This is a genomic window from Clostridium sp. K04, from assembly GCF_019734375.1.
GTDB lineage: Bacteria > Bacillota > Clostridia > Clostridiales > Clostridiaceae > Clostridium > Clostridium saudiense.
The window spans coordinates 1-57,671 of sequence record NZ_JAASHD010000012.1 but is presented as its reverse complement, the minus strand read 5'-3'; the positions used below and the strand labels follow the sequence as shown (position 1 = coordinate 57,671).

The 57,671-nt window shown below is 28.3% G+C and carries 59 protein-coding genes, 1 tRNA gene, 1 pseudogene and 1 other annotated feature (1 of these 62 running past the window's edge); of the genes and pseudogenes, 13 read left to right on the top strand and 48 right to left on the bottom strand.

All coding sequences use genetic code 11. The features are described from left to right. From HCG70_RS06825 to HCG70_RS06700, 27 genes are all read right to left on the bottom strand, one after another. A protein-coding gene (locus tag HCG70_RS06825; RefSeq protein WP_396020995.1) for a phage portal protein crosses the window boundary here: on the bottom strand, positions 1-757 show its 5' portion. It extends 515 nt beyond the left edge of the window; 757 of the gene's 1,272 nt are visible here — the first part of the coding sequence; its start codon is at positions 755-757; its stop codon lies off the left edge, out of view. A gap of 13 nt (positions 758-770) precedes the next feature. Next, entirely contained in the window at positions 771-2,474 is a 1,704-nt protein-coding gene (locus tag HCG70_RS06820; protein ID WP_154821062.1) for a terminase TerL endonuclease subunit, read from the bottom strand. Beyond that, positions 2,467-2,931, bottom strand: coding sequence for a phage terminase small subunit P27 family (locus HCG70_RS06815; RefSeq protein ID WP_055277063.1), 465 nt, complete (start codon positions 2,929-2,931; stop codon positions 2,467-2,469). Before HCG70_RS06815 ends, HCG70_RS06820 begins: the two co-directional genes overlap by 8 nt. 96 nt (positions 2,932-3,027) lie before the next feature. After that, on the bottom strand, positions 3,028-3,408 hold the full coding sequence (locus HCG70_RS06810) for an HNH endonuclease (RefSeq protein ID WP_082425277.1): 381 nt from the start codon (positions 3,406-3,408) through the stop codon (positions 3,028-3,030). Positions 3,409-3,662: 254 nt separating this feature from the next. Further along, positions 3,663-3,736 (bottom strand) — tRNA-Asn (locus HCG70_RS06805). 149 nt (positions 3,737-3,885) lie between these two features. Further along, positions 3,886-4,407, bottom strand: a complete 522-nt coding sequence (locus HCG70_RS06800) for a hypothetical protein (protein WP_221697592.1) — start codon at positions 4,405-4,407, stop codon at positions 3,886-3,888. Continuing rightward, on the bottom strand, positions 4,407-4,685 hold the full coding sequence (locus HCG70_RS06795; protein ID WP_154821064.1) for a hypothetical protein: 279 nt from the start codon (positions 4,683-4,685) through the stop codon (positions 4,407-4,409). Before HCG70_RS06795 ends, HCG70_RS06800 begins: the two co-directional genes overlap by 1 nt. Positions 4,686-4,713: 28 nt before the next feature. After that, positions 4,714-5,775: a tyrosine-type recombinase/integrase gene (locus HCG70_RS06790; protein WP_221697591.1), complete on the bottom strand. Its 1,062-nt coding sequence runs from the start codon at positions 5,773-5,775 to the stop codon at positions 4,714-4,716. Positions 5,776-5,986: 211 nt separating this feature from the next. Beyond that, entirely contained in the window at positions 5,987-6,355 is a 369-nt protein-coding gene (locus tag HCG70_RS06785) for a hypothetical protein (protein WP_195951682.1), read from the bottom strand. A gap of 211 nt (positions 6,356-6,566) precedes the next feature. Then, positions 6,567-7,610, bottom strand: a complete 1,044-nt coding sequence (locus HCG70_RS06780; protein WP_195951119.1) for a hypothetical protein — start codon at positions 7,608-7,610, stop codon at positions 6,567-6,569. A gap of 9 nt (positions 7,611-7,619) precedes the next feature. After that, on the bottom strand, positions 7,620-8,027 hold the full coding sequence (locus HCG70_RS06775; protein ID WP_195951120.1) for a single-stranded DNA-binding protein: 408 nt from the start codon (positions 8,025-8,027) through the stop codon (positions 7,620-7,622). Then, positions 8,020-8,283 (bottom strand): hypothetical protein, encoded by a 264-nt coding sequence (locus HCG70_RS06770; protein ID WP_195951121.1) that lies wholly within the window; start codon positions 8,281-8,283, stop codon positions 8,020-8,022. Before HCG70_RS06770 ends, HCG70_RS06775 begins: the two co-directional genes overlap by 8 nt. Then, positions 8,273-8,683, bottom strand: coding sequence for a RusA family crossover junction endodeoxyribonuclease (locus HCG70_RS06765; RefSeq protein WP_195951122.1), 411 nt, complete (start codon positions 8,681-8,683; stop codon positions 8,273-8,275). The genes HCG70_RS06770 and HCG70_RS06765 overlap by 11 nt, the downstream gene beginning before the upstream one ends. A gap of 156 nt (positions 8,684-8,839) precedes the next feature. Next, positions 8,840-9,145 carry a hypothetical protein gene (locus tag HCG70_RS06760; RefSeq protein WP_221697590.1) on the bottom strand — a complete coding sequence of 102 codons (306 nt, stop codon included), beginning with the start codon at positions 9,143-9,145 and terminating at the stop codon, positions 8,840-8,842. Between the two features lie 9 nt (positions 9,146-9,154). Beyond that, on the bottom strand, positions 9,155-9,538 hold the full coding sequence (locus tag HCG70_RS06755) for a hypothetical protein (RefSeq protein WP_221697589.1): 384 nt from the start codon (positions 9,536-9,538) through the stop codon (positions 9,155-9,157). Next, entirely contained in the window at positions 9,529-9,726 is a 198-nt protein-coding gene (locus HCG70_RS06750) for a hypothetical protein (protein ID WP_195951125.1), read from the bottom strand. The genes HCG70_RS06755 and HCG70_RS06750 overlap by 10 nt, the downstream gene beginning before the upstream one ends. 1 nt (position 9,727) lies before the next feature. Next, positions 9,728-10,450: a hypothetical protein gene (locus HCG70_RS06745; RefSeq protein ID WP_195951126.1), complete on the bottom strand. Its 723-nt coding sequence runs from the start codon at positions 10,448-10,450 to the stop codon at positions 9,728-9,730. A gap of 11 nt (positions 10,451-10,461) precedes the next feature. Next, on the bottom strand, positions 10,462-10,752 hold the full coding sequence (locus HCG70_RS06740; RefSeq protein WP_055277034.1) for a hypothetical protein: 291 nt from the start codon (positions 10,750-10,752) through the stop codon (positions 10,462-10,464). After that, positions 10,745-11,368: an ERF family protein gene (locus HCG70_RS06735; RefSeq protein WP_055277033.1), complete on the bottom strand. Its 624-nt coding sequence runs from the start codon at positions 11,366-11,368 to the stop codon at positions 10,745-10,747. Before HCG70_RS06735 ends, HCG70_RS06740 begins: the two co-directional genes overlap by 8 nt. Positions 11,369-11,382: 14 nt before the next feature. Further along, positions 11,383-11,868: a siphovirus Gp157 family protein gene (locus HCG70_RS06730; RefSeq protein WP_260457797.1), complete on the bottom strand. Its 486-nt coding sequence runs from the start codon at positions 11,866-11,868 to the stop codon at positions 11,383-11,385. Positions 11,869-11,896: 28 nt separating this feature from the next. Then, positions 11,897-12,148 carry an aspartyl-phosphate phosphatase Spo0E family protein gene (locus HCG70_RS06725; protein WP_195951127.1) on the bottom strand — a complete coding sequence of 84 codons (252 nt, stop codon included), beginning with the start codon at positions 12,146-12,148 and terminating at the stop codon, positions 11,897-11,899. Positions 12,149-12,150: 2 nt separating this feature from the next. Then, complete coding sequence (locus HCG70_RS17365; RefSeq protein WP_260457796.1) at positions 12,151-12,285, bottom strand: hypothetical protein; 135 nt, start codon at positions 12,283-12,285, stop codon at positions 12,151-12,153. 10 nt (positions 12,286-12,295) lie between these two features. Then, positions 12,296-13,012 (bottom strand): phage antirepressor KilAC domain-containing protein, encoded by a 717-nt coding sequence (locus tag HCG70_RS06720; RefSeq protein WP_221697588.1) that lies wholly within the window; start codon positions 13,010-13,012, stop codon positions 12,296-12,298. A gap of 262 nt (positions 13,013-13,274) precedes the next feature. Continuing rightward, positions 13,275-13,556, bottom strand: a complete 282-nt coding sequence (locus HCG70_RS06715) for a hypothetical protein (RefSeq protein ID WP_221697587.1) — start codon at positions 13,554-13,556, stop codon at positions 13,275-13,277. 47 nt (positions 13,557-13,603) lie between these two features. Further along, the gene (locus tag HCG70_RS06710; protein WP_195951130.1) at positions 13,604-13,963 is read right to left on the bottom strand and encodes a hypothetical protein; all 360 of its coding nucleotides are present in this window, start codon (positions 13,961-13,963) and stop codon (positions 13,604-13,606) included. Between the two features lie 22 nt (positions 13,964-13,985). Then, entirely contained in the window at positions 13,986-14,657 is a 672-nt protein-coding gene (locus HCG70_RS06705) for a BRO family protein (RefSeq protein ID WP_195951131.1), read from the bottom strand. A 59-nt stretch (positions 14,658-14,716) separates the two neighbouring features. Further along, entirely contained in the window at positions 14,717-14,935 is a 219-nt protein-coding gene (locus HCG70_RS06700; protein ID WP_221697586.1) for a helix-turn-helix transcriptional regulator, read from the bottom strand. Positions 14,936-15,111: 176 nt separating this feature from the next. Here HCG70_RS06700 and HCG70_RS06695 point away from each other — a divergent pair, with 176 nt between their 5' ends. The 6 genes from HCG70_RS06695 to HCG70_RS06670 all read left to right on the top strand — a co-directional run bounded on the left by HCG70_RS06695 (position 15,112) and on the right by HCG70_RS06670 (position 19,472). Continuing rightward, entirely contained in the window at positions 15,112-15,468 is a 357-nt protein-coding gene (locus tag HCG70_RS06695) for a helix-turn-helix domain-containing protein (protein WP_221697585.1), read from the top strand. A gap of 62 nt (positions 15,469-15,530) precedes the next feature. Further along, complete coding sequence (locus HCG70_RS06690; RefSeq protein ID WP_042396000.1) at positions 15,531-15,890, top strand: hypothetical protein; 360 nt, start codon at positions 15,531-15,533, stop codon at positions 15,888-15,890. A gap of 93 nt (positions 15,891-15,983) precedes the next feature. Continuing rightward, the gene (locus tag HCG70_RS06685) at positions 15,984-16,394 is read left to right on the top strand and encodes a hypothetical protein (RefSeq protein ID WP_195951133.1); all 411 of its coding nucleotides are present in this window, start codon (positions 15,984-15,986) and stop codon (positions 16,392-16,394) included. A gap of 21 nt (positions 16,395-16,415) precedes the next feature. Beyond that, on the top strand, positions 16,416-17,354 hold the full coding sequence (locus tag HCG70_RS06680; protein WP_195951134.1) for an exonuclease domain-containing protein: 939 nt from the start codon (positions 16,416-16,418) through the stop codon (positions 17,352-17,354). A 69-nt stretch (positions 17,355-17,423) separates the two neighbouring features. Then, positions 17,424-17,882 carry a hypothetical protein gene (locus HCG70_RS06675; protein ID WP_221697584.1) on the top strand — a complete coding sequence of 153 codons (459 nt, stop codon included), beginning with the start codon at positions 17,424-17,426 and terminating at the stop codon, positions 17,880-17,882. A 27-nt stretch (positions 17,883-17,909) separates the two neighbouring features. After that, the gene (locus HCG70_RS06670; protein WP_221697583.1) at positions 17,910-19,472 is read left to right on the top strand and encodes a recombinase family protein; all 1,563 of its coding nucleotides are present in this window, start codon (positions 17,910-17,912) and stop codon (positions 19,470-19,472) included. A gap of 39 nt (positions 19,473-19,511) precedes the next feature. Here the strand turns inward: HCG70_RS06670 and HCG70_RS06665 are convergent, their stop codons facing one another. Then, positions 19,512-19,796, bottom strand: coding sequence for an ABC transporter substrate-binding protein (locus tag HCG70_RS06665; protein ID WP_055277022.1), 285 nt, complete (start codon positions 19,794-19,796; stop codon positions 19,512-19,514). 229 nt (positions 19,797-20,025) lie between these two features. Between HCG70_RS06665 and HCG70_RS06660 the strand changes: the two genes are divergently transcribed. Both HCG70_RS06660 and HCG70_RS06655 read left to right on the top strand, forming a co-directional pair. Next, complete coding sequence (locus HCG70_RS06660) at positions 20,026-20,424, top strand: CidA/LrgA family protein (protein WP_042396017.1); 399 nt, start codon at positions 20,026-20,028, stop codon at positions 20,422-20,424. Between the two features lie 4 nt (positions 20,425-20,428). Beyond that, the gene (locus HCG70_RS06655; RefSeq protein WP_221697582.1) at positions 20,429-21,133 is read left to right on the top strand and encodes an LrgB family protein; all 705 of its coding nucleotides are present in this window, start codon (positions 20,429-20,431) and stop codon (positions 21,131-21,133) included. Between the two features lie 62 nt (positions 21,134-21,195). Here HCG70_RS06655 and HCG70_RS06650 read toward each other — a convergent pair whose 3' ends face one another. The 3 genes from HCG70_RS06650 to HCG70_RS06640 form a co-directional block, all read right to left on the bottom strand. Continuing rightward, positions 21,196-23,379, bottom strand: coding sequence for a type IA DNA topoisomerase (locus tag HCG70_RS06650; RefSeq protein WP_042396023.1), 2,184 nt, complete (start codon positions 23,377-23,379; stop codon positions 21,196-21,198). A gap of 85 nt (positions 23,380-23,464) precedes the next feature. Further along, positions 23,465-24,028, bottom strand: coding sequence for a TspO/MBR family protein (locus HCG70_RS06645; RefSeq protein WP_052330612.1), 564 nt, complete (start codon positions 24,026-24,028; stop codon positions 23,465-23,467). 68 nt (positions 24,029-24,096) lie between these two features. After that, on the bottom strand, positions 24,097-25,047 hold the full coding sequence (locus HCG70_RS06640) for an alpha/beta hydrolase (protein WP_042396026.1): 951 nt from the start codon (positions 25,045-25,047) through the stop codon (positions 24,097-24,099). Between the two features lie 418 nt (positions 25,048-25,465). Between HCG70_RS06640 and HCG70_RS06635 the strand changes: the two genes are divergently transcribed. Genes HCG70_RS06635 through HCG70_RS06625 form a run of 3 tightly spaced genes read left to right on the top strand, consistent with a single transcriptional unit; the run spans position 25,466 to position 28,890 of the window. After that, positions 25,466-26,824, top strand: a complete 1,359-nt coding sequence (locus HCG70_RS06635; RefSeq protein ID WP_154820703.1) for a Mur ligase family protein — start codon at positions 25,466-25,468, stop codon at positions 26,822-26,824. A gap of 16 nt (positions 26,825-26,840) precedes the next feature. Next, positions 26,841-27,572, top strand: a complete 732-nt coding sequence (locus HCG70_RS06630; RefSeq protein WP_042396033.1) for a type 1 glutamine amidotransferase — start codon at positions 26,841-26,843, stop codon at positions 27,570-27,572. A 34-nt stretch (positions 27,573-27,606) separates the two neighbouring features. Further along, a complete protein-coding gene (locus tag HCG70_RS06625; RefSeq protein ID WP_042396036.1) occupies positions 27,607-28,890 on the top strand; it encodes a D-alanyl-D-alanine carboxypeptidase family protein in 1,284 nt (427 codons plus the stop codon). A 182-nt stretch (positions 28,891-29,072) separates the two neighbouring features. Here HCG70_RS06625 and HCG70_RS06620 read toward each other — a convergent pair whose 3' ends face one another. From HCG70_RS06620 to HCG70_RS06610, 3 genes are all read right to left on the bottom strand, one after another. Further along, entirely contained in the window at positions 29,073-30,779 is a 1,707-nt protein-coding gene (locus HCG70_RS06620) for a transposase (protein WP_221697581.1), read from the bottom strand. A 120-nt stretch (positions 30,780-30,899) separates the two neighbouring features. Then, positions 30,900-33,467: an FAD-dependent oxidoreductase gene (locus HCG70_RS06615; RefSeq protein WP_221697580.1), complete on the bottom strand. Its 2,568-nt coding sequence runs from the start codon at positions 33,465-33,467 to the stop codon at positions 30,900-30,902. A 26-nt stretch (positions 33,468-33,493) separates the two neighbouring features. Then, positions 33,494-34,462 (bottom strand): DMT family transporter, encoded by a 969-nt coding sequence (locus HCG70_RS06610; RefSeq protein WP_221697579.1) that lies wholly within the window; start codon positions 34,460-34,462, stop codon positions 33,494-33,496. 296 nt (positions 34,463-34,758) lie between these two features. On the opposite strand from HCG70_RS06610, the gene HCG70_RS06605 reads away from it, so the two are divergent. Then, positions 34,759-35,781: a sigma-54-dependent Fis family transcriptional regulator gene (locus tag HCG70_RS06605; RefSeq protein ID WP_221697578.1), complete on the top strand. Its 1,023-nt coding sequence runs from the start codon at positions 34,759-34,761 to the stop codon at positions 35,779-35,781. A gap of 74 nt (positions 35,782-35,855) precedes the next feature. On the opposite strand, the gene rpoN is transcribed toward HCG70_RS06605, so the two are convergent. The 14 genes and pseudogenes from rpoN to HCG70_RS06535 all read right to left on the bottom strand — a co-directional run bounded on the left by rpoN (position 35,856) and on the right by HCG70_RS06535 (position 55,828). Continuing rightward, entirely contained in the window at positions 35,856-37,181 is a 1,326-nt protein-coding gene (gene rpoN / locus HCG70_RS06600; RefSeq protein WP_260457795.1) for an RNA polymerase factor sigma-54, read from the bottom strand. A gap of 312 nt (positions 37,182-37,493) precedes the next feature. Next, positions 37,494-37,604 (bottom strand): annotated as a pseudogene (locus tag HCG70_RS17775) (transposase zinc-binding domain-containing protein); the annotation flags it as partial. Between the two features lie 460 nt (positions 37,605-38,064). Beyond that, positions 38,065-39,504 (bottom strand): 6-phospho-beta-glucosidase, encoded by a 1,440-nt coding sequence (locus tag HCG70_RS06590; protein ID WP_221697577.1) that lies wholly within the window; start codon positions 39,502-39,504, stop codon positions 38,065-38,067. 22 nt (positions 39,505-39,526) lie between these two features. Further along, a complete protein-coding gene (locus HCG70_RS06585) occupies positions 39,527-41,389 on the bottom strand; it encodes a beta-glucoside-specific PTS transporter subunit IIABC (RefSeq protein ID WP_042394661.1) in 1,863 nt (620 codons plus the stop codon). 370 nt (positions 41,390-41,759) lie between these two features. Next, entirely contained in the window at positions 41,760-42,596 is an 837-nt protein-coding gene (gene licT / locus HCG70_RS06580) for a BglG family transcription antiterminator LicT (protein WP_221697576.1), read from the bottom strand. A 251-nt stretch (positions 42,597-42,847) separates the two neighbouring features. Continuing rightward, complete coding sequence (locus HCG70_RS06575) at positions 42,848-43,492, bottom strand: YitT family protein (protein WP_055291407.1); 645 nt, start codon at positions 43,490-43,492, stop codon at positions 42,848-42,850. A 158-nt stretch (positions 43,493-43,650) separates the two neighbouring features. Next, the gene (locus HCG70_RS06570; RefSeq protein ID WP_221697575.1) at positions 43,651-44,367 is read right to left on the bottom strand and encodes a YitT family protein; all 717 of its coding nucleotides are present in this window, start codon (positions 44,365-44,367) and stop codon (positions 43,651-43,653) included. 212 nt (positions 44,368-44,579) lie between these two features. Then, positions 44,580-47,051, bottom strand: a complete 2,472-nt coding sequence (locus HCG70_RS06565) for an SBBP repeat-containing protein (protein ID WP_221697574.1) — start codon at positions 47,049-47,051, stop codon at positions 44,580-44,582. Between the two features lie 221 nt (positions 47,052-47,272). After that, positions 47,273-49,042 (bottom strand): oleate hydratase, encoded by a 1,770-nt coding sequence (locus HCG70_RS06560; protein ID WP_154820820.1) that lies wholly within the window; start codon positions 49,040-49,042, stop codon positions 47,273-47,275. A gap of 188 nt (positions 49,043-49,230) precedes the next feature. Continuing rightward, positions 49,231-49,806: a TetR/AcrR family transcriptional regulator gene (locus HCG70_RS06555; protein ID WP_042394681.1), complete on the bottom strand. Its 576-nt coding sequence runs from the start codon at positions 49,804-49,806 to the stop codon at positions 49,231-49,233. 212 nt (positions 49,807-50,018) lie between these two features. Then, positions 50,019-51,923, bottom strand: coding sequence for a threonine--tRNA ligase (thrS, locus tag HCG70_RS06550; RefSeq protein WP_221697573.1), 1,905 nt, complete (start codon positions 51,921-51,923; stop codon positions 50,019-50,021). Between the two features lie 118 nt (positions 51,924-52,041). Continuing rightward, positions 52,042-52,268: a binding site (T-box leader), on the bottom strand. A 74-nt stretch (positions 52,269-52,342) separates the two neighbouring features. Beyond that, entirely contained in the window at positions 52,343-53,458 is a 1,116-nt protein-coding gene (locus HCG70_RS06545; RefSeq protein ID WP_221697572.1) for a deaminase domain-containing protein, read from the bottom strand. A gap of 173 nt (positions 53,459-53,631) precedes the next feature. Then, positions 53,632-54,774, bottom strand: coding sequence for a glycerate kinase (locus HCG70_RS06540; RefSeq protein ID WP_221697571.1), 1,143 nt, complete (start codon positions 54,772-54,774; stop codon positions 53,632-53,634). 94 nt (positions 54,775-54,868) lie between these two features. Next, entirely contained in the window at positions 54,869-55,828 is a 960-nt protein-coding gene (locus HCG70_RS06535; protein WP_221697570.1) for a hypothetical protein, read from the bottom strand. Positions 55,829-56,061: 233 nt separating this feature from the next. Here HCG70_RS06535 and HCG70_RS06530 point away from each other — a divergent pair, with 233 nt between their 5' ends. Continuing rightward, entirely contained in the window at positions 56,062-57,456 is a 1,395-nt protein-coding gene (locus HCG70_RS06530) for an SLC13 family permease (protein WP_055291402.1), read from the top strand. Positions 57,457-57,671: the final 215 nt, after the last annotated feature.

Genomic DNA, 57,671 nt, shown 5'->3' with positions numbered 1-57,671 from the left:
TAGAGCCATTTGCAAAATCTTCAAACCCTTTTACAAGTCTCTCTTTTGCTTCTTGATTTAAATCCCCTGTATATTCAAGTACAGCTTTAGCAGTAAGTCCACTTTTGTATAAATTATTCATAAAGTTTTGACTTTCTAATCCACCTTCTACTGTATTCTTAAGTATTTCTCTAACAGGAACACCTAATATACCATCAAAACTATATGATGTTTTAAAGTGTAATACATCATCACTGTTAAATAGATATTGTTCTGCTGAATATTTATCAGTATATCTATACCATAATCGACCTTTAGCACCAAACGTTCCTTCATCATCTATTAATACTTGAACATCCTCAGATGGCATAACCCAAAAATCTTGAATTTCATAACTACCACCATATTTATTTCTTTTGAATTTCCTTCTTATCCAAACATAAGCATTTCCATAATGATTCCTATTTTGTTCTACTGTAGCCCAAAATGTAGATGGTGTCATTAAAGCATTTGGTCTCGTCTTTAATAGCTTGTGAGCTTTATTAGACTTAGCTCTCTGTATTCCTTTTTCGGTTTCTTGATAAAACTTTAAAGGCATTTTTCCTAATGTTTCTGATAACATTTTTAAGCACGTGAAATATGTTGCTTCACTTACCAATTGCTTAGGAGTTGAGCTTATTCCAAGCCATTCTAATAATTCTTGGCTTTGCATATCTACCGTTCTTTCTGGAATAATAGCATTTTTTATCTTTTTTGCAATTCCACTAAATACATTCAATTTCTCACCTCCTTTACCATCCCATCATCTTTAAGTAATCATCAGTAACTTCATTTATATTTATTGAGTTTACTTGTAAATATAACTGTGTATAACAGAAAATACTTGCTACAACTAAGTCTATTCTTGTTTTATTTTTATTTTCTTTAGCTAGCAATATATCATCAGTAGTTCTGCCTTTTATTGTTGTTGTATTACTCATACACCAATCTAAAAGCTTATTATTTTCATAAAATACTTTACCTAAGTAAATATCATCTCTAAATTGTTTTATAGCTGGTGATAAATTACTATATGTTTGCTTTAAAAGTATTACTTCATAGTCTTTAGATAAACTTTCCATCATCTGCATAGCATTAAATGGATCAGATACAATACATTTGATTTTACACTTATAGTTACTTTCTATACTTCTTATATACTCTTCCACTATTGTATAATTGACTATTGCTCCAGAAGTTATAGTACAGTACCCTTTTTCTTGGAAACTTCTATAATCTGTTTTTTCTCTTCTTTCTGGTAATGAATCCTCAGGTAAAAAACCATGTGATGTTAAATAGTATTTATCTTCATCCTTATACATTATTGAAACTGCAGTTAAGTCTGTAGTTAAAGAAAGGTCTACCCCAATAACAACTTCTTTTCCTTCTAAATTTATATTTTCAAGACAGCCTTTTCTCCATTGTTCAAAATCAACATAGCCATTTTCTAAAACTCCATTCAATCTTTCATTTAAAATTTTAATTCTAAATTCTTTCATAGCACTTGGAATTTTTAAGCCTTTTTTATACTCTTGTCTTAAAAATTTTCTGCCATTTTCTAAACTCATCTGTAACGGATTAGCTTTCCACCAGTTTATTTCATCATTAAAATCATCACCTTCATCAAGTTCAAAAAGTAATCCAAATGTATTAATAGTTTCATTATCAACTCCTAACAAGATACTTTTATGATATTCTAATAAATCATTAAAAGCATTTATCTCTAAATCATATTGTGTTGATATATAAATACTCAATCTATCTTTAGTTGACATTTGAGATAGTTTTAAAGCTCCTATTATAGTTCCATCTTCTTGATTAGCAACTTCATCTACTATAAAACTGCTAAGTAATAACCCATTTATATTATTAGCTTCACCACTTAAATGTTTTGTTGTACATTCATTTAATTTGCATTCAATTTTATCTCTTGTTATCTTAAAATGTTTAGAAATTAATGGGCTTGCTTTAATTATTTCCACTATTGCATCTCTAACTAGCGCTGAAATATCTCGTGTTTTCCCTGCTGTAGCATGTTGTGCAAATTTAGGACTTCTTAACATTATAAGTATCTCTGTTACTGCACAAAAGAATGATTTTCCAGCCTTTCTACCTATCTCTAGATAAACTTCTTCTATCATTCTTTTTCTTAATCCATTTTCGTCCTCTTCTTTATAAAACCAACAAAATATATTTTCCCAGGTCATCATTTGCAATCCTGCTGCATAGTCTATAATAGGTTTGTTAGCATAAAATCCAGTAGCATAATTAATAAGACTTAACAATTTATATATTGTTTCAGCTTCATTAAAATCAAAAAAACAAGGTAAATTTACCTTGCCTTCTAATCTATCCACATATCTTTTACATTCTAATTTAACCCATTTATTAGCTATAAACTTACCTTCAACAACTTCTTTTGCCCATTTATAACCCTTTAAATCTTTCTTATCCACTTTTACCCCCTGCTAAAACCTGCAGTAAAGGATCTTGTTTCTCTTGTTCTGCTTGTAAATTAATATTCCCTAATTTAGCTCTGCTTTGAGGACTTAAAGATAATTCATTACAACACCTAAAAAAGTCTTTTGTATATTCAGATTTAGCTTTCATTAAATCTTTGTCATACATTCTATTTATATCTTTATTTATTATCTTTTCTATCTGTTGTAATCTATCTATTGCTATAGATGCTTGAGATAATATATAAGTATCTAAATTACCAAGTATTCCACTTTCATTAAGTTGCTCAATAATATAATTAAATATCTTCTTCTGACTTGCATTTAGGTGTGTTGGTGGGGAAATGTTATCTGCTCCACCTTTCAATTTTTCTTCTGCTGCTAATCTTAATTCTCTTTCTTCTTTAGTTAAGTTTTTACTCATTACTTTAACACTTTTACTAGGTCTTGCCACTTCCTCACCTCCTTATTTTTTCATTTAGGGAATTTTGTGAAACTGAAAGGCCTCTCGCACTCTCCGTCTGAAAGTTCAATACTTTCTTGATACCCCCTACCCCTTCATGCTATTATGCCTCCTTTGATGACAACTTTCGCATAGACATATGAGGTTATCTATATCTAATTTCTTTGACCAATCTTCTTTAATTGGTATTATATGATGAACTGTATTGTATGAAGTTATTGTATTCTTAGCTAAACAATCCTTACATAGCGCATGATCTCTTGATATTGCTACTTGTCTTACCTTAATCCATTCTTTACTTTTATAGAACTTATTATATTTACTATCTCTCTCATAAGTATTTTGTTTATAGTATTTTATATTTTGTTTACGTTCCTGTTCTGTTTTAACTTCACACTCTGGACATCTCTTAATGCTATATGGTATTACCTTCCCACATCTGCATATCTTCTTTAAAGTCATAATCATCTACCTTTCCATAAATAAAATAGCACCTAGTATTTCTACTAAGTGCTTTCTTGGTACAAAGGGTATTTGAGAACTTATGAGAGGTTATATAGTTAATAACCTTAATCCAATAACTGCATTTCTATGCTTTGCTGGATTAATCTATCTATCTGACTATAATGCCTGTAGGTAAGGTCTTACTTGCCACCAATAGATATTTATTGCTTCACTCCCCTTATACTACCTACTGCCATATAAGGTTCATAGTTCGTTTTTGGAGGAGATAGTAAGAATTGAACTTACGTATATAGGTTAACAGCCTATTGTTCTACCATTGAACTATATCTCCATATTGCACCCAGTATTTCTACCAGGTGCTTTCTTTATTATTTTATAGGAGGATCTATCCATGTCCATTAAGTTATATTTAATGGATAATATCTACATACTCATTATCTCACATATTGTCTATATGATTATTCTTCTTTTATTCCTTTTTTATTCCACTTTACGCCATTCTTCCCATCTTTGAATATTTGCAATAGCTTTTTGCTTTATCTTATTTACTTGAGATTGACTTATATTCATTTCAAATGATATTTGTGTTTCATTCTTTTTAAATTTATATTTTAATTCTAATAGCTTGTACCATTCTTCATTAATGTATTTTAAGTTATATTCTAGTATAGAATTATCTAACTCTATATTTTCTATTTCCTCTTTTATCTCTTCTATCTCTATTTCCTTAGATAACTTTCTTTTTAACTTTAAATCAGTTATCCTTATTACTTCTCTTTCTGCATAACTTGTTCCATCCGATGAACTCTGTACTCTTTCTTCAAATCTTGGACTACTACTTTCTATTTCAATATTAATATCACATTCTCTAAGCTCTTGATTAATTTTATCTATCTGGTTCTTTAATACTTCTATTCGATAATTTAATGTGGCTATTTTCTTCTCTTTATTGAAATAGTTATATAACTTATCTTCCGTCTTTTTGAATTTATCTCTGCTCATTAACTATCCATCCTTTTTTCTAATCTATTTAACTTTGCTATCTCTATGTTTTGGACTTCAAACTCCTCTATATCTAATAACATCATTACCTGCTTAATCATTATGTTAACATCTGCTATTTCTTCTATTACATCTATTACTGCTTTATCTGTATTTCTATCTTTATCTACTGCTCTTTTATATTTACTTATAGCAACTATTAATTCTGCTAATTCTTCTTGTGCTTGATCCAGTTGTCTTTCTCCATACTTTTCTACTGCTCTATCTAATATTCCCATGAATTACTCCTATTCTTTATAATATTTTTTATGAAACTAATTTTCTATATGAATGTTCAACTTCAGTTTGAGCCACTTTTGCATATACCCTTAATGTTAATCCAACATCATTATGTCCTAAAATTTGTTGTATGCATTCTGGAGCCATTCCACTTCTTAAAGCAAATGTAGCCATTGTATGCCTAAATGTATGCGGAGTGATTCTCATTTCTATATTAGCCATCTTTTGCATTTTATTTACAATTACTTGATAACCACGATTATTTAATTTTTTATAAGGCTCTGTATTATTCGATTTTTTATTTGGAGCTTTTGAAGAACAGAATAAATATTCGCTTATTATTCCTTGCTCTTCACGTTCTCTAAGATAATTAAGTATTGCTCTTTTACATCTTTCTGTAAAATATACTCTTCTTTCTTTATTTCCTTTTCCTATAACTAATAAAGTTTTATTAGTCATATCTAAATCTTTTACCTTAACATTGCCAACTTCAGCTACTCTACAACCAGTTGATAAGAAAAATTCTAATATTGCTCTATCTCTCCTACTAAGCATACAATCTCTTAACATTTCAACTTGTTCTTCATTTAAAGGTTTCTTTTCTCGTTTTGGTTCTTTTACTGGTTTTACCGAAGAACATGGATTCTTAATTATAAACTCTTCATTTTGAAGCCATGCAAAGAATAATTTAATAGGTGTCATAAATGTGTTCATTCCAGCAGCACTTTTAGTACTACTTTCTGCATACATGAACATTTTAATATCAGCACTTGTAATCATAGATACTGGCTTATTAAAGAATTTGCATAATTTTCTAAGATTATAGTTGTAATTTTTTAAAGTAGCTGCTGATAATCCTTCAAGCTTTTTAGTAGCTAAAAAATAGTTTATTCTATCTTCAAGATCACTTGTTACTAATGCTGTTTCTTTTGTAGTAACCTCATATCCATATAAAACTTCTTCTACCAATCTTTTTATTTCTAGTTGTCTTGGTAGATTAACCTCTAGCTCTGGAAATTCAAGTGTTAATTTGCCTATTAATTTAACAGTTACTTCTTCATTACAATTTCTATAGTTTAAGTTCTCCATGTTCTTCTCCTCCCTATTCACTAATTGATTTTGATTATCTTATGAGAATAGAAGTATATAGCATTATCCGTATTCCCTTCTATTCTCTCTTTTTTTGAATTGTTCACTAAAAAATACCGCATATTCTTTATTGAATAATACGGTATTTTTATTAATTTATATTGAATTTTATTTTTGATAAGCTAGGATTACCCGTTAATTTATAAATATATTAAACTGTATGCTTTTTTGTCAATAATCTATGTATTGATAATCCAATACAATATCCTGTAATAGTAAAACCTATTATTGATATAATAGTATTATATATTTGATAATTATACTTAATTGCATCAACCATAGATAATAGCCAAAATGCTAATGGTATTAATAGAGGTACCCCTATTACTTCTCTTTTAGACTTTCTCACATAAAACCTATAGAATAATCCAAATAATAATAAACTTATTATCGAAATGATAAACTCATTCTTAGATATGTTTACTGGAATATCAGATGATATTAAAAGTACGTATAACCACAATATTATCGAAACAACAAAGAAAACAGCTTCTAAGTATATATCAATAAGTTTACTCATATTAATTCTCCTCTTACCACTTTATAAAACTTAACAATACTATAATTGTATTATCATTATAAGTTAATTATGATATATTTTTTAACACCGTATTATTCAATTTTCAAAGATCACTTAGTTCACAATAATTTCAAATTGTTCACTGGTACAAGTCATGGTGCAATGTGTAGTCTGCTTGTACCATTAGGTGCTACACTACCTATTTAATAACTTAAATATTCATAAACGTTTCTATAACTTCTATAGCTTCCTGCTCGCATGAATTTATGTGGTTAATCTTAGCTTTAATCTCTTCCATTTGTTTTAGTAAATCTTCTCTTTCAGCACTTGCCCAACAGTTAACATCTTTAGCGCTACTGAAAGCAAATTCTTCATCTACTGTTACTACAGCTCCCTTTATGTTGTATAAGCCATACTCTCCTTGAACATATCTTTCTATAACTTTAGTAATCTCTTTAACAACTTTTAATTTACTATTCTTATTCTTAACCATTGTTTCTGTCTTGTTATTCTCATCTATATTAGCTTTTTCTATTTCTTTAGGTGTATTTATACCTTTATTATCTTTTTCTTCTGTATGAGCCTTATTTTCGTCTGTAACATTATCCTTAACATCTTCTTTTAAATCATCTTCAAAAATGTATTCTAATGCATCTTCTAATTCTTTATCTGGTTCTCCTAAAACTTCTTTTATTCTATTAGATACATCTTTTGCTTTTTCTTCTTGCTCTGCTATCTTCTTTAACTTTTCTTCTTCTGAAACTATAGCCTTAGTCCTTTTATAAGCATTAGTTAAAATAGCTGTACTAAGAGTGTTAAACTCTTCTATTAGCATCTTTACACTAACTTTTTGATTATATCCATCTTTGATTAACTCCCTTACCCTCTTTTCAACCTCTGGTGCCATTTCTTCATTTATTTTCTTTATCGCCATATCGTAACTTCCTCCTAAACTTTCTTTTAAATTTTTCATTTTATGTGCATCATCTAGCATCAACTCTGCGCTTTTATCTATAATTCTTTTAACATCTTCCCACTCTAAGTTTTCAAGTTCTTCAAAAACTGCTGCACTAAAACATCTATCAATTGCTTGTAATAAGCTATCATTCTCTTTCCTTGCTTCAATTTTTACTAAGCTATCTATCAATGTTTGTTTAGCAGGAGGCAATGACCTAAACCATGCCATAGCCTCAACTTTCTTATTACTATCTTTCTTCTTTTCTTTTTCTCTAGCTCTTCTTTCTGCTCTATTCATAATTTCCTCCTAGAAAGGCATATCTCCATAATCTGTTGGTACTTCCTCACCAAATCCCATATCCTCTTGCGGATTCCATGTTTCTGCATTACCTTGATTATTATTTGAATTACTATTACTTATAAATTCAAAGCTTTCTACAACTACATCCGTCGTATACCTCTTAGTTCCATCTTTCCCATCATAACTACCAGTTCTTATATTTCCTGTAACTGCTAACTGCCTACCCTTAGTAACATATTGAGCAATTGCTTCTCCTTGTTTATTAAATGCTATACAGTTTATAAAATCTGTTTCGTCCTTTTTAAACTGCCTTGCTACTGCTAAAGTAAATCTACAAACTGCTGTTCCACTTCCTGCTGCATATCTTAACTCTGGATCCTTAGTTAAACGTCCTATCAAAATCACCTTATTCATTTTTTAACATCCTCTCTATATCAAATCTTAATTCTGCGATTTTATTCATTATCGTATTAAAATCTTCCATTCCAGTTCCTTTTACTTCTCTATCAATCAAAAACTTAAAAGCTTGGTCTATTGTTGTTAAATATCCTACTGCCTTTTTAACTTCTTTCCCCAAATTCTTACTTTCCTTTTCTTTAACTACTGAATGTTCATATACTGTTACATTTAAAACATCACTTTCAATTGAATACTTTTCATTAATTCTCATTTTTAACTTCCTCCAATTCAAACTCTATTCTTTCCTGCTCTTCAGTCCACTTCTTAACCACTGTTAACTCTACTACCTGAGCATCATCATCAAATGCAATTTTATTTAAACTATCCAATACTATTTTTGCTATATTATCCGAGTCTGGTTTCTTTAATGGCATTTCTACCCCATCTCTTATAGCTTGTACACGTTTCTTCGTATAACTCTTAGGTATTTTATAGTAAACCTCTATCCTTGCACTTACTGGCCCATCTATAAACTTTCCATCTTGCTCCTGGTAACAACATTTAATCCAGTTTTCATATGTAATAGTATCCCCTGGAGTAAATGCTCTTCCTGTTTTAGTATTGAATCTTGGTCTAGCTTTTCCTTTTATCTTTCCTTCAACTACAATCACTTAATCACCTCTGTTGAAATTGATTTTCTTATGAGAATAGAAGCATATAACATTAGCTGAATTTACTCCTATTCTCTATATATTTAATTTTTATATTCTTCTAAATCTTTTTCTAAAATCTCCATGACCTTTTTAGCTTTATACTCGTTCATCCTTTTACTCCTCTCTATTATTTCTTAAATCTTCTCTACCAAGCTTATATAGTACCCTTGTATCTCTATGTACTTCATCTAGATACTTAACTATATTCTCTAGTAAATCTTTAATCTCTGCTCTTTCTCCACGCTTTAAATTGCTTCTTATTTCACATCTTATAACTGACCATCTAAAATAAGCTTGTAAGCTATCTTGCATTAAACTAAATTCTCCTGCTATATCATCTTCTTTTAGATTATTTTTTCTTTTAATTATGTTTCCTAAGATAATACAATCATCCGGATATTGATTCTTTAACTCTTCCAAAACACACCTCTACATAATCAATTTACCGCCCATACAAGCCCTTATTATATCTTCTTTGATATATTTATAGTCTTGTATAGAAAACCTCTTTAAAAGCCTATTAAGCGCCTTATCGTCAATCTGTAAAATATTATTTATTTCTTCTCTAGTTAAATACTGCTTGTCCAATAACTCTTCCAGCTTGTTTTGGAACTCTAATTTAAGTTTTCTATTAAGTCTTGCTCCTTTACTTCCATGTACTCCATATGTTCCTCTATGGTGCTCCTGGCATAAATACACAAAGTTTAATTTACAGTTCTCTAAATTCTTATTTTCCGACCTGTACACTACATGGTGTAATTCTACATAAGGACTTCCACATACTTCACAAAAATGTATTTCCCTTATCTGCATGACCTACACCCTCTATTCTTAGCTCCTCTTGTTCTTGCTATTGCTTTTAATGAGCTTTCTACTGTAAAGGAATTAGCTTCATATTCTGCACGTTTCCTTATCTCTAATCTTCTCTCCTGCCTTAACTTTATATCCCTAAAAGTTTGCTCCGCTCTTTCAGCATTAGTCATACTTTCCCATGCTTTCAATTTAACCACCTATTTCAACTTTCTTTCCTGTTAGTATCTCTAAATCCTCTTTGTATTTACTTCTTAAAATTTCATTCTTAAAATTATCTGGTGATGATATAGTAATAATTTCACCTTCAACTACTACTGCATCATAAAACCATGTTCTATATGCAACTTCTCCCCATTGCTCATAAAACTTTTCGTGTATTTGAGTTGGGAATGAAAGAGGTGGAAGTGAAGGAACTTTTTCTTCTTCTCCTTCTTCCCATTCTTCTCTTTCTTTAACATTCTTTATATATTCTTTATCATTCTTGTTTGTTTTCTTTTGATTTTCTTCTGCATCACTTTTGAATTTCTTTTGATTTTCTTCTGTGTCACTTCTGTGTTCCTTTTGTGTTTCTTCTGTGTTTCCTTGACCTTGGTAAACCCCATAGTTTTCAATGGTTAGAAGTGTTTTTTTATTATCACTTTTATAATTAATCATCCCATCTTTTTGTAACTGCTCTAAATATTTTTTTACTTTGTTTGTGCTCCACTTCCATCTGTCACTTAGTTGTCTTAATGATGTTATTTTTGAACCCTTTTTCACTTCAATTAATTCACCATTAAACATTATTTTTTTATCTTTATGATTTACCATTAATAATAAATCTATAAATGCTTGTCCTCTGGTGAAGGGTTCATCATCCCATAACCAATGTTCTTGAATTGCTCTATGAAGTTTTATCCACCCTTCTGCCATACTAACTACCTCTAGTAAGAAGGACTAAAATATCTTTCTCTTCTAACATCCTCTAGTCTTTCCTTCTCCTCTATAATTTCATGTGCATTCTCTAATGCAACCTCTAATTCTAAGATTTTATCTTCTAACTCACTAACTGTCTTTTCTCCAACGCTTTCTCTGTATTGGTCAAACAAATATTCAAACTGCTCATTTGTTAATTTAATCTTTTCCGTTCTGTCCTCTATCATAAATTCAACATCTGTAGCAGGTACATAAAATATCTCTTGATTTCTCCAATCTAATTTAATTGAATTAGCCATTTTTCTTATCCTCCAATCCGTTACAAACATGGTCATATTCTGCTTTAGTTAACTGCTCTACTGCCTTGTTATATCTAGTAGTTACCATTTGTTTAATTGTTTTTTGGTCATATCCTACTGCATTAGCAATTGCATATAATCTCTTCACTTGTGCTTCACTTAATCCTTTTTTAGCTCCAGTTCCTCTATTAGATGTATCTCTATTATCTGGATCAGCATCATCAGTAGGTGCTTGGAAAAACTTTAATATAAAGTATCTTTCTGAATATGTTAAACCACTACCAAATGCTTTTGATATATCATCTTGTGCTCCATATAACTTCCATGGAACTATTAATGTTTCACTCGGCTCTTCTGCATTAATCCATGTATAAGACATATCTCCAGATACTACATGATCTGTACACTCTTTACCTTTAGAGTTTATATAATCGTAAGTAGATGTAATTGTATCTCCTACTCCTGGAACTAATATTATTCCTAACTCATCCATCTTATCTCTTATCTTTGCTATAGCTTGACTACCACTTACATATTTATATCCATATCCTTCTGTATCTTTAGAAAAGTTTATAACCTCTTTTCTAATCTCAACTAACTTTTCATATAAATTCATCTAAAGTCCTCCTGCTATCTAATCCTTAAGCTTTCAGTTTGTTTAATTTCTACTCCTGGTATATCTTTACCATTTTTTAAATCATTCAAAATAGCTTTCTTATCTATAACTGGAGCTTGTTCAATTAAATACTCTTTAGAAATAATCTTTTCATCTAGTATAGATACTCCTGGAGCATTTTTTTGAATATTAAAGCTAAATAACTTCCCTTTAAACTTTGTTTTTCCTGTAGCTTTCATAGCTCCATCTAAATACTCTTTTAAATTTTTAACTCTATTTTCTAAAGATTTTCTTCTATCTGATAATCTTTTTTCTTCTTCCTTAAATCCAGTAATATCAACCTCTAATGTTTTAATTAACTTTGCTATATTTTCTGCTTTTATCTCTAATTCTTCTCCCACTTGCTCTAATGCACTAGTTATTAACTCTTGTGGAACTTCTGGGTTTTCTAATAATTCTTGTAAATTTAAATAACTCTCTGTTAACTCATATAATTTCATTATTTAATCCCTCCTGGTTTCAATTATTTTAATTTTCTGTTATACTGTCATTGAATTGTTTTGAAAGGTTGTTATCTGACTTATGAGCTCCAACTCTATCAGATAATAGCTTTTCTTTTGCTTTTTCTATAGCTTCTATATAGCTTAATCCCTTTTTTATAATTAACTTCTGTGCTTCACAAACTAGCTTGTCTAATTCTTGGCTAATAGCAACAGTTCTTTCATCTGTCCTTCCGTATTCATCAATAGTTTTATGTAGCTTTTCTCTTAACTCTTTCATTCTTACCTCCTAATTCTCTTTATTAGCTTGTTTACTACATCTAAAATAGATGTAATTATTGCTATAACTCCGATTATTATTACTAGAGCTATTGGCATAACAAACGTAAATGCTCCCCACCAATTAAAACCTTCCATGATTACCTCTCTAAAATAAATTCAAAATAAAATCTCTGCCTTTGCCTGTCCACTTTCTGTCATATATTATTTTTCCGTTATCCAATACATCTTGCTTAATACTAACTAAACCTAATTCAGAATACTTAGAATATAAAAGCCAAGTTTTATTTTGCTTATACTGTATCTTCTTTTCTGACAATAAATTATTAAGCTTTGTAGCACTACTTAACCCTAATTCCTTAGCAATTTCTGATGTTGTGTACAACTTATTTTGATGTACTAGCTTGTCCCTTTGCTTCTCTGCTTCTAACCTTGCAGCTCTTTCCTCTTTCAATTTTGTTGCAGCTGCTATAAGTAAATCTGGATTATCTAACAATTCATCTGTTGCATACATTCCGTATTTTCTCATGCTTGGTAACACTTCTGTTGCTAACCACATTTGAAACTTTTTAGCAACATCATTATTAGCTTTCATTCCAAGTAGATAAAATAAGCTTTCTGGAATGTAATCATCTTTCCCAACATGTTGGGAAAAGTTTAATTCCTTACAGTAACCATTCATAGTTTCCCATCTTACATACGTTTTCCCATTTTTAATTTGTGTAAATCCAAAACCTATAGCTGTATCTTCAGCATTTAAAGAAATACTTGCATCATCATTTTTAATTGCTCTTACTTCAAGTTCTAATTCTTTATTAACAAATAATTGAACTCCTTCTTTTCTTTTATGTTTTACATTTTCCATTGTTTATCCCTCCATTACCTTTATATTCAACGGTATTTTTCGCCATTATGTTATTTTTAAAAGGCTTATCGCCTTATCTAGTCTTTATATTTACTTTTTCTACATCATTTTTCGCACATTCGACCTTTTAAAAAGGCTTTTCAGCCTTGCTTGTCTTATGTTTAAAATTCACTTTGTTAAAATGCTATTCATTGCAGCACTTATTACACTTTCTTTAATTTCATCTAAAAGTACTATGCAATAATTCGGTGTTGCTTCTGGATTAGCTTCCAATATTTTTTCTACTATCTCCTTCTTCAATTGCTTTCTTTCCTCTAAATTCATACTTTCCTCCTACTTTTATAAAATCTTCTTCTGTCCAACCCCTTATCTTAAAAATCTCTGTTGCCCATGCTTCTCCGAAAGTAATTTCCAAAGCATTAACTAATCCTTGATAATATCTTTGTGAAATTTCTTTTATTTTTTCTGGATCTTCAACTGGGTTTAAACAAACAGCCTTAAATTTGCTTCCTGGCATTGTAAATACTTCTGTCCCTAACCCCATATTTTTACCTCTTAAAAATTTTTATTGGAATATAATATTCATTTTTCTTACTTTCTGTTAATAATTAAGAAATTTCTAGTTGATGATTTAACTAAATCATCTTTAATTTCATCTAAAATCCCAAATGTAAAATCGGCTGTAGCTTCTGGATAAACTTCAATAATTTTATTGATTACCTCTGCTTTTAGCTCTTCTCGTCCAAAAGTTATAGGCTTTTCATTTATCTTCATTAGTTCATCAATAATCTTATTTTTCTTTTCCAACTCTGCTTCAAGTTTTAATGACCTATCTATAGCATTATTTACTATTCTGAAATGTTCCTTAAACTCTATGAATTCATCACTTGGTAATTCCTTTCCTTTACTATCTTTTTTAAATGGCATAAACCCCTCTGCTACTTTAACCATTTCCATACCTCCCTTATATTTATTAAAAAAATGATACTTGTTGAGTTGGTCTATCTAACTTAATAATTCTTATACTTTCATCAACTATGTGTAATGATTTTCTTAATTCTTCTACCGGAACATCTTCCCACTTAGTTGCTCCAAGTTTTAAAAGAACTCTTTGCTTAACTAGCTCATACTCATCATTAGCCTTAGTTATTCCTAATCTCTTCTTTATATAGCTACTGATATTACTCTTATCAAATGATGATGGTCTATAATAATCAGAACACTTTTCTTCTATTTCTTTTATTTTCATAGACACCATTTCATTTATTTCACTTCTCATAAGTTTAAACATCTTTTCTTGACCTTTAAGCTCTGTCATGTATGTCCCTGTTTTTCTTATCTGTGGTAATACTTCATCAAATACCCACTTTTCAAATTTTTCTGCATTTTCTAACTCACTATTTGTTATAAGCCTATACATATCTCCTTCTGGTATGATATTTACTTGTAAAGTCTTATTTTTACTTTGTGGATGTGGTATGTCGTGTTTTGCTACCCACCTACAATGTTGTTTAACTGCTTCTCTTGAATTTTTATATCCTAAAGATTTTGCAACATCACTTGCAATAAAGTATGGTTTATTTTCAATTTCAACCATTCTTATTTCTCCAAATTGTTTATTTTCAAATTTCATTAGTTTATTCATTTTTATCCTCCTTTTGATTGATTTGTTATATTTTTGGTTAGATTATTATTAGGCGGTCTTTAATTCGCATTTCGAGAATTAAAATTGTAAAAAAATATAACATCTATTTTTTCTCCTAATAACTTAGAGATTTTCCAAGCTTCTTCTAATGTGAATTTACGTTGCCCGTTTTCTTTTTGACAATAAGTTGATACAGGAATACCAATTGCATTTGCAATATCGCTTTGCTTTAAATTATTCCTAACTCTTATCGATTTAAGTTGATAATTCTTGTTCACTATACCCCTCCTATTAAATTCGCCTTTTGTGAATGGCTATGTTTTAATATTAATTCACATTTTGAGAATTGTCAATGCTTTTTGTGAATTTTTTTCACTTTTCGAGAACTTTTAAGTATTAAGAGGCTTAAAATATTAGAATTATCTTATAAATGCGAATTTAAAGAGGTACAAATATGGAATTTTATGAAAGACTTCGTATGGAACGAGAAGAACTAGGTTTAAAACAAAAAGAAATGGCTGAAAAACTTAAATTGCCAGCTAATACTTATAACGGCTATGAAACTGGTAAACGTCAACCATCTTTAGAAGTAGTTGCAGAAATTTCAAATATACTTGAAGTTAGCACTGATTACCTTTTAGGCAGAAGTGATATAAGAACACCTAATGTAGAAAGTAATAAAGAACAAAAACTTTCTCCAGAAGTAGAAACAATAGCTGCTCATCTTGAAGGTAAAGATATTACACCAAAGAAAATGAAATTACTAAAAAGTTATATAGATACTTTATTTGATGATTTTGATGATGAATAGATAAAATTTAAATAAATCTAAAATACTTTAGATAAAATAATTAATTAAAGGGATGGGATAAAATGTTTGGAACTAAGAAAAAAAAAGTTAGTGAAAAGGAACTAAGAGCTATTGCTTGGGAAGAGTTTAAAAAAGAAATGTTACCAAAGATATTAGAAGAAGCAAAAACACCTGGTACATATCCAACAAAAATAAACGTTGCTCGTACTGGTGAAGGTCATTTTGTACAAGTTGGTAAAACCACTGCTGAAGCAACACAATTTATAAACAGTATAGTATGTCATAGATGTCAAGTAATGAATATTTCAACTAAAGCTGATAAAAGTTTATTAGATCAATACATAGTTACTTATTGGTATATAGATGGCGAAGCTAAAATATATAATGAAATCTATAATAGAGTTAAATCTGAAAATTCTTAAATATACGTTCTATATAGATACTTTATTTAATGATTTTGATGATGAATAGTTTTGATAAATCTAAAATACTTTATATAAAGGGGATGGGATAAAATGATTGAAGCAATGGAACAACAAATTATTAACAGCCTAAATAACCGTTGGAGAAAGAATGAAAAACTACGTACTAATATAGATATGGATAAAACATCTGAATGTTTTAGAATGATTTGCTCTAGCAGAAACTCAACTTTAACACTTTTACTTAACATTAAGAATGATACTATTACTGATGAAAGAGAAAGTAAATTAAAAGAAAATATGTTTTGGATATATGACTGGTTTACTAAAGAATCAATAAATAGTATCTATAATAGATACAATACCACGCTGCTTAACAAAAAGATGGAAGCAAAGTATAAAAGTGAAATAAAAGATATAGAAGAGTTTCTTGAAAACTTTAGAATTGAATTAATTAATATTACCTTAGAAAAACTATACAAATTCCATGGAATTTGTATTTAATATAACTTGGGGAATGTAAAAATGGGAAAATATGATTTTATTGCTATTGATTTTGAAACTGCAAATAATAATTTTAATAGTGCCTGCTCTATTGGAATAGCTGCAGTTAAAAATAATGTTATTGTAGATGAGTTCTACTCTTTGATTAAGCCACCAACACTAGACTTTAATCCTTACTCTGTTGATGTACATGGAATAACTGCAGATACTGTAGTTTCTTCTCCTACTTTTGCAGAATTATGGCCGCAAATATCTCATTACTTTGATGATGAATTATTAGTTGCATTTAATGCTTCATATGATATGCATGTTTTATACAATTGCTTGTATAAATACAATCTTGATATACCTATGTTAAAGTATGTCTGCTCAATGCAACTCTGTACACAGTTAATGAATATTTCAAAAAATGTTTCTTTAGAAGAAAGCTGTGAATATTTTGGAGTTGATTTAATAAATCATCATAACGCTTCTTATGATGCTATTGCATGTGCAAATGTATTTATAAAAGCAAATGAACATTTAAATTCACTTCGTATGGATCAAAGGATAATTATATATAGCCACTTAGATACTAAATTTCTAAACGAGATCAAACCATCAAAAGAAAAGAAAACAATTACTAAAAGAACTATATCTAAAAAGATTAATATAAAAGATATTACTACTACAAAAACCGAATTTGATACTACACATATATTTTATAATAAAAATGTTCTTTTCACTGGAACTCTTCAAAAAATATCTTTACATACTGCTATGCAACATGTTGTAGATTTAGGGGGTCAACTTAAAAGTGGGATTTCTAAGAAAGTAGACTTTTTAATAGTTGGTGTTCAAGATCTTAGCATTGTAGGTCCAGATGGTAAAAGCACGAAAGAGCGAACTGCTTTAGAATATATAGAAAATGGACATCATATTAAAATATTAACAGAAGAAGAATTTTTAAAACTTATTTAAAAAGGCTATCAGCCTTTTTATTTTACTTCTCATCCGAACATATATTCTATACAAGAAAGGGAAATCACAATGGAATATGAAAAACTTATGATTAAATATGATAAACATGTAAAAATTAAAGAAAAGCCTTTAAAGTATGGGTTTAAAGGTTTATATAAAAATAAAAAAATAATAATAGATTCTAATATAGAAACAAATAAGGAAAAGACTTGTATACTTGCTGAAGAGCTTGGACATCATTTTACTAGTTATGGAGATATAATTGACCAAAGCGATATAAGAAACGTTAAACAAGAGCTTAGAGCACGTGCCTGGGCATATGAAAGACTTGTTGGAATAGTTAATTTAATTAATGCTCATAAAGCTGGTGTTAGGGGCAGATATGAACTTGCAGAATTTTTAGAAATTCCAGAATGGTTTTTACTAGAAGCTATCGAATATTATAAGAGTAAGTATGGTACATGCTATAAAATTGATAACTATTTAATATACTTCTCTCCTAATTTTGGAATAATGGAATTTTTTTAGTCAATAATATACAGCGAGGTGATATAAATGAATGTTGCTATCTATGCAAGAAAATCAAAAGCCACTAAAAAAGGTGAATCTATTTCTAATCAAATAGAACTTTGTAAAAAATATTTTCTGAATACAACAAATGAAGATGTTAATTTTCTTATATATGAAGATGAAGGTTGGTCTGGTGGAAATATTAATAGGCCCCAGTTCACTAAAATGATGAATGATGCGAAATTAAAAAGATTCTCTGCTCTTATATGCTATAGATTAGATAGAATTGCTCGTAATGTAGCTGACTTTTCTTCTACTTATAAAATATTAGAAGAAAGTAATATAGCTTTTATAAGTATAACAGAGCAGTTTGACACCAGCACTATAATGGGTAGAGCTATGATTAATATTAGTGCTACATTTGCACAAATTGAAAGGGAGACTATAGCTGAACGTATAAAGGATAATATGCTTGAGCTATCTCGTACTGGTAGATGGTTAGGTGGTACTCCTCCTCTGGGTTTTAAATCAGTTCAAATAACAGAAAATAATAAGAGAATGTATAAATTAGAAGTTGTTGAGGAAGAAATTGAAATAGTAAGGCTCATATATAAGCTATATCCCGAATATAAGAGCACTGTTCCCATAGCAAGGTATTTAGTCTCTAATTATATAAAAGGAAAAAATGGGGGCGATTTTAGCAGAAATACAGTACTGCAAATATTAAAGAATCCTGTTTACTGTTGTAGTGATAGTGAAGCTATAAAATATTTCGAATCTAAAGGTTCAACTCTTAATTGTAGTGAAAATAATAAATATGGTCTAATGGTCTATAATAAAAGAAAAGGTGGAAAGAAGGAAAATCCTATTGAAGAATGGATTATTGCTACTGGTAAACATCCTGGTATTATTCCTGGAGCTGAATGGGTAGAGTGTCAAAATATTTTATCAGAAATTTCAAGTAAAACATCACCAAGAAAAGCTACTGGCAATAAATTTTTATTAAGTGGAATGTTAAAATGTTCAAGATGTGGTTCTAGTATGTGCTCTTGGAGTAGAACATCTAAAGGTATCTATTATAGAAGTTATAGGTGTGAATTAAAAAATAGATCTTCTAATAGATGTGACTCAAAAATGGTCAATGCTGATGAGCTTGAACAATTTGTCATAGATTTATGTAAAAATATTAATATTGAAGATATTATTAATATTAAAAGAACAAAAAATAATAATGCTTCATTAAAAAGAGAACTAACATCATTAAATAAAAATCTTAATGAAAATGATAAATTGCTTCAAGGCCTTATTAAAAAATTAGCATTAATAGATGATATTGATGTTCTGTCCATGATCCAAACAGAAATAAAAAAAATAAAAACTGAAAATGATAATATTAATAAAAGAATAAATGAAATTAATATTTCTATGTTTGATGTTGAAGATGAAGAAAATAAAAAACAACTACTTTTAGAAAGTCATAAACTTTTTATAAATACAATTGATTTAATTGAAGATGTTGAAGCTAAAAGAAATTTAATAATGAACTTTATTGAGTATTTTACCTATGACAGCGAAACAAATGAAGTTGGATATAAACTAAGGTTGTAGGTAGCTCTACAGCCTTTCATTTATTATGGACATATGTTGTTATTTAGATTGTGTTGCATCGGCACCTTGTCCTGTAGATAAATCAATATTAAGTCCTTCTTCTTCAAAAAAGCCTTCATTTATTGCAACATACATTGGAGCATAAAATACAGATCTTACAACTTCATTTAATCTAACAGTTTGTAAATTTGCTTCATCAGTACTTGTAGTTCCCTTTGATGTACTATCTTTTTTAGCTTCTGATTTACCGCAGCCTATAAATATTGCACCTACTAGGGCAACCACACTTAATATAGCTGCAAAACGCTTAAAAGTTTTATTCATACATACTCCTTTTTAGATAAAATTGCTTATATTATTATGATTTATATTATGATACATGATTATTTTTTGTTAATTTTTGCAATCGTTTCATCCATTTATTTTTCATAAATTCATAGATTTCTTTATGATAAAACATCCTTCTTTCCATATAGACATAATATTATTTTGTATTATATTATAATAATAGGCTTTTAAAATTATCTACTTAAATTTATAAGGAGGTTTACTCATGAAATTTTTTAGAGAATCTATTTTGATTCTTTCAATTTATTTTGCAGGTGAAATTATTTCCAAACTATTAAATCTTCCTGTACCAGGAAATATTATTGGAATGATATTGTTATTTTTATTACTAAATTCTAAAATATTAAAAGTTGAAAAAATTGAAACACTTTCTAACTTCTTTTTAGATCATTTAGCCTTTTTCTTCATTCCTGCTTCTGTAGGGTTAATGACTTCATTTGGTGCTTTAAAGGGTAGTATATTAAAAATAGTTATATTATGTATATTAACTACAATAATCGTATTATCTGCTACAGCACTAACTGTAGAATTTATTTGCAAGAAAAAATCAAAATTAGAAAATAATAATGACAATGAGGATAAATTTAATAAAAAGGAGGCATAAATAAATGGATATATTTACAAATAACATGTTTTTTGGAATATTCATATCTCTTGTAGCATTTGAAATAGGTTTATTTATTTATAAAAAAACAAAATTCCCACTTTTTAATCCACTTTTAATTGCCACAATGATTGTAATAGGCTTTTTAAAAATATTTAATATAGATTTTGATACTTACAATCAAGGCGGTCAATTTATAAATATTTTTCTTGGCCCTGCAACAATAGTTCTAGCTGTTCCTTTATATAAAAATCTTAATTTACTCAAGAAGAATTTTCTTCCTATTATTTCTGGGATATTCGTAGGTACTCTAGTTAGTGTATTATCAGTTATTTCAATTTCATTTTTCTTAGGATTAGATAATACTCTAACAGTTTCATTATTATCTAAAAGTGTAACAACCCCAATAGGAATTGAAATTACAAATACACTTGGTGGTGTTACTTCAATTACTGTCTTAGCTATTATATTATCTGGAATAATAGGGGCAATTGTAGGACCTACAGTTTTTAAAATATTAAGAATTAATAGTCCAATTGCTAGAGGGATTTCACTAGGAACTGCTTCTCACGCTGTAGGAACTTCAAAAGCATTAGAAATTGGTGAACAAGAAGGGGCAATGAGTTCATTATCTATCGGTGTTGCTGGTATAATAACAGTATTTTTAGCTCCTTTATGTTATTCTTTGCTTTCAGTATTAATTAAATAAATTCACTAATAAAAATAAATTATTAAAAAAAGCTTTAGCAGCAAAATACTGCCAAAGCTTTTTTAATTTATAAATTCAAATTTCCAATTATAATATCCTGTCTTTTCATCTTTTTCATATCTTAAATATGCAGAAAATAAAGTACCTTTTTTACTCTTTAGATTTCTAAATCCAACTTTACCATTCTTAAGAAGTAATTGAACCATTTCCTTAGTTACCTTTTTACCTAGGGATTCAATAAATTTATCATTTTTCCAAATAGTATATTTGCAACCATTTTTCCAATTGACACATCCATATCCTTTTTCACCTTCTATAATCGAATTACCACAAACCGGACATTTACCAATTTCCTCTACCCCTTCTGGCTTTTCAACTTTAAACTTATGAAGCATAGAACTATCATTTTTAATCTTTTCTACCGAACTTCTTGTAAAGTCATAAATTAAATTTAAGAAATCCTCTTTTTTAAATTTCCCTTTTTCAATATCAGATAATGTTTTTTCAAGTCTTCCTGTATATTCTAAATCTAAAAGTTCTTTAGCTGGAAAAATTTCTACTATTGTTCTTCCAAGCTCAGTTGTAGTTAAACTCTTTCCTTTAGTTTTAATATATCCAATATCTTTTAGCTTTTTTATAGTTTCAGCTCTAGTGGCTGGAGTTCCTATACTAAAACCACTTAATATAGCTTTCATCATTTCTTCTGAATTGCTCTCATCATCTGAACTATCATCTTTATCATCCTTAAAAGACTTTCCACAAGTCTCCATAACTCTTAAAAGAGTTTTTTCTGTATGATACTTCGGTGGTTTCTTTGTCACTTTATTAACCTTACTATCTACTATATCTAAATTTTCACCCTTTTCAACTAAAGGTAGGATTGTATCTTTTGATTCTATTTTCTCAACTACTCTCCATCCTTTAACTATTTCTACTTTTCCCTTAGAAATAAACTCGCCTTTTAACTGTTCGTCGTTAACTTTTAATGTTATTTTCGTTTCCTCAAATTGGGCAACAGGCATAAATTGCATTATAAATCTATTTTTTATAGCATTATAAACATGTTGTTCATCTGTAGTTAATCCTTTTGGTATTACATATGTAGGAGTAATAGCACTATGGCTCTCAACCTTAGAATTATCAAAAACTCTTTTAGATTGAACGAATTTTATTTGATCTTCATAAGGTAAACCTTTTTTATGGGTTTCAAGCACTTTTTTTGCTTTATCAACTAAACTTTCTTCTAATACACTACTTGCAGTTCTAGGATATGTTATAAGTTTTTTTTCATATAACCCCTGTGCAACCTTTAATACCTTATCTGAAGTCCATCCTTTATATTTACTAGTTATATATCCTTGTAAATTAGAAAGATTAAAAAGACTTTGTGGATATTCCCTCTTCTTTTCAATTTCTTTGTCTACAACTACTGCTTGCTTTTCTTTTAATAATTTACTTAAATTGTCTAAATACTCTTTTTTCTCAAACTTTTCAGAAGCATTTTCATAATAAAGACTTTCAAACTCTATATTATCTTTTGATTTTAAATTAATTAATAACTTATAATATGAAGACTCCTTAAAATTTTCAATTTCTTTATCCCTATCATAAATTATCTTTAAAGTAGGCAATAAAACTCTACCTATGTTAATTGTCTTTTTTTCACTAGCACCATATCTTAATGTTGCAACAGATGTCAAATTAATACCTATTGTCCAATCTGCCAACTGTCTTCCTATTCCAGCATCTTGAAGTGGTTTCATTTCACTATTAGGCTTTAAATTTGCCATTCCCTTCTTTACTTCATCTTCTGTCCATTCATTAAGAAGAAGTCTATAAATAGGCTTTTTTATATCATAATGGATAAATAATTCATCTGAGATAACCTGACCTTCTCTATCAAAGTCTGTTGCAGAAATTACTCCATCAACATCATCTCTGTCAATTAATCCTTTAATAATATTTATTTGTTTTTCTGCACCTTTATCAACAACTTCTCTATTACTACTATCACATTTTATTTTATACTTAAAACCTTCAGGAATAAAAGGGAATTTATCCATTCTCCATCCCTTCATATTTTCATCATAATCCTTTGCATCATACAATTGAAGTAAATGACCAAAAGCCCAAGTAACTAAATAATCGTCGCCTTCATAAAACCCATCTCTTCTAGTTTTTATCTTATATGCATCCGCTATATTTTTAGCAACTGATGGTTTTTCTGCTATTATTACTTTCTTCAAAATACTCTTCTCCTTAAATCCGTATTTACATCATTACCAGATTTATATTTTATCCTATTTATTTTTATAATTCAAATTTTATTAATTACATTTCATTAAATATCCAAATATAAAGTGATAAATATGTTGCAAATACAACCCATAAAATATAAGGAATCATCAATGCTCCAGCTATTTTGTCATCCTTAAAAAATTTAACTGTAGTTATTACTATTAGTAAAAGCAAAATACATATTAATATAAATGAAATACCATATAATCTTAAATTAAAAAATATAATTGCCCATAGAAAACTTATTAAAAGTTGTACTAAATAATTAAAATATCCTCCATGATCATTTTTCCCTTGCTTGTTATTCATATATATTCTATAAGCAGCAATACCCATTAAAATATATAAAGCAATCCATACTATCCTAAAAACTAAATTAGGCGGTGTAAGAATACTTTTTTTTAATACATCATATATACTCATTGAATTTTTAGTAACAAAGCCTACTATCAAACTCCCAATAACAGGCATCATAATATTTTTTAATAAACCTATAAATTCAAACTTTCCATTAACGCAAAATATCTCTTTAAATATATTCTTTCTTCTATTAATCGACTTTTTAACTTTAGGTTTCTTCTTTTTTCTCACAAACATCACCCCTTTTATTTACTAATAAAATATATGTTACTTAACAGTAAATAATGTTTATGAGTAATATATTTTTAGTTTGTTACTTTTTCATTAACCTTTACAATTCTATTCGTCCAATTTAATATATCTAAAATAACTTCATCTTTATTACTTTCATTTAGCATTTCATGTCTACCATTCTTATATAATTTATATTTCAAGTCATGTATTCCTAATTCTTTATAGCATTCATATAATCTTTTTATACCTTTACCAAAATCTCCAACTGGATCTTTATCACCGGCAAAAATTAATACTGGTAAATCTTTAGGGATTAATTCTAAGTTTTCTTTTTTATTAATCTTCCATAATCCTCTTATTAAATCATAATAATATGATGTTGTACAAATAAATCCACAGTAATCGCTTTCTATATACTTGTCCACCTCCTCATCAACAGAGCATAGCCAATCATAATTTGTTCTATTAGGTTTGAAACTTCTATTGAAGTTTCCAAATGATAACTTGTCCATTATCTTACTTTTAGCTTTTCTTCCTCTTATCATCATTTCAACTTTTGAAATTAATATTCCTAATTTTGTTATGTATTCAGGTCTTCCATTTGTTCCCGATAATATTACTCCATCTAATTCTTTACCATATAACTCAATATATCTTTGACTTACAAAAGAACCCATGCTATGCCCAAATAATATTAAAGGTAAACCTTCATTTTCTTTCTTTATTATATCTGTAAGTTCTTTAACATTTTCAACAAGCATATCAAAACCTTCATTATCAGCTATGTAACCTCTTTCTTCATCTTCCTTAGAAGTTTCTCCATGCCCTCTATGATCATGTGCATATACTATGAAGCCATGTTCTGTAAGTTTATTTGCAAAATAATCATATCTACAAGCATACTCAGTCATTCCATGTGAAATCTGTATTATTCCCTTTGCTTCACCTTTAACTTCCCATTTATAACATTTAATTTCTTTACCTTCTTTATCGACAAACGAAAACTTCTTCAAAACTATCATCTCCTATTTAGTTTTTTAATATATTATCTTCTCATGCAAATTGACTGTCAATATTGTATAGGGAAATGTTAAATAATTATTCATATTTATATAATTTATTCTATTTTTTTTTAATTTAATTTAAATATCCTGTTAAGATGCATTTGTTAAAATCTAAGTTTATGATATACTATTTTAGTATTGATATAATCTTTAAAAGAATATTATAATTTAACTTATAATCGGAATTCTAAATCTTAATTAACAACCTAAATATATTATTTAAGCAACGAACTATATTTTCTTGTTAGTTTTATTAACCCTAATTGCAAATTTTGCAATTATTAAATCAATAGGTTTGGAAATATCCTGTAATATTATTATTAAATGATTATAGTTCAATATTATTGTTAATAATGTAAATAAACTATTGTAGGTGGTGAAGAAAATTAATATTAAGTCAATTCTCAGTATATTAGCAACAAAATTCACATTATTTCTTACTAAAACCATTTTAAAAGGTGGTACTACTTTTCCTGGTAGAGTTGCATTAAAATTAGATAATAACATTTTAGCAACTGTATCTAAGGGATATAAAGTAGTATTAGTTACAGGAACTAATGGTAAAACTACTACTACAAGCATGATTTATAACATCATTAAAGAAAAAGGTTACCCAGTAATAACTAATAACACAGGGGCTAATCTTTTCCCAGGTATAGTTACTACTTTCGTTGAAAACTATAAATTCTTCAATAAAGATGAAAATAAATATGCAATTATAGAGGTAGATGAAGCTAATTTAAAATTTATAACAAAGTATATTAATCCTGAAATAATTACTGTAACAAATTTATTTAGGGATCAACTTGATAGATATGGAGAAGTTTATACAACATTAACTAAAATTTTAGAGGGTATAACTCTTGTACCTGAAAGTAAGCTAGTTTTAAATGGTGATGAATCATTACTTGGAAAGCTTGATGTGAAGAATCCATTAGTATTTTATGGATTTAAAACACCAATAAACGAAAATAAAACTATTGATGTTAATGCAGATTCAAAGTTCTGTAAGTTCTGCAAAACTCCTTATAGTTATAACTTTGTTACATATAATCATTTAGGAGATTATTACTGTACAGGCTGTGGTTATACTCATCCTGCTATTAAGTATGGTGTAGACGAAATTGTAGAATTAACAGCAGAAAGCTCTACTGTTAAATTTGGAAACACTGAAATCTTCTTAGGTCAATCTGGTGTATATAACATCTATAATGCTCTTTGTGCTTATTCAATAGCAAAAGAACTTAATATTGATGATGCTTGTATAAAAAAATCTTTAGAAAATCAAAGTTCTAGTTTTGGAAGACAAGAAATAATAAATATAGATGACAAAGAAGCAAAAATTATTTTAGTTAAAAATCCAGCTGGATATAATCAAGCTTTAGACACCCTTTGCTTAAATAAAGATTCCTTCTCTTGTGCATTTTTATTAAATGATAATTATGCTGATGGTAGAGATGTTTCTTGGATTTGGGATGTTAATTTTGAAATTTTAAATAATACACCTTTAGATGAAGTTTATGTATCAGGTCTTAGAACTTTTGATATGGCAGTAAGGCTAAAAACTGCTGGTATTTCTCCATCTAAGTTTGTTATTGAAGAAGAATATGAAAAATTAACTGAACAAATCAAAAATGGTAAAAACAAAAAAATATATATCCTTGCAACTTATACAGCAATGATAAATTACAGAAAGTATTTACATTCTAAGGGTTATATAAAAAACCTTTGGTAGTGTTTAGGAGGCTATTATGGAATTAAATATTTGTCACCTTTATCCTGATTTATTAAACGTATATGGTGATGTTGGAAATATATTAATTTTAAAACACAGAGCTGAAAATCGTGGAATTAAAGTTAATATACTTAACATTTCAATCAATGATGAATTTAATGCAGATGATTACGATATAGTATTTTTTGGCGGTGGCCAAGATTTTGAACAATCGATAGTATCTTCTGACTTGATGAATAATAAAAAAGAAGAGTTATCAAGATACATTAATAATGGTAAAGTTCTAATAGCTATCTGTGGTGGATATCAATTATTAGGTAAATACTATACTGCTCCTAATGGTGAAAGAATTGAAGGCTTAGGCATATTAGATATTTATACTGAAGCTGGAGATACTAGATTTATTGGAGATACTGTTATTTACAATGAAGATTTCAATGAAACTTATGTTGGATTTGAAAATCACTCTGGTAGAACTTATGTTAATGGATTAAAGCCACTTGGAAAATGTGTTCATGGTTATGGTAATAATGGATCTGATGGCTATGAAGGCTGTATATATAAGAATACTTATTGTACATACTTCCATGGATCATTACTTGCAAAAAATCCTGAACTAGCAGATAGATTTATTAAAACAGCTTTAGAAATGAAGTACTCAGAAGTTGCTTTAGAAAGACTAGACGATTCTTTAGAAATAAAAGCTAAAGAAGTAATGATTAACAGGTTAAACAATAAACAAAAATAATAATATTTACTTATAAGAAGGACGGGGAGATTATATGTCAAAGAAATTTTTTAGAGCTTTTGTTCTAACACTATGCTTATCATTAGTAGTACCTTTCTTTAATACTATTAATGTATTTGCTGCAACTGAGCCTCAAATAATGGGGCAATCTGCTATTACTATGGATTTAGATACAGGCGAAATTATTTATTCAAAAAATGCTGATGAACAACGTTCACCTGCAAGTACAACTAAATTATTAACTTCTCTACTATTTGCTGAAAACAAAAATAAGGATGATTTAATTCCTTACACTGAAAACTCAGTTTCACTAAGAGAAACAACATTAAATAATTTTATTGGTAATACTGCACAACCTGGTGATACACTAACTGCTAATGAAGTAATGGATGCTGTTATGGTTTATTCAGCAAATGATGCTGCTGTTATGATGGCTGAATCTGTTTCTGGTTCTGTAGAAAAATTTACAGAATTAATGAACCAAAGAGCTAAAGAACTTGGCGCGGTAAACACTAACTTTGTTAATCCTAACGGTTTAGAAATTGATGCTAACAATCATAATGTTACTACAGCTTACGATTTAGCTTTAATTGCTAAAGCTGCTTATGAAAATGATTGGGTAAGAGAATCTATGGGAATAGATAAAACGTCTGTTATTTTAGATGGTAAGACAATTTATATCGAAACTAGAGATAAATTACTTGGCGTTGATGGTAATATTGGTGGTAAAACTGGTAATGAAACTAAAGCTGGTCATTGCTTTGTAGGATACTATAACAGAAACGGAAGAAATTTAATTACTGTAGTTTTAGGTTCTCTATATGGAGCAGATGGAATGAATGTATTTAATGACACTCAATCAATTGCTGATTATAGCTATGATGCACAAAAAACTACTTATAAATCTGCTGGAGACGAAATATCTACTGTTGAATTAAACTATAAACTATTTAGATTCTTTGGTCCAACAAAAACTATTACAGCTCCTGTTGTTTTAGATCAAGATATTGAATATTATCAAAATAGCTTTAATGATACTCATTCTAATTTAGAAGTACCAAGTAATGAACTAAATGCTTGGAAGGTTGCTTCTAATAACAATGTTGATTTAGTTTATACTAGTGGTGATTATACTCAAACTGTTAAGGGATCTATCACTTTAAGTACTGGTCAAATATTAAAAGCTAATATAGGAATTTACGCTCTTTCTTTATTAATAATAATTTTAATAATTGTATTATTATTTGTAACAATAAAATTAATGATGAACTCTAAGAGACGTAGAAGAAATAGAAGAGGAAGATATTCTAGATACTAAAATAGTGACAAAAAACAAATAAAAAAGGAGCTGTCGCAATAGCGGGTAAAAAAATCCGCTAGCGATAGCTCTTTTTCTATATTTTCAAAAAAATAATTGTACATTTTCGATTAAAATCAAATTGAATATAAAAATAGACGCACTTAAATAAGCCTAATGAAAAAAGGCTTTAAAAATTTAAATTATGCAGTTTTCTTTAATTCAAATAAATGCTTACCAGTTCGGTTAGCCTGTATTTTGTTATGCAATTTATTTATATTATGAGCTACAGCAAGTAGTATACTTTCTGCTAAGACATTATTTTGTCCACGGCACATAAACCTTCTAAAATTCATATCATGCTTTAATTGAGCAAAAGAACCTTCTGCTTGAATACTTCTATTCATTCTAAGTAAACAACCTTCATCAGTAATAATTCTCGTTAAATCTTCTTTTCTTTGCCTATTAAACTTTTTTGAAGTTTCAAATTTTTTAGTTCTTTCTTCTAATGGTATTTTAGAATTATTCCCTTTAATACATTTGTTCTTGTAATTACAGTCACTACAATCCTCACATATATAAATTGTTTTTTCACTTTTATATCCAGTTTTAGATTTTACAAATTTTGTGCCTGACATTTTTAGTTTTTTACCATTTTGACATATAAATAAATCACTCTCAGCATCGTAGTCCATATTCTCTATTCTACTAATGTCATTCTTGTATTTTCTTGTTTTAGATATTTCATAATTAGCAGGTTTAATAAAAGCTATTTGATTATTATCTTCAATAAATGAGTAATTTTCTTCGCTTTCATATCCAGCATCAGCAACTATTTTTAAATATTTAAAATTCAAATTTTCTTCCATCCCCTTAAGAAATGGTATCAATGTAGTTGTGTCTGTTGGTTGATTACCAACAGTAAGCCACGTAATATATTCAGCATCAACACCATGCTGCACATTATAAGCTGGTTTAAGTTGTCCATTTTTCATAGCATCTTCTTTCATTCTNTATTCAGCATCAACACCGTGTTGTACATTATAAGCAGGTTTAAGTTGACCATTTTTCATAGCATCTTCTTTCATTCTAATAAAAGTAGCGTCATTATCTGTTTTTGAATAACTATTTCTTTCTCCGCAAGTATATACTTTTTGATTATATTCCTTGAATTTTGAAAGATACTCTTCAAGCTTTTCTATATATTTTTGAAGTGGTGATTTTCTTTTACCACATCCGTGGACGAATTCAATAGTTTCAATTTTCTTTAATTCATAAAGCCTTTTCTTTAGCTTTTTTACGTGCCTCATCTGAACTTTATTTTTATAAATCAATTTAATACCATAAAGTTCTTCACATTCTTTTACAAAGCTAGCTATTTTCATTAATAATTTAGCCATGTTTTTTGTCACAGCTTTCTTCCAAACGAATGTATATTTATTTGCATAAGCTTCTATTTTAGTGCCATCAATAAATATTGATTTGCCTGATATTTCCCCAACCTTATAAAGAAAATTAGTCATTTCAACCAATATCTTTTCAGCACACGGAGCAAAATGTAGACTTCTAAATCTTGCAAATGTTGAGTGATCCGGAGCGGATGCTCCTTCGAGTAAAAACATAAAATTTATATCTCTAAGACATGCTGTTTCTATATCTCGTGAAGAATAGAAACCATTCATATATCCATAAATCACAATCTTTAACATGTTCGTTGGCGATACTTGATTTTCTCTTATCTTAGAATAAGTAGAATATAGGTCAGTTAAATCCATCTCCTCTACAAACTGACTTAGTAATCTCACCGAATCATTTTCTGGAATCATGCAATCTATATCAAAAGGAAGTTTTAATTGATAAAACTTTCGATTTACAGTATAATTTTTGTGTAAGATTTTTTTTAGTAGCATAAAAATATTTTACCATAAATCCTAAACTCCTTGAGTTTAGGATTTATTTTTTTCGTCAAAAAGGAGCTGCGCACTAATTATTTAGTGCGACAGCCCCTTATTATTATTTATATATATTTTTTATTTCATCTCATCTAATCTTTTCTTAGATTCTAATCTATTAGCCCACATTTCTTCTTCTGATTTGTAACCTCTTTTTTGAGCTTGTTCCTTAGTATATATTCCTCCATGTAATAAATTTAATATATGAAGTGAATCCTTACCGGCTGCTTCCATAGTTCCTCTACAAGAACCACAATAAGATATAATATGTTCAGAATTAAAATCTCCAGCTCTTCTATTATATACTTTTTCGTATAATTCAGGATTTGAGCTACAAACCATTCCCCCAACACCACAACATCTAGTATTACCTTTACTTCTTTCAATTTCTGAATACTTATATCCAAGTTCCTCAATTATCCATCTTACACTTTCATGATGAGATGACACATTTCTAGTTACACATGAATCATGAATATTAAATATAACATCTGAATCTAATCCTATATTTTTTTGATTTTCTGGTATTCCTATACTTTCTTTCATTAAATCCCAATAAGAAATAACCTTTTTATCAGTTGTACTACTATAAACGTTATAACATGATGGACATATTGTAATAATTACATCTGCATTTGTTTCATTAATCTCTTCTACTGCTTTTTTATTTCTTTCCTTAAACTTCACAGGTTCACCAATTAACTTCGTTACCTTACCACAACATTGTAGCATTGCTCCTACTTCTCCATCCAAAGTATCTCTTAAATGCGCTAAAGTCTTTTCTATCAGCTCTGGGCTATAAGCTGGAACTGTACAGCCTGGAACAAATAAGTATTTTGTCTTTTTCTCTTTAGCTAATACAGTTGTAGAGTATTCCTCACTACACTCCATATCTTGTGATTTGTCAAATGGCTTTAATGAGTCAATTACATTTTCATCATTATTATCTTCATTATATTTTTCCTTAATAGCTATAAAATTAGGAGCTAATTCTAATGATTTAGGACAAACTAATGTACATTGATTACATTCATTACAAGAAAAAGCTATCATTTTGTCCATATTTTCATATCCTTTATCTAAATATTTCTTAAATAAAGTTTTAGGACAATCTGTATAATCATTTAACATTATACATTCTTTCATACACTTTTTACACACACACTGTCTACATCTATCTGCTTCTCTCATAGCTTCTTCTTTAGTATATCCAAGAGCTACTTCGTCAAAGTTAGTAATTCTTTCTTCTACCAATAACTCTTGCATATCCTCTCTTTTACCAGATACTTCATCCCAGTTTGTAGGCATGTCTAATTTAGTTTTAAATGTCCACGTGTCTTCTAACACTCTACCCTCAACTAAATCTTCTCCTTTTAAAAATCTTATTACTGATTGTGCTGCTCTTCTACCTGTTGCCATAGCTTGTATAACAATAACAGATTCTCCTGAAGCATCACCAGCTATAAATACTTTTTCATTTGTTAAAGATTGAAGGGTTAATTTATCACACTCAAAAGTAGAATTTCTTCTTTGTTCTAACTTTCCATTGGCAAAATTACCTTCTACACCTTGTCCAATAGCAAATACTATTGTATCAACTTCAATTTCATATACATCATTTTCATCAAAAGTAGGAGAGAACATTCCTTCTTCATTGAACATTGATATACATTTTTTTAATATAACCTTAGACACTCTATTTTCTTGTACTTCTATGCTTTTAATGGCTCTTGCATGATTAAATTTTATACCTTCCGCAATTGCACCTTTAATTTCATGATTTGATGATGCCATTGAATCAAAGCTATCTTCTAAACAAATAGAATATACTTCTTCAACTCCATTTATTCTTCTTGATACTCTACAGCAATCCATGGCAACATCTCCACCACCAACTACAAGTACCTTTTTGCCAGCTTTTTTAATATCTTTAGTTAATGCTGCTTCCTTTAAATATTCTGCTGCAGAAAATACTCCTTCTGCATCAAAATTCTTAATACTTCTATCTACTCTTCCTTCATGCTTACCTACAGCTACAACTACAGAGTCAAATTCTTCTAAAATTTCATCTAAAGTTATATCTTTTCCAACTTCACATCCAACTTTGAAAACTACTCCAATTTTATCTAAATAACTTATCTCTTTTTCTAGAACATTTCTTGGTAATCTATATTCAGGAATACCTACTGCCATCATTCCACCTCTAACCGGTAGCTTTTCAAATACAGTTACTTCAGCACCTTCTTTTCTTAAATCTAAAGCAGCTTGTAATCCTGAAGGCCCAGCCCCTATTACTGCAACACTTTTCTTTAAATCACCATTTATAGTTAAATCCCAATTTTCTTCTTTATCAAAATTATCTGCTGCATATCTCTTTAATGAAGCAATTGCCATTGGGCTTTTTCCTTCGTTCCATTTACATTGTGTTTCACAAGGATGTGCACAAATTCTTCCTAAAGTTCCTGGAATAAATAATTTTTCTCTTATTACCTTTATTGATTCTTCACCTTTGCCATCTCTAATTAATCTTATATATTCTTTGGCATCTGTATGCATTGGGCATGTTGCAACACAAGCTGCCTCTTCTGCGCCCATACAATTATCAACTATATTTTTTATATTATCTATTACATTGCTTTTTAACATAAATATCACCTATTCCATATATATTCCTAATTTTTCTTCTTAAATGACTTTGGATCAATTGCGAATATAAATACTCCAAGCACTATTACACATCCCCATATTGCTAATGGTAATGTTATTTTAGCTCCAAAAAGTAACACTGAAAAAATTATTGACCATAATGATGCTGTACTATTTAAAGCAGTTCCCATAGCAGCACCTATTAAATCAACAGCCTTATACCAAGCTAAATAAGTTATTGCTCCAAGTATTGCAATTCCTGCATATTTAAACACTAAACCTGAAGTTATTACTTTACCTGCTACTCCATATCCACCTACTAATGGAACTACTACTAATGCATAACTAGCTAAAGAAGTAAGATATCTAACACATAAGAATTGTTGTGGTGTAGCTTGAATATGTTCTTCATTTTTAATTTTTTTCATTGCAAATCCAACAATTACTCCTTCTAAAGCCCATCCTGCTACTGCAACTAATGCAAATAAAACTCCTTTAAAGAATGTTTGTGGAACGTCTGCTGATGGATTAAACCCTAACATAAATGATCCAAATAAACTAACTGCTATACCTACCATTGCTCTTACTGATAATTTTTCTTTCAAAATAAAATAAGATAAAATTGCTCCAACACCTGGATATATTACTGAAATACTTGATGCATATGGTGCTCCAGCATATTTAATAGCTAATAAATATGCACTCATTCCTACTGGAGCTCCAACTATTGCCGCAACAATTGTAACTAAACCTTTTTTTGTTTTTAATAACTTAAATGCACCTACTAATTGTTTTGAAAATACTAATGATAATGCAATCCAAAAGAATGCAAATCCATCATGGAATAATGCAGTAACTAAAGGTGATAATTCAAAGTTACTAAATATACTGCTCTTACCTACTTCACCCATAAGAACTCCATCAAGTCCCCATGCAAGACCTACTATTACTCCTAATAAAATACCTAATAAAAATTTGTTTTTCTTAAAATTCATCTTTTGTTGTCCTCCTTAAAATACTTTTACATATTTCTTATAAGCAAATTTCATGCCAACTTTTAAAAACGTTAATTTTTCTACAATCTTTTTTTTAATAATTTTATTTTTTCTATGATTTTTATTTTTTTGTCACTTTTGTTAACACTAAAAATGTCACTTTTATTAACACTGTCATCTTTTTTGTTACGCTTATTTTATGACATTATTTTCTCATTAAAATAAATATATTTTTATTTTCTTTTTCTCTAAAGAGTATTATTATAAATAATATATTCTATACACGGGAGGATTAAATGAGTAATTCACAAAAATGCAAATATAATTTTTCTGATATTATAGGCGAAAGTCCCCAATTAAAAAAAGTTATAGCTCAAGCAAAAGAAACTGCTAAAAGCTCATCAACAATAATGATTTATGGAGAAAGTGGTTCAGGAAAAGAGCTACTTGCTCACTCTATACATTGCTATAGTGATAGATGTAATGGTCCATTTGTTGCTGTAAACTGCGGTGCTTTACCTAGTAATTTAATAGAAAGTGAGTTATTTGGATATGAAAGTGGTTCTTTTACAGGTGCAAAAAAAGAAGGAGATATCGGAAAATTTGAATTAGCTAATAATGGAACTATTTTTCTTGATGAAATAGGCGATATGCCTTTAGATATGCAAGTTGTTCTTCTTAGGGTTTTACAAGAAAATTCCATAACTAAAGTCGGGGGCAAAAAGCAAATTGATATCAATGTTAGAGTCATTTCCGCAACAAATAAAAATTTAAGAGATGAAGTAAAAAAAGGAAGGTTTAGAGAAGATTTATATTATAGATTAAATGTACTCCCTCTAACACTTCCGCCGCTAAAAGATAGGTTAGGTGATATTCCTCTACTATTAGATTATTTTTTAAAAACAAAAAGTGAAAAACTTAACAAACCAATACCTAATATTTCTCAGGTATTATTTAAAAAAATAATTTCATATTGTTGGCCTGGCAATATTAGAGAGCTTGAAAACTTCATCGAAAATCTTGTCGCTTTAAACGGAAGTAGTAGTTATGAAATAGATTTTGAAGAATGTCATTGTCTTAAATATGATAATCTAGGTAACTTATTAGATACTTTTATTTTAGATAATTCTATAAACCCTAATATAGATTGTGATAATGATACTATTACTCCTCTAATTGTCCTTGAACAAAAAGAGATAATTAAAGCATTACAAATTTGCAAAGGGAACATTTCTCAAGCAGCATCTAAATTAGGAATAAGTAGAAATGCTCTTTATAATAAAATGAAACGCTATAGTATTACTTATACAGATAAATAATTAAAATTTAACCACAAGATAAAATAAACATGTATAACTGTTAATTTAATCCTGTGGTTATTCTATATTATTCATTATAAAACTTTTCTTTTACTTGATGACTTTATACCTAATTCTTCTCTATACTTAGCTACCGTTCTCCTCGATATATCAATATTATCACTATTCAACAAATTACAAATATCTTGATCTGATAATGGCTTTTTTTTATTTTCTTTTTCTATTATTTCTTTTATTCTTGACTTTATTTTATTGATAGATATTTCTTTATTACTGCTACTTTTAGATAACAATTTTTTTGAAAATAAATCTTTAACTTTCACTATCCCCCTCTCTGTTAAAATATATTTTTCCCTAATTGCTCTACTAACTGTAGATTCATGAATATTCATTTCTACTGCAATACTCTTTAAAGTCATAGGTTTTAAATACAAGTCTCCTTTTTTAAAAAATTCTTCTTGAATTTTAACAATACATCTTAATAAATTTAATAATGTATTTCTTCTTTTTTCTAAAGCTTGTATCAAATCATTTGCCATTACTATTTTGCTTTTTATATACTCCTCATCTTTACTATCAATATTTTTTATATCCAACTCCTTATATACAGCATTTATATTTATTTTAGGTATAATTGAATTATTTAATATAACTTCATATTTATCATACACCTTAAATATATATGCATCTGGTATTATAAATTTCACTTCATTCCCAGTATAAAAGCCCCTTGAAGGTTTAGGTTCTAAAGATTTAATATAACTTACATATTCCTGAACTTTCTTTTGGGAAATTCCTAATTTTCTACTTATATATATGTATTTATTTTCAGCAACATATTCTAAATAATTTAATACTATTTCTTTAATCTTATCATCTAAGATATCTTTACGGCTCAATTGAATAATCAAACATTCACTTAAGTTTCTTGCTCCAATTCCAGCTGGTTCTAAACTTTGTAGAATATCTAATGCTATTTGTCCTTCTTCTTCATTAATCATTAATACTTTGCAGACACTTTCTAATGTCACCCTTAAATATCCATTATCATCCAAACTATTAATCATATAGGTTAATATTTTTTTAATATTCTTATCAAACTTCATTCCAATTAACTGTTCATATAAATAATCACTTAATTTTTCTTTTTCTTGTATAAAATTAAAAGCATTATACTCTTCACTACTTCTTGAATAATTATTTTTCTGATTTATGTAAATATCAAAATTCTCATATATAAAATTATTATTTTCATCAATATATTCAATATCTATTACTGGATTTTCTTGATATTCCTTGTCTATATACCCTCTCAAGTCCTGTGCTGACATTTGCAATATATTTATTGATTGCTTCATTCCTTGAGTCATTGCCAACTTTTGTTGTTGATAAATATTCAAACTAAAATCTAACTTAATAATATCACCTTCTTAATAACTTCAAGACTCTTTAATATAAAATTATAAATTCTGATATAGATATTATCATAAAAAAGTGGCTAACGCCACGCTCCCTTTGTGAATATAATTTTATGTCCTCTTAAAATCATAGAACTAGTTTGCGTTATATGCTATATTTTTCTTATTGGTGGATTCTTCCTTTCTAAAGTATGCATCCAACTCGTAACAGCTATCGTTGCGTACTTCGGTAATATTTAAAATCTTTGTCTATCATACCAAAGACCTCCCTTAATTCCTTTGGTATATTAAAAACTATATACCTATGCCTAACATATTATCACTCCAATTATCTGTATAAATCTTTCCACACGATGTACAAAATCTACTTTTACATGTGAAACCAATCTTCCTTATAGTATTGCAATTATCACATTTTAGTTAAACAAATCCATATTTTGTATCCTTACATTACAAAACCTTCTCTACTTATTTTTTAACATTTGGTAGGCTTATTTATACCGTTTTAAAAATTCACTTCAATGGTCTTCTAATATAGTTTTTACTTTATCTTTTTTCATATGTAAACTCTCTAATTTATAATAAATTAATTTAACATATTTAAAGGCTTAAAGCTAGATACTATCTAACTTCAAACCTTCGAAAATTTTATACTTTTCTGTACGTAAAAAAAGACAAAACCCTACTACTTAGTGGGTTTTGCCTGCACTACCAGTTACAATCCTTATTTTCATGATATCATGCTATTATATCTTTATAAAGGATTTTAAAAACTTTGTTTATATATATTTTTTAACATTATTAACTCTTATTTACTTCCATTCATTAAATGAATTTCATACTATAAATAAATTATATTTTAATCTTAAACTTCTTCTCCATTAGTTTGTATAACTTTTTTGTACCAATAGAAGCTCTTCTTTTTGCTTCTATTTAAAGTACCATTTCCTTCATTATCTTTATCGACATAAATAAATCCATATCTCTTTTTCATTTCTCCAGTTGATGCCGATACTAAATCTATACATCCCCATGGAGTATATCCTATTAAATCAACTCCATCTGCAATTGCTTCTTTCATTGCTTTAACATGTTCACTTAAATACTCAATTCTATAATCATCATTTATAGTTCCATCTTCTTCTGGAATATCTACAGCACCTAATCCATTTTCAACTATGAATAATGGCTTTTGATATCTATCATATAGTTGATTTGCTGTTATTCTTAATCCAAGGGGATCTATTTGCCATCCCCATTCTGATGCCTTTAAATATGGATTTCTAACAGTTTTAAATGCATTTCCTGAAGTTTTTCCATTAACTATTTCTGGATCAACACTTGCACATCTGCTTGAATAATAACTAAATCCAATAAAATCTACAGTATTATTCTTTAATATCTCATCATCATTTTCACCAAATACAAGCTCAATTCCATTTTCTCTTAAGAATCTCTTTGCATAACCAGGGTATTCTCCTCTTGATTGAACATCTATAAAGAATAAATTTTCTCTTTCTTTATCCATAGCTTTTTGGACATCTTCTGGATTGCAACTATATGCATAAGTTGCTCCAGCAGCAAGCATACATCCTACCATAGATCCTGGAATTATTTCATGTGCCATTTTAGTTGCTAATGCACTTGCTATAAGTTCATGATGAGCTGATTGATACTTAATTTGAAGTTCATTATCCCCTTCTTCAAATCTAACACCAGCACCCATAAATGGTAGGTGTAATATCATATTAATTTCATTAAATGTCATCCAATACTTAACTTTATCCTTATATCTTGTGAAGATAGCCTTACAATAATTTAAATAGAAATCTACAAATTTACGATTTTTCCATCCACCAAACTTTTCGATAATTCCAATTGGAGTATCAAAATGGCATATTGTAACTACTGGTTCTATTCCATGTTTAATCATTTCATCAAACATTTCATCATAGAATTTTAATCCATCTTCATTTGGAGTTTCTTCATCTCCTTGAGGGAATATTCTTGACCAAGCAATTGATATTCTTAAACATTTAAATCCCATCTCTGCAAATAATTCTATATCCTCTCTAAATCTATGATAAAAATCTATAGACTCATGTGATGGATAATACTCTCCTTCAATAGGTCTTAAAATATCAATTTTACCTTCCATAACTTTTCTTCTATTTTCTCCAGCTGGACAAAGATCAACAGTTGTTAATCCTTTTCCGCCTTCTTTGTATCCACCTTCACATTGGTTTGCAGCTAAAGCTCCTCCCCACAGAAAATCTTTTGGAAATTTATTAAAATTATTATTCATAACTATCCTCCCCTTTTATTTACTAAAGTATTGTAATCAATGTTTCTCCTGTATTAACTGATTTAATGTCCTTTGGTACTATTTCTAAATATTCCATAGTATTTGTGATAATAACAGGTGTAATTAATTCATAACCTTCATTTTTTATAGCATTCATATCAAATTCAACTAAAGTATCTCCAACTTTAACCTTATCTCCATCTTTAACATGTGCAGTAAAATGCTTACCATCTAATTGAACTGTATCCATACCAATATGAATTAAAATTTCAGCTCCATCTTCTGATTTTAATCCAATTGCATGCTTTGTTTTAAATATCATTTGAACTGTACCGTTTATTGGTGATACTACCTTTCCTTCTGTTGGATTAATAGCAATACCTTTCCCCATCATTTCTGATGCAAATGTTTCATCCTTAACTTCATTTAAAGGAACTATATTTCCTTTTAACGGGCTAGCAATAGTAATTTTATTCATTAATGGTGCTTTATCTACTGCAACTTCTTCTAAAGATTCATCTTCTATTTGATCATCTTCATTTGCAGGATCTTCAAATCCAATTATCCAAGTTAAAGCAAATGCAGATACAAATGCTATAGCGCAACCAATTAATGCATGAACAATATTCATTGGATTTTCCCCTATAAATATAGCAATAGATGCTAATCCTGGTGCTCCTGATGAATAACGAACAACTCCCATAAGTCCAATATATAATCCAGCTAAAGCTCCTCCTGAACAAACAGCTATAAGAGGTTTTTTAAGCTTCATTGTAACACCATACATCGCTGGCTCTGTAATTCCAAGCAATGCAGTAAGTCCTGCTGATCCTGCTAATTGTTTTAAATCTCTATTTTTAGTTTTTAAAGAAACACATAAAACTGCGCCACCTTGAGCTATATTAGATACAAGCATACCTGGTCCTAAAACATTTTCTGATCCCTTTAATGCTAAATCATTAAATGATAATGGGAAAAATGCATAATGCATACCAACTAAAACAAGCAATGGAGATACTCCACCAATTATCATTGGTATTGACCAAGGTGCAACATTATTTATAGCTGTTACAATATCAGCTAAACCTTCGCCTAAAACTGATCCTATAGGCCCTAAAGCTATTAAAGCTAATGGCCCCATAACCAATATAGTAATTAAAGGTTTTGAGAAAAATTTAATTGGTTTTGGTGATATTTTATCTGCAAAATTTTCAACATATGACATTACCCAAACAACTAGTATAATCGGAATAACTGAAGATGTATAACTTACTAACTTAACAGGTAATCCAAATAAAGTTACAGCTTCTTTTGCATTTACTAAAGCTGTCCAGTTCGGATGAATCATTATTCCTCCCATCAACATACCCATAAATGGATTACACTTAAATTTAACTGCCGCAGTATATCCAAGTGCTACTGGGAATAAGAAGAATATTGCATCTGCCATAAAGCTTAATATATAGTAAGTTTGACTTTCTTTAGACATTAATCCAAAAGTAGTTAATAATACTAAAACAGCCTTTAACATTCCTGCTGCCGTAAGTGGTGGTAATATTGGAGTAAAAGTACCTGCAATTATATCAAATATCTTATCCAATCCTTTCTTCTCACCATCATTTTTAGAACTAGAACTTTGGAAATTACCAATCTTTAATAACTCCTTATATACATTAGCAACATCACTACCTATAATTATTTGATATTGGGCTCCTTTATCTACAACACCCATAACACCTTTTGTTTTCTTTATTGCTTCTGTATTGGCTTTTGATAAATCTTTAAGATTAAATCTTAATCTTGTTGCACAATGTGTTAAATTTGATACATTTTCTTGTCCACCGACATTTTTTAATATTTGTTTTGCTAAATTTTCATAATTCATAGCTTAATTCCTCGCTTTCAATATTTTAATTTTCTCAAATTTAAAATTTTGAAGAATTAAGGTTTTGCCTAGCCTAACCTAGTAACAATCCTATGAAACTTCTAAGGTTATATTAATTTTCCTGATCATCACCTCCACAATTTACTTATCAGTTAATAAAAATTATATAAAAAAACCTAAACTAACTTTTAAAATTAAAACTACAGATATACTTACTTCTAGCATTATACTTCAAATAAAATGATAAATACTTTAATAAATCATTCTAATGAATTATCATATCTACTGCTTAATTTTAATTATTAATTTAGGTTTTGCCTGATCGAATCAGTAACAATCCTAATGGAAAGTATTAAAGTTATATTTAATTTTAACAATTTTCATGTACTACTCTAGCTGTATGTATTATTAAATATAGCATTTCTTCTTTAGTTAATTGAGTACCATATTTTTGCTTTACAAATCCCTCAATTCTTTTTACACACTCATAAGAATTTGGATACTTAAGTTTTATCATGTCAAATAAGTCATTATCATTATCTTCATAATATCTTCCACTAGATAGTCTTTGAGTAAAGAATTTTAAATGAGTAATAAATCTATAATAATTAATCGACTCTTCATCAAATTCAATATTAAAATGATACTTTACCATCTTTAATATTTCTTCAATTAATTTAATCATATCTACTATTTCTGGCATTTCTTGATCAAGTTCACCATTTAAAATATGCATTGATATTGATGCTGCTTCATCTTCTGGTAACTCAAAATTTAAATTCTCCTCAATAATCTTTAATGCATGGATTCCAATTTCAAATTCAACTTTATGAAGTCTCTTAATATCCCAAAGCATTGCATTTTTTATTTCTAAGTTTTTTTCTGCTCTACTAATTGCAAAACTAATATGATCTGTAAGTGTTAAATAAATATTTTCATTTAACTTTGTACCCAACTTATTTTCTGCATATTTTATTATATTTTCTGCAACTTCTAAATACTTTGCTGGAATATCATTCACTAAAGTAAGCAACTTTTCATTTATACTTTTATTTTCTAAGACGAATATTTTTTCTATTTTACTCTCATCAATCTCATCGCCTTTTTTCTTTTGGAAAGCTATACCCCTTCCCATAACAACTGCTTCTTCACTATTTTCACTTATAATTGTCACAACATTGTTATTTAATACTTTATTTATGATCATATCAGTATAATCCCCTCATTTTTATATTTACTAATTTAAGATATTAAACTTAATTAAAGTTATACAAAAAAACCTAAATCAATATCAAATAATGCATATAATTATCATATAAAAATAATTAATATACATATATTTGGTATCAATTTAGGTTTTGCCTGCTTACTCAGTAACAATCCCAAAATGGATTCCACTATTAACTTGTCTTAATTTTATCAACTAATGTAAACATTGTCAATATATTTATTTAAATTTTATGCAGCTTCTACAAAGCATATATTTTCAATTTTATGCTTTAAATTTTTATTTATATAAGCTACTATTCTTCCTACTAATAACGCCGATAAAACAGTTCCAATACCTAATCCATCTAATCCTTTATTGTTTATAAGTAATATTCCTACTGATAGTGCTACTACAACACAATCAAAGTATATTTTTGCCTTTCCAAATTCTATTTTTGCCTTTTTACTTATAACTTGTGCTAATCCATCTGGAGCTACTGGTACAATATTTGCTGTAATAGTAAATGTAACACCAAAAGCTGTGATAAAAAAGCTTAATATACAAATTACTATTCTAATATAAAAACTATCAACATTTATATTAATAATTGCATTAAAAAAATTCATTATTTGACCAAATAATATAGCAAATATTATTTGTAATAATTGAACTATTTTAAAATCCCTTCTTAATATTAGTATTTGTATTCCTACATAAATAATGAATAATATTGCTGCCGCTCTCCCTAAGCTAATACTAGTAACCTTACTTATACTTAGCGGTAATGAACTTACAGGTGATGCTCCTAAATTAGATTTTATTGCTAATACTCCACCTAAAGCCAATAAAAATATACCACAAATATAAATAGCTATTCTGTTTGCATTCTTCATCTATATCCCCCAAAAATTTATATTTACTTTATTAAAAAATTTCTCATTATAAATTCTCCTATAGATATGATCATAAAAAAATAAATAGATAGTACCAATATTTTCTTATATTACTACTATCTATTTATTATCATTTACACATAAAATTGTCAACTTAATTATGCAATAACAGTTGATTCATTATTTGATTTTTCTTTACCGTTAAGAACAATTCCAACAAACTTTTTACCATAAGGTAAGCAGAATTGAATGAATGGTCCTATCGCCAACATTGCTATAATAGTACCGCTTCCAACCTTTCCACCAAGAATAAATCCAACAATTAAAAAAGTTGCATCAAATGCTATTCTAACCCATCTATATTGACAGTTTAGCTTGTCTTTAATTATAAATGGAACAATATCATTTGGTGCTACTCCTATATCACTTTCAGACATTATTGAAAATCCTACTGCAATTATAAAGCATCCACCTAATACTAATAACATCTTTACAAATATATTTGCAGATTCTATAGGAAAATATGATACTGCTTTTACACCTAAATCAATTATTGGTCCTACCCCAATAACACATATTAATGTTCCTATCTTTATACGTTTTCTATCAACTATCAGTATTCCAATAAATAATACTATTAGTATTATCATATTTGCTACACCTGGAGTAACTTCAGCTCTTCCTGTAATCATATGAACTATTGATAAATCTTTTAATCCAGTTTTATTTAGAACCGTTGCCAATCCTTCTGTAAAAACAGTAAATGAATCTGATCCAATGCTTGTCTTTAAAAATAAAGCTACACCAAATTGAATTATACTCATTCCAACAAAAAACATTACTAATCTTTTAATCAAATTAATTGCTTTTTTCAATTTTTTCACCCTTTACTATTATGTTTTTTTCTTCGACTAAATGCTGTGACTATTTAATATTTATGTAATTTAAGTGCACATACTCCATTTTATAAGAAATTATATGTATTGTCAAAAAAATATCAATTATATTATTACGACTATCTTATTGACTAATTATCTAAACAAATAAGATAATCGTAATACTATTTATAGATAACTAAGGACACTTTTTATATACTACTCTTTGAGCAATATATATTGTCATTTACATTAATAAAAGTTTCTTTTTCTGATATTTCACTATTTATTAAAACTCTGATCTTAATAGTTGCTTTAGCGCTCTCACCAATATTTAGCTCGCTAACTTTCCATATTATTTCCTTTCCTAGTTGATGAATTGATCCTTTTGATACACTTATTTCTTTTACTGTTATTCCTCTTCCTAAAACATCAGTAATTCTAATATCCGTTGCTACATCTGGACCATTATTTATAATATTTATTTCATATTGAGTTTTTCCTCCGGGTTCAACATCAATATTATATTGTGATTTTTCTATACTTAAATTGCATATTCTAGTGCTTACTTTCATTATAGATATTGAACTCTCTTCATAATAGCCTTCTTTTTCTTTACTTCTATCTTCAGAAATTGAATGAGCATATCCAGTAATATATGTGTTTAATTCATTATCTAATGCAAGCCCTAATGCAAAATCATTTATATTTTCTCTTAAGAATGTTCCAAGTAATAAAGCTTTTCTTCTTTCTTTGTTTAGATCTAATTTTAATAAAAAAGAATTATATCCATTTTTTACCCAACCATTTTCATAACTATTCACTGGAAAATCAGTTGATGTTGTAAACCCACATATATATACATAATTATTATAATCAATTTTTATATCTGAACATACATCACTTCCATTTCCATCTATATAACTTCCATAGGCTAGTCCTTTTTCTCCTGATAATTGTGTATTTACCTTAATAAGAAACCCCGAACCCTCTATGTTAGATATACTATTTTGAAATGCATTTTGGGTTATAGGAAAATTATTCAAAGAATTTGTTACTCCTGTTATATAAGCACATTCTCTTGAATCAACTGCAATTCCATATCCAGCTTCTTCCCCATCTCCACATAAAAATGAGGAATATATTAAGCTCTCTTTTCCTGTTTTATTCAAATTAAATTTAGATATAAAAGCACTACTTAATCCTCCTTCAAATTTAGTTTCATAAGCATTTTGTGTTACAGGAAAATCCTTTGATTGAGTAACACCTGTAACATATACATAACCATTGTCATCTACTGCTAATGCTGAAAAACTAGTTGAGTCATTTCCACCAAAATATGTTCCATATAACAATGCATCTTTTCTTTCTTTATTTATATCTAGTTTTAATAAAAATCCAACATCAACAGCATCATCATTATTTTTTTCATAAGCACTTTCACTTATAGGAAATCCAAAATTTGAATTAGTTAATCCCACTACATATACATTCTTTTCCTTATCTATTGCCACCGAATAAGCATAATCATACGAATTCCCACCTAAATATGTTCCATAAACTAAGCTACTTAATCCAACCTTTTTAGTGTCTATTTTAATTAAAAAACCTGTTTTACTTCCTCCTGGATAACTATATGCATATGATTTTTCTGTTACTGGAAATTCATATATTGAATTAGTTGCTCCTACTATATATGCATTTTTTTCATTATCCACAGCTATTCCAACAGCCTCATCAATGCCTTCCCCACCAATATAAGCTGCATACTTTAGTGCCGACTGTCCCTTTTTAGTAGTATCTATCTTTACCAAAAAAGCACCATAATCCTTTCCACTTAAAACATTTTTATAAATCTTCTTGTCTGGAAAGTTTTGAAAGCCTACTTCTCCTGTAATATATACACAGTTCTTTTCATCTACAGCTATTGAATTTGCTCTATCAACTACACAAGTAGAATTAAAATTATCAAATGATACTGATATGGTAATTGTTAAACTATCTTCTTCATTATAATTACTTATATTAAATTTTATATTACCGTCCTCATCTATTCCAAAGCTACTTTCTATTTTTTCATCATTATTATTTTGATAAGCTTCAGGTTTTGATATTTTTAATATTCTTTCTTTTATATTAACATTTATATCTCCATTATCATCTAACTCTATGTTATTTGCTCCATTTAAATTTAATAATATGTTGTTTATATTTTTATTAGGTTCAACTATAAAGTCCCATTTAATAACCCCCTCACGTTCATAATATAATATATCTATTCCATTATATATTTCTTTGTATAATAGCTTTTCATATAATGGTATAGAACATTTCCAATTTGAAATATCTTCTCCCTTAAAATAATTTAATGTACAATTAAATTCATTTTTACCTATTATTTGAGGAATCTTATTTGAACTTTTAAAACAAACTCTCAAAACATTAATTTGATACTCTTCCATTTTTCTTAGTGATGTATTATATAAGTTACTACTATCTAACTCTTTCAACTCTTGTATTTTTTCATTACTTCTAAATGCTAATACTATCTCCTTATCAGTAAAAAAGGTTGTACATTCTTTTTTGTTTAATACAAATTGTACCTTATTATCATATTGACCTATATTTCTTTCAAATATCAACGGTAAATTATTTAATACATTTGCTATCTTAACATTGCTCATAATCTCTCCTCCCTTTATAACATTATTTCTACTATATATTAACTTATGTACCTTAATTTTTAATTATCACTACATTTCTATTTATATATAACTTGATTTAAATGCATAAAAAGAGACTATCAATTATGATAATCTCTTTTCTTTATCAATAAATAACTCTAATTACAATTTTCTATAGTAAGTTAAACCTATATATTTACTTAATAATAATTAATATTTTTTTATATTAATTTATACCTTTCTAGCAACTCTTCAATTATAGTTCCTTGAATTTCTTTAAATACTTTCTTTTCAACCATCTTAGCTTTTAATGGAAGTTTTATATCTGTAATCTTCTTACCATCCATCATTTTAGAAGTTGAATCTAGTAATACTCTAATATCATAACAAGAATTAAATACTTCTGGAACTCCACGATCAATATTTAATAATGTATATACTGCTTCCATAGCTGTTCTTACAGAATATTCAGTTGTAAATACTGTATCACGAACTGTATCTGCAAATTGACCTAAAAATGCAAAGTTAACACATCCCTCTGGTACAACTTTGGGTCTATCACCAGCTGTTCTTGGCATAAAGAAAGCTGTTATATATGGCATCATACAAGGTATAGCTCTTGCAGAATTTCTAGCCATTTCTGGAATTTCATCTACTGGAACACCTAAATGATATAACCATTCTTGAGTAATTTCATATCCTGTACATTCCTTCATAGGCTTTTTAATAAAGTCACCAGGAACATCTGTAAATAATCCATAAACCCACACAACTAATTGATCTCCAGGTTGTGTTTTAAAATGTGGCTGACGATTTAATGTATAGCTCATTAACCATGAAGAATCTTTTGCTGTTATTATTCCTCCTGTAACTACCTTTCCGCTAAATGGATCACGCTTACATACTTTTTCAATATATGGTGGTATTCTATCATCTAAAGTTGTAACTGTAGCTGATTCCCAGTTTGTAGCTTTAATATTTGTACAAAACTTATCTGGATGTCCAAAGTCCTGATCTTGAGCTGCGATGTTTCTCCATAATCTCCAGCAACCACCTTCTTCAGTATTTAAAACCGGTGCAGTATCATGATCACCTAATGTAGCATTTTCTGTACAACTACCATTTGTAACAAATACTAAGTCATCTTCTACTAAGTCTATTTTTTCTTCTTTTCCATCATGAATACAAATAATTTGTTTTGCTACTTTTTTCTTACCTTCTTTTTCAAATATTACATTAGTAACTTGTGTATTGTATTGGAAGTTAACCCCATGTGACTCTAAATATTTAACCATTGGTAATATTAAAGACTCATATTGATTATACTTAGTAAACTTTAATGCTGAGAAATCTGGAAGGCCACCAATATGATGGATAAATCTTTGAATATAAAGTTTCATTTCTAATGCACTATGCCATTCTTCAAATGCAAACATAGTCCTCCAATATAACCAAAAGTTTGATTTATAAAACTCTTCTGTAAATACATCATCTATTGTTTTATCATATAAATCTTCATCCTTAGTAAAGAATAATTTTATTATTTCCATAGATGCTTTATCTGATAAACCAAATTTACCATCTGTATGTGCATCTTCACCTCTATTTACTGTAGCTCTCATTAAAGAATAATTAGGATCTTTTTTATTTAACCAATAATATTCATCTAATACAGATACACCTTCTGTTTCTAATGATGGAATTGATCTAAATAAATCCCATAAACATTCAAAATGGTTTTCCATTTCACGTCCACCACGAATTACAAAACCTTTTGTTGGATCATTAATTCCATCACAAGCTCCACCTGCAATATTCATTTCTTCTAATATGTGAATATGCTCACCCTTCATTTGTCCATCACGAACTAAAAAACATGCTGCTGCTAAAGATGCAAGTCCTGCCCCTACTAAATAAGCTGATTTTCTATCTACATTTGCTGGTTTTTCTGGGCGAGCAAATGCCTCATAATTACCATTACTATAATACATATAAATTCCTCCCTCTTATATAAAAACAATTTATTTTTTATTAAATTTCGTAGATTTATCTTATATGCTTATAGTATTACTTTCTAATAACATCTTCTATAGACAAAATTATGCCTATGTCCTATTTTTAAACAAACCTTTAAAATTGTAAAAAAATAAGACAAACCTTTAAGTTTGTCCAAATTTTATTATTCTAATTTATTATGTTTATCATTTCTATATCTTTGTAATGCGGTTTCAATATTTCCTGAAATTAATGTATTTAATCTCTTAATAATATCTTTTGGTTCTTCCATCATGCCTTTTCTTATCCAATCAATTACTAATCCAACAAAAGCAAATTTATAGAAATCTGCAATAAATGACTTATCTTTCTCTCTAACAGACATGTCCTTTGATTTTTCTTCAACTACACCCAAAAGCAAATAATATGTTTCATTATATAAATATCTTTCTAAATATTCTCTACTTACAGAATTATAAGTATTTAAAACAAAAGTTTTATTTTCTAAAATATATTCAAATATTTCATAAAACCCTTCTTGCCATGTATCATATGTCTTTTTATCTCCTAAAGCCCTTGTTGCTTCATTTGTATAAACCCATTCTAATAAATCATATATATCCTTAAAGTGATAATAAAACGTTTGACGATTTACTTCACAATCCTCTGTTATATCCGTAATTTTAATCTTATCTAATGGCTTTTGTGATAATAATTTTTTTAAAGATGTAGCAAATGCCTTTTTAGTTGTTTGTGCCATATAACTTCACCCCTTATATATCTCTCTTGTACACTCTTTTATTTATATTAAACGTTCTTATATTAATAGTCATTATATCATCTATAACTTTCCTTATCTAGGAAAATTAAAAATAGTAATTTAAAATTCATAATTTCTCTATATTTTAATTTAATAAAAAAAGGAAAAGAAGATTTGCTATAAATTCAATCCCCTTTTCCTAACATAATTTTTTATTTTCTATTTTTTATTTCAGTAGTTACTCTATCAATAAAGCTATTTAAATCAACAGCTCCTTCATCACCATTATCTCTGCTTCTTACTGAAATAGTCTTATCATTTTCTTCTTTTTCACCAATAATAATCATATAAGGTACTCTTTCATTTCTTGCTTCCCTTATTTTATATCCTATTTTTTCAGTACGCAAATCAGTTTCAACTCTTAATCCATTTGACTCTAGATTTCTCTTAACCTCACTAGCATAATCTACAAATTTATCCGAAATAGGTAAAATCTTAACTTGAACTGGTGAAAGCCATGTTGGGAATTTACCTGCAAAATGCTCAATTAATATACCAATAAACCTTTCAATACTTCCAAAGATAACTCTATGGATAACTATTGGCCTATGCTTTTCACCATCACTACCAATATAGTCTAATTCAAACCTTTGTGGTAATTGAAAGTCTAATTGAATAGTTCCACATTGCCATGTTCTACCTAAGCTATCTTCAAGATGAAAATCTATCTTTGGTCCATAAAATGCTCCATCACCTTCATTAATTTTATAAGGTAAATTCATTTCTTCAAGAGCTGCCTTTAATGAATCTTCTGCCATATTCCAATCTTCATCACTTCCCATTGAATCCTCTGGTCTTGTAGATAACTCAACACTATATTTAAATCCAAACTTTGAATAAACTTCATCAATTAAAGCAACAACCCCTTTAATTTCTGATTTTATTTGATCCGGCAACATAAATATATGTGCATCATCTTGAGTAAATGCCCTTACTCTCATAAGACCATGTAAAGCACCAGAAAGTTCATGTCTATGAACTCTTCCAAGCTCCCCAACTCTCATTGGAAAATCCCTATAAGAATGTGTTTCTGTTTTATAAATAAGCATTCCACCTGGACAATTCATAGGTTTTAATGCAAATTCTTCTTCATCAATCATTGAAGTATACATATTTTCTTTATAATGATCCCAGTGCCCGGAAGTTTCCCATAGCTTTTTATTTAACATTATTGGAGTTTCTACTTCAACATATCCAGCTTTTTGATGTAATTCTCTCCAATAATTAATTAAATTATTTTTAAGAATAACCCCTTTTGGTAAGAAAAATGGGAATCCAGGTCCTTCATCAACAAAAGTAAATAACTTTAACTCTTTGCCTAACCTTCTATGATCTCTCTTTTTTGCTTCTTCTATATTATTTAAATAACTCTTTAAAATATCTTTATTTGCAAATGCTACTCCATAAACTCTTTGTAGCATTTTATTTTTTTCATTACCTCTCCAGTAGGCTCCTGCAACACTAGTTAATTTAAAATCTTTTATTCCTTTAGTAGATAAAAGATGTGGACCTCTACAAAGATCTATAAAATTACCTTGTTTATAAAGTGAAATTGTTTCTCCTTCTGGAAGATCTTTTATAAGTTCTACCTTATAAGGCTCTCCCCTACCTTCCATTAATTTCAAAGCCTCTTCTCTACTTACTACCATTCTTTCTAATAAAATATCTTCTTTTATTATTTTGTTCATTTCTTCTTCTATTTTAACTAAGTCTTCACTATTAAATGGAGTTTCTATATCAAAATCATAATAAAATCCATTTTCTATTGTTGGTCCTATAGCTAGTTTTACATCTTTATAAAGTCTCTTTACAGCCTGAGCCATTACATGTGAGGTAGTATGTCTCATAACCTCAATCCCAGCTTCATCATCATAAGTTACTATATTAACCTCATCATTATTTTGAAGCTTATAAGCTAAGTCAACTAAGGTTCCATTTACTTCACCTACTACTGCGGAGTTTCCTAACTTTTTACTAATTGATTTAGCTAGATCTAAAATAGTCGAATTTTCTTCAATTCCTCTTACAGATCCATCTTTTAATTTTACGTTAATCATTTCACTTTCTACCTCCTTTAACTGATATTCCAAGTTTTAACTTATACCTTCATTTTTATGAGAAGGTATTTCCTTATTAATATATATTTTTTGATATAAAAAAAACATCCATCCCAACTCTTGGGACGAATGCTATATCCGTGGTTCCACCCAAATTGAATTAAAAAATTCAATTCATCTTTAAAAGTTTTATCGATCTTCACCGATGGTATTTCTCACTTAATGATACTAAACCATAACTCCAGGGTAGTTTTCTTATAGTCATATTTAAAAGTGCTTCCAGCTTATAACACTTTCTCTCTTAAAACTGTATTCTATAATACTTTTCCCTATCAACGTATAACTAATATTAATCTCATTTACTATTATATACAATTACATTAAAATAATACTACTTTTTTATTTATTTGTAAATATTTTTATTTTTCTCCATACTCTTTATAATACATAACCTTTAAATTTATCTTAGGGTACTTTTCAATAAATTGACTAATAACATAATAACAGCTAGGACATGGTTCCCATTTACTATATAAAGTAAAATCACCTTCTGCTTTTAACTTTCCCTTAGTTATAAGTTTATGTATCTCTTCAATTATTTTTTTTTCACTATCATTAACTCTATTATATCCAATTCCTAATTTACCAAGCTTATTAACCTTACAACTTTTAAAATAATCTTGTCCTAACGGTATTAATGTACAACTATTTTCAATATCATTCTTCCCACTAACAGCTCTAAACTCCATATCATTAAATAATGCAACTGCCATATTTACCGAATCCTGTATTGCTATACTTTGATTTATTTTAAATGTACCCTTCTCCTCTTCTATAATATATTTATCTAAATTTTTAATTAATCTCTTCATCCTAGGAATATAACTTTTTATATGCTGGTGATATTCAACAGTACCCTTTTCTGCTTTTACATAAGCAAATCCTATTTCTTCAGGTACTTCAATAAATAAAGTTTTTATTTGATTATTTTCATCATACTCTTCATTTACATTTTCATTATTAAAAATCAACATTCTTTTTAACAGTTCAATATCTTTTGCATAAACATAATCTTTATTAATTTCCTCTTCTAAAAATTCTAATTTTCTCTTTCCTTCATCATTAATTTTTTTCGATATAAACTTTTTAGTTTCTTCTATTACCTTTAATATATGTTCAACATCATCTTGAGTACTTGGTATTCTATCATATTCAACTCTATCAATATGGAGTCTTTTCATTTTACTTATTTTCTCACATAATTTCTTATGCTCATATTCAAATATCGTGATATTTTTTATATATCTTATAAAATCATTAATATCACTTACCTTATAACTAATACTTTCTTCATTTATAGTTTTATAAATCTTATTAAATAATTCATTACTTATATTAAAAGTTTTTATAAAACCTTCTTTAAATTTATCAAAATCTGATATTTCAAGATTATATCCCTTTAACTTCAGTTCTTTATTTAAATCATCTATATTACTAATTTTTATTCTTTTATTTTTCTTATCTTTTATTTGCATATTTACCTCTTATCTCGAGTGACTACTTCAGTATTACCTTTAATATTATAAGATAATAATTTATTATTTAATACTATATAATAATAAAAAACAAGTAATATACTAGTTCACTGTATTACTTGCTTTTACTCTTTCCAAATTGATTAAAATAATAGTTCTATTAAGCAATATACTTATATTAATCTAATAAGTCGTATTACATTTTCAGCTGTTTTCTCTATATTTTCCTTTCCATGTTTAAGTGCTTCATCAATAGATGTTACCTCTTTCATAATTCCAAATATAGAGTCTATTCCTTTTTCATATAAAATATCTATATCGTCTCCAATTTTTCCAGCAAAAGCTACAACAGGTTTGTTATATTTTTTAGCTATTTTGGCAACGCCTAATGGAGTTTTACCATATTGAGTTTGAAAATCTATACTTCCTTCACCTGTCCAAACCATATCTGCATCTTTAATCTTTTCTTCTAAACTAGTATATTCAATTACCATTTCAATTCCCGTTTTTAATGTTCCATTCAAAAATGTCATAAGCCCTGCACCTAAGCCACCTGCTGCACCTGCACCTGGTATATCCAAAATATCCTTTCTAAGTTGTTCTTTAATTATATCAGCATAATGCCTCAAGTTTCTATCCAAAATACTAACCATTTCTAAGGTTGCTCCTTTTTGTAGTCCAAATACATGTGATGCTCCATTTTCCCCACATAAAGGATTATTAACATCACATGCTACTTCAACAACAACATCCTTTAATCGAAAATCAAAATTAGTTAAATCTATAGTATGTAATTTATATAACTCTCCGCCACCAAATCCCAATTCATTTCCTTCTTTATCTAAGAGCTTTCCACCCAAAGCTTGAATAACCCCAGCTCCACCATCATTTGTTGCACTTCCTCCAATACCTATTAATAACTTCTTTACCCCTTTATCTAAACAAGCCTTAATGAGTTCACCAGTACCATAAGTAGTAGTAACTAATGGATTCCTCTTATCTAATGGAACTAAGTGTATTCCACTTGCACTAGCCATCTCTAATACTCCCACTTCTCCATCGCCTAAAATTCCAAAATTAGCGTTAATTTTATTTCCTAAAGGTCCAGTAACTTCTAAATCATATATTTCTCCATTAGTTGCATCTATTAAAGACTGCATTGTACCTTCTCCACCATCTGCCATAGGAACATGTATACATTTTATACTAGCATCTACTTTTTTTATTCCCTTTTCCATTGCAATACAAACTTCTTTTGCACTCATACTTTCTTTAAAAGAATCAGGTGCTAATACAATAACAAAATCATTCTTCATTCTTTTCTCCCAATTTGACCGCATATTTAAAATTTCCTCTTTTTTCCAATATAAATTAATAATTATTTAAAGAGCAAGCTATAAAACTTGCCCCTTAATATATACCTAATATTTTAGATTCATCAATAAATATAATTATATCTTCTTTGTTTTTAACTGCAATTATATTTGGAAAATCAAATACAATTTCTCCCTCTATAATTCCTACTCCTGATACTAAAACTGAAACATTAACCCCCTTATACCTCTTTTTTAATTTATTAAATTTATTTTTGTTCTTTTCAACGTTACCCATCTTATTTATTTCGTCTATTTGTATATCTTTATCGTTCTCATCTATTTGCTTATCTTGTGTATGAATCTCTTCATCTTCCCTATATGTTATAACTTCATTTATATTATCAATTGTTTTATTACTTATATTATTTATTACACTTTCCTTATATAACTCCTGACTTTCTTTAAGCCCCTGATTACTTTCAGAAATATCTACAATCCTATATTGTTTATTATCATTCAAATCAATATACTCTTTCTCACAATTTTTACTCGCATCATAAGAATTATAAGTTGATTCTTCACTATAAATTTCTTCTTTACTCTCATCTAATTCATCCATCTTTTTTTCTTCTTTGCTAAATATCTCTTTATTATACCTACTATCATTTTCTTTTGTTTCTATAATCTCTTCTAGATCCTTATGTTTATTTTTACTATCTATGTTATTATTTATCTCAAATTTATCTGATTTATTTATTATATTATTTTTTATATTATTATCTGATTCATAATATCCCTTATAGTTATTACTCCTTGTTTGCATTGTATTATCACAATTATCAATGCCATATTCCTTCTCTTTATACTTTTTAGCTCTTACTATCTCATTTTTTGAATACTTATAATTACTTAATTCTTTATACTTATTTCCTATTATATTATTTAACTTATTCTCATCATAAGACTCTTCTTTATGATTAACTTTTATTAATCTATCTTTATTTTGCTTATTCAAAAATAAAATAATAAGAAGAACTAATAATATATAATCCATTTTCGCTCCCTTCTTAAAATTTCTATGTTCATATCAAATTCATTTATTTAGATAATCATGGATTCAATTTATATTATATATTATTAATAATTATACTTTTTGTTCCTTACAACATACTATAGCTTATTTTTAATCAATTATTAATTAACACTTTCACTAAAAAATCATATTATGTAATATGTGTCCATAGTATTTATCTAAAAACAACCTAAGAAAAAATTAGGAGGGATAATATGACATTTGCAATAATAGTAGCCTTAATAGTATATATTGCAATGATTTTTTCTATTAAGTATCGTACTGCTATAACAAGCATTGGATTAGGAGTAATATTAATATATGGAACTGTAACTAATACCTTCACCCTATCCGATGTTCTTTCAAATTTTCCTATAGAAATAATCACACTTATTCTTGCTTTAGGGCTATTTTCTAAGACTTTTGAGAATAACTCATTCTTTAAATATATTGGCGATAAATTTCTAAGCATTTCTAAAGGTAAAAAAACACTCATATATATTCTTTTGCCTTTAGTCATGTATTTTACTTCACTTTTCATGAATAATTTAAGTGTAGTTCTATTATTTACTTTTATATGCCTAGAGTTATCTATAAAGTTAGAACTTTCACCTTTACCAATTTTAGTTTCTGGCTTAATTGCTTCAAATATAGGTGGCTGTCCACTTCCTTGGGCTGATACACCTGCAGTAATTTTAACACTCTATTCAGGTTTTAGCCTTATGGATTTTCTAACAAAATTATTTATTCCATGTGCTCTATTGGCAGGGCTTTTAATTCCATATACACTTTGGTGGGTAAAAAAGTATGATAAGAAAAATGACATTATGAATATATCCGATGATGCGTATTTAAAAAATAAATTTACTGATCCACCACCTCCACATCATCCAAATCATATTCCGCCACCTACCCCCCCTATACTTCATGATAGGCATATTAATGCAAGTAAATTTAAAAAGATATATTGCCCAATTATTTTATTTATTTCTTTTATAATTGCTATATGTATTTCACCTTTTTATTCTATTTCTATTTCATTTATTTCTATTATTTATATAGGATTGCTTTTATTAATTACTATAGATAAACCTGATAATATATTAAATACAGTTCCAGTACTTGATTCATTAGTTTTTATTTCAACATTATTTATTTTATCTAGTGTTTTAGAAAAATCTGGCGTACTTGATAGTATAGTTAAATATATTATCTCATTTACTTCTGATAACGTATTTTTAATTCTTTTAGCTGTACTTTTTTCAGCTTTTATTATAGCAACATTTTTATCTGCTGGCCCTGCAGCTGCAACACTACTACCTATTTGCTTACAATTAAATCCTATTGTAGGAAGTAATTTAGTATATGCTGCCTTAGCATTAGGAATATTAGCTGGCAGTAGTATGTTACCTTGGTCAGCTACGGGAGGACCAATAATGCTTAGTGAAGTAGGACGATATCAAAATGACCATATTATTGAATCCAATTATAAAGTTAAAATAAATCAAGTTTATAATTTAAAAAAATATATTTCTTTTTCTATTCCGTTTTCACTAATAATACTATCTATATCAGCTTTATTCTTAATATCATATGTTTTCATCTTTTAAGGAAAACTACAAATTTTAATTTGGTTAGATGAAGTTACTCATCCTACTGAAAAGAGAAATTTCCTTTAATTAAATGTATTAGGTAATTATTATTAAAAACAATAATTATCTAATACATAAAAAAAAGTGACATAGACATTGAACTGCTCCCTGTCAAGTAGACAGGGTAAATAATAAAAAATTATGATGCTAAGGTATGACTCCTATATTCAAGC

Excerpts from the sequence above, each read along its gene's own strand:
- HCG70_RS06705 (WP_195951131.1), bottom strand. The coding sequence starts at position 14,657 with ATGAATAAACTAATGAAATTTGAAAATAAACAATTTGGAGAAATAAGA.
- licT (WP_221697576.1), bottom strand. The coding sequence starts at position 42,596 with ATGATCATAAATAAAGTATTAAATAACAATGTTGTGACAATTATAAGT.
- HCG70_RS06740 (WP_055277034.1), bottom strand. The coding sequence starts at position 10,752 with ATGGCTAATTCAATTAAATTAGATTGGAGAAATCAAGAGATATTTTAT.
- HCG70_RS06810 (WP_082425277.1), bottom strand. The coding sequence starts at position 3,408 with ATGATTATGACTTTAAAGAAGATATGCAGATGTGGGAAGGTAATACCA.
- HCG70_RS06725 (WP_195951127.1), bottom strand. The coding sequence starts at position 12,148 with ATGAAAGAGTTAAGAGAAAAGCTACATAAAACTATTGATGAATACGGA.
- HCG70_RS06655 (WP_221697582.1), top strand. The coding sequence starts at position 20,429 with ATGGATATATTTACAAATAACATGTTTTTTGGAATATTCATATCTCTT.
- HCG70_RS06640 (WP_042396026.1), bottom strand. The coding sequence starts at position 25,047 with ATGATAGTTTTGAAGAAGTTTTCGTTTGTCGATAAAGAAGGTAAAGAA.
- HCG70_RS06660 (WP_042396017.1), top strand. The coding sequence starts at position 20,026 with ATGAAATTTTTTAGAGAATCTATTTTGATTCTTTCAATTTATTTTGCA.
- HCG70_RS17365 (WP_260457796.1), bottom strand. The coding sequence starts at position 12,285 with ATGGAAGGTTTTAATTGGTGGGGAGCATTTACGTTTGTTATGCCAATA.
- HCG70_RS06755 (WP_221697589.1), bottom strand. The coding sequence starts at position 9,538 with ATGCAGATAAGGGAAATACATTTTTGTGAAGTATGTGGAAGTCCTTAT.
- HCG70_RS06685 (WP_195951133.1), top strand. The coding sequence starts at position 15,984 with ATGATTGAAGCAATGGAACAACAAATTATTAACAGCCTAAATAACCGT.
- HCG70_RS06545 (WP_221697572.1), bottom strand. The coding sequence starts at position 53,458 with ATGCAAATAAAAGATAAGAAAAATAAAAGAATAAAAATTAGTAATATA.
- HCG70_RS06535 (WP_221697570.1), bottom strand. The coding sequence starts at position 55,828 with ATGGATTATATATTATTAGTTCTTCTTATTATTTTATTTTTGAATAAG.
- HCG70_RS06530 (WP_055291402.1), top strand. The coding sequence starts at position 56,062 with ATGACATTTGCAATAATAGTAGCCTTAATAGTATATATTGCAATGATT.
- HCG70_RS06555 (WP_042394681.1), bottom strand. The coding sequence starts at position 49,806 with ATGGCACAAACAACTAAAAAGGCATTTGCTACATCTTTAAAAAAATTA.
- HCG70_RS06795 (WP_154821064.1), bottom strand. The coding sequence starts at position 4,685 with ATGGGAATATTAGATAGAGCAGTAGAAAAGTATGGAGAAAGACAACTG.
- HCG70_RS06540 (WP_221697571.1), bottom strand. The coding sequence starts at position 54,774 with ATGAAGAATGATTTTGTTATTGTATTAGCACCTGATTCTTTTAAAGAA.
- HCG70_RS06680 (WP_195951134.1), top strand. The coding sequence starts at position 16,416 with ATGGGAAAATATGATTTTATTGCTATTGATTTTGAAACTGCAAATAAT.
- HCG70_RS06715 (WP_221697587.1), bottom strand. The coding sequence starts at position 13,556 with ATGGGGTTAGGGACAGAAGTATTTACAATGCCAGGAAGCAAATTTAAG.
- HCG70_RS06590 (WP_221697577.1), bottom strand. The coding sequence starts at position 39,504 with ATGAATAATAATTTTAATAAATTTCCAAAAGATTTTCTGTGGGGAGGA.
- HCG70_RS06615 (WP_221697580.1), bottom strand. The coding sequence starts at position 33,467 with ATGTTAAAAAGCAATGTAATAGATAATATAAAAAATATAGTTGATAAT.
- HCG70_RS06710 (WP_195951130.1), bottom strand. The coding sequence starts at position 13,963 with ATGGTTAAAGTAGCAGAGGGGTTTATGCCATTTAAAAAAGATAGTAAA.
- HCG70_RS06790 (WP_221697591.1), bottom strand. The coding sequence starts at position 5,775 with ATGGAGAACTTAAACTATAGAAATTGTAATGAAGAAGTAACTGTTAAA.
- HCG70_RS06800 (WP_221697592.1), bottom strand. The coding sequence starts at position 4,407 with ATGAGCAGAGATAAATTCAAAAAGACGGAAGATAAGTTATATAACTAT.
- HCG70_RS06630 (WP_042396033.1), top strand. The coding sequence starts at position 26,841 with ATGGAATTAAATATTTGTCACCTTTATCCTGATTTATTAAACGTATAT.
- HCG70_RS06605 (WP_221697578.1), top strand. The coding sequence starts at position 34,759 with ATGAGTAATTCACAAAAATGCAAATATAATTTTTCTGATATTATAGGC.
- HCG70_RS06675 (WP_221697584.1), top strand. The coding sequence starts at position 17,424 with ATGGAATATGAAAAACTTATGATTAAATATGATAAACATGTAAAAATT.
- HCG70_RS06775 (WP_195951120.1), bottom strand. The coding sequence starts at position 8,027 with ATGAATAAGGTGATTTTGATAGGACGTTTAACTAAGGATCCAGAGTTA.
- thrS (WP_221697573.1), bottom strand. The coding sequence starts at position 51,923 with ATGATTAACGTAAAATTAAAAGATGGATCTGTAAGAGGAATTGAAGAA.
- HCG70_RS06560 (WP_154820820.1), bottom strand. The coding sequence starts at position 49,042 with ATGTATTATAGTAATGGTAATTATGAGGCATTTGCTCGCCCAGAAAAA.
- HCG70_RS06735 (WP_055277033.1), bottom strand. The coding sequence starts at position 11,368 with ATGAATTTATATGAAAAGTTAGTTGAGATTAGAAAAGAGGTTATAAAC.
- HCG70_RS06780 (WP_195951119.1), bottom strand. The coding sequence starts at position 7,610 with ATGAATAGAGCAGAAAGAAGAGCTAGAGAAAAAGAAAAGAAGAAAGAT.
- HCG70_RS06720 (WP_221697588.1), bottom strand. The coding sequence starts at position 13,012 with ATGGAAAATGTAAAACATAAAAGAAAAGAAGGAGTTCAATTATTTGTT.
- HCG70_RS06770 (WP_195951121.1), bottom strand. The coding sequence starts at position 8,283 with ATGAGAATTAATGAAAAGTATTCAATTGAAAGTGATGTTTTAAATGTA.
- HCG70_RS06670 (WP_221697583.1), top strand. The coding sequence starts at position 17,910 with ATGAATGTTGCTATCTATGCAAGAAAATCAAAAGCCACTAAAAAAGGT.
- HCG70_RS06610 (WP_221697579.1), bottom strand. The coding sequence starts at position 34,462 with ATGAATTTTAAGAAAAACAAATTTTTATTAGGTATTTTATTAGGAGTA.
- HCG70_RS06730 (WP_260457797.1), bottom strand. The coding sequence starts at position 11,868 with ATGAAATTATATGAGTTAACAGAGAGTTATTTAAATTTACAAGAATTA.
- HCG70_RS06785 (WP_195951682.1), bottom strand. The coding sequence starts at position 6,355 with ATGAGTAAACTTATTGATATATACTTAGAAGCTGTTTTCTTTGTTGTT.
- HCG70_RS06585 (WP_042394661.1), bottom strand. The coding sequence starts at position 41,389 with ATGAATTATGAAAATTTAGCAAAACAAATATTAAAAAATGTCGGTGGA.
- HCG70_RS06645 (WP_052330612.1), bottom strand. The coding sequence starts at position 24,028 with ATGTTTGTGAGAAAAAAGAAGAAACCTAAAGTTAAAAAGTCGATTAAT.
- HCG70_RS06565 (WP_221697574.1), bottom strand. The coding sequence starts at position 47,051 with ATGAGCAATGTTAAGATAGCAAATGTATTAAATAATTTACCGTTGATA.
- HCG70_RS06690 (WP_042396000.1), top strand. The coding sequence starts at position 15,531 with ATGTTTGGAACTAAGAAAAAAAAAGTTAGTGAAAAGGAACTAAGAGCT.
- HCG70_RS06665 (WP_055277022.1), bottom strand. The coding sequence starts at position 19,796 with ATGAATAAAACTTTTAAGCGTTTTGCAGCTATATTAAGTGTGGTTGCC.
- HCG70_RS06575 (WP_055291407.1), bottom strand. The coding sequence starts at position 43,492 with ATGAAGAATGCAAACAGAATAGCTATTTATATTTGTGGTATATTTTTA.
- HCG70_RS06745 (WP_195951126.1), bottom strand. The coding sequence starts at position 10,450 with ATGGCAGAAGGGTGGATAAAACTTCATAGAGCAATTCAAGAACATTGG.
- HCG70_RS06695 (WP_221697585.1), top strand. The coding sequence starts at position 15,112 with ATGGAATTTTATGAAAGACTTCGTATGGAACGAGAAGAACTAGGTTTA.
- HCG70_RS06625 (WP_042396036.1), top strand. The coding sequence starts at position 27,607 with ATGTCAAAGAAATTTTTTAGAGCTTTTGTTCTAACACTATGCTTATCA.